Source organism: Mesorhizobium sp. WSM3859, assembly GCF_002295065.1.
Taxonomy (GTDB): domain Bacteria; phylum Pseudomonadota; class Alphaproteobacteria; order Rhizobiales; family Rhizobiaceae; genus Mesorhizobium.
The window spans coordinates 115,344-173,014 of record NZ_NSGG01000016.1; the positions used below are offsets into that span (position 1 = coordinate 115,344).

Below are 57,671 nucleotides of genomic sequence, written 5' to 3' on the forward strand. Positions count from 1 at the left end.
TTGGCCGTCCCAGGCAAGAAGCGCGCCGGATCTGATCGCGTAGAAGTAGACCGTGGCAGCACCGTAAAACTCTAAAACGCGACGTGCCTCAAGCAGCCCTCTATGTTCTCTTTTTGTACTTGGAAAGTCGCATAAAAGGCAATCTGGTATGACGTCCGAAATTATCTGTCGTCGGCGGGAGCTAGAGTCAAGAATTATCTGTTCGTTGGCCGGACGCGCTAAGTCGATGATATCCCGCTGCTTTCGCGCGAAGAGGTTACCAATGCCCTTCGGACAACAGGTTACCAATGTGCCCCAACGACAATTAATTCCCGACTGGCCTTAAGGAGATGTCTTGATTGAGCTTATTCCGGCTCCGATTGGTAACCTTAACGCCACCTAATACGCGCATTGGTAACCCCCCAGCGACAGGTTTGGTAACCCTCATCGACCAAGGTCCCGCTCTGCGCTGCCCCCACAATCGCGTTGTGACAGAAGGCGTCAGCATTTCAGCGTGGGCACGTGCGCAGGCTTCAACGTCCTGACTCAATTCCGGACAGCGACAGTTAATTCCGGACGGCACAGCGGAACTCCAGTCTAAGATCGCTTTCCCGCAGAGGGGGCACCTGCGAACCTTGTGCTCTGGAAAGCTCAGGGCGTGATCGCGCCTGTTCATCGGATAACAACTTCATCATGACGTCACCTCGGAGGACGAGAAGCGATTGTTGACGAAGGGGGTACGAGCTGCCGCGGTCGTTTACCCGGTCGAAAGGACCGAGTGTGGAGAAAGCTCTCCATCATGCAAGGCGAGAAGGTGCTGGCGTACTTCGTTGTCCGCTGCCGTGAGCCAATGAACACCGGCACGGCTAAGAGCGTGGCGCTTTGCGCATGCAGCCGCACATTGATGAGGGTACGAGCCCGGACATGACGCCGAACAGCTTTCTGAAGGCGGGCGAAGAAAGAACATCCTCCCGCCGCGTTCTATTCGATCATTTCACGCGGATCAGTAGATCGGCAAAGTCCAGAAATCTGCAAGCCTTCGCCTTAGCGAAGAACGCAAGGTTCTGAGTAACTCCTGGCGCCAAAAGCACCGGCTTAGTGACGTCTGCAGAAGGGTGTGGCGCTCGCCTGCGGTTCAGTGGACGAGAGCGTGAAACTCCTCGACCGATCGGACCGCGGCACGCCCACCAGGTTGAAATCAAACGACGGCGATGTACATTCGCCGCTGCTGTTTGATGCCTCCCGGCCCAAACACCTGAAGCTATTAGCTGGATCCGGTTTGCGCTCGCCACAAGCGGGCGTAGGCGCCTTCTCTTGTCACCAGATCAGCATGCTTTCCCTCCGCGACGATCCGCCCCTTGTCCAAGACCACTATTTTGTCGGCCCCCCGGATCGTGCTCAGTCGATGAGAGATGACGACGATAGTCTTGCCGTCCCGACACAGATCCTCAACCACCCGCAGGACAAACGCCTCGGCTACGGAGTCGAGCGAGGATGTCGCTTCGTCGAGGATCAGGATCTCTGGATCCCGGTACAGAGCCCGAGCCAACGAAAGGCGCTGCTTCTCGCCCCCGGAGAGGCGTACGCCGTTTTCGCCTAGATAGGCCTGGAAGCCGCCGGGCCAGCGCTCGATCACCTCCCGCAGCCCTGTTTGATCGCAGATTTGGAGGATCTTTTCGATGTTCGGCTCGAACTCGCCAAGGGCGATGTTGTCGATCACCGAGCCCGAGAACACGTCGATCGATTGCGGCACCGCAGCGACAACCTTGCGCAGGGACACGGTCGACAGGTCCTGGAGGGCATAATGGCCGATCCGGATGTGTCCACCCTCAAGCGGGTAGACATTTTGCAGCAGCGCCGCAAGCGTGCTCTTGCCGGAGCCGCTTTCCCCCACCACCGCTGTCATTTCGCCCCGGCGGAAGGTGACGCTAAGATCCTCGAAAAGCTCGAGCTGGCTACCATAGCGGAACGTGACCTTCTCCAGGTGGATGTCGCCAATGTCGGATTTGTCGGCATCGACGCCCCCACCGCTTTCGGGCTCTAGGTCGAAGATCTCGAACAGGCGATCCGCCGCGATAAAAGCATCCTGAACGATCCGGTTGGTCTGGATCAGACTGGCAATCGGCCGGGTGATATAACCCAGCAAGGTATAGCAGGAGAGTAATTCGCCAGGCGTGACGGTTTGATCGAGGGCAAGTGTCGTTCCGAACCACATCAGCACGATGGTGAATACATTTGCGAGGAATGTCGAGGTGCTGTCTCCGAAGATCGAGATCAGGCCGGAGCTGTAGACGGAGTGCAGCATCTTGATGAAGCGCGTCTCCACTTTAAAGTTGGCGAAGCTCGCCACGCCGGAGATCTTGATTGTGGAGACAGCTCCTAGTGATTCCACCAGTTGTGTCTCTAATTCGGCAGCGTTCTCCATTACGGCGCGCTGACGATTCCTATTCAGCCGGTTGATGATCCAATAGACCGAGAGGTACAAGGGGATGGAGGCCGCTACGACTAAGGCGATCTTCCAGGAGTAGATGAACATCAGCCCTAACGAGAACAGTATTGTTAGCACGTCAACGAACATGTTGATCGAGACGTCGTTCAGGAAGCTCCTGATCTTCACTGCGTCATTCATGCGGGAAATGATTTCGCCCATGCGCATGCTGTCGAAGAACTTCTGAGGCAGGCTTAGGATGTGATTGTAGTAGCCGAGGATTAGGTGGACGTCGATCTTCTGCCCCGTTTGCAGGACGAGCCGGTTTCTGAGGAGATTGATTAGGATCTGCACAACCAAGATCAAGAGCATGGCGACGCTCATCAGGTTGAGTAGATTGCGGTTGCCCGCTGTAATCACATGGTCGACGATCTTCTGGACGTAAATGGCAGTCGAGAGGCCAAGGATCGTCGTCACCAGCGCCCCCGCGAGAGCCTGCGCCATCGCCGCCTTGTGTGGCGCAAGCAGACGCGCGAAGCGACCTAGGGGTGAGGTGGTCTCGTCGCGGCGTTTGAAGGTGCCTGCCGGAACAAGGAGCACCAGGGCGCCGGTCCATTGCTTTTTGAATTCCTCGTGCGCCAGCTTGCGGATTTCACCGTAGGCTGGGTCCATGACGACGACCCACCTGGCGTTGATCGCCTGGACTACGACGAAGTGATGCAGGACCTCGCTGACGATTAGGTGCGCGATGGCGGGCTTGGGGATCTTGTATAGGCTGTCGAAACCACCCTTTACCCCCTTGGCAACGAAGCCCAGCTTCCGGGCCGCTTCCATGAGCCCCAGCACAGTAGTGCCGGAGCGGCCGGTCGAGGCATACTGGCGGATTCGCGACAAGGGCAGCTTGTAGCCATAGAAGGCCGCGACGGAAGCAAGGCTGGCGGCCCCGCAATCCGTGATGTCGCGCTGCTTGAACTTGATAATCTTGCTCGACATAGCGGCTCGCTGACTGTTTGGAAATGGAGAATCAGTGGCTCGCCAGGAGCGGATTGAGCCAATCGTCGACCTCGTTGTACAGGAGTTCCAGGACAGTGCGGTCGCCCAGGAGGAAGCGGGCCCGGACGGTCATGCCTTTCTTCAGGTTACTGATGAGCCCGTGCTTGAGGGCGAGATGGCGGCGAGAGAGCGCGCAGCGGACCTTGAAGACCAGGCTCCCGTCGTGCAGGGTGAAGTCGTGCGCCACGTCGAGCACCGTCGCGTCAATGACACCCCATTGATTGTAGTTAAAGGCATCCACTTGGAGACGCACCGACTGGCCGGGGCGCACAAAGCCGATGTCGTTGGGGGAAACGAAGATTTCCGCCACCAGTTCACCATCCGGCGAAACCCAAGCGACGGTCTGACCGGCCTGGACGTAGCTGCTGGAAGTGAGGCCCGAGAATTGCTCGAGAGCGCCTGATACGGGGGCTCGAATGCGGGTCAGGTCCCGTTCGCTTTCAAGCTGATGCAAGGCGGCCGTGAGTTCCTCCAGGCGCAGGTTAACGTCGAACAGCTGCTGGTTCCATTCGGCGAATTTGCGCCGGGCGAGGATCTCGCCCTGGATCTCAAGGTTCTGAAGTGCGAAGGCCTTTTCCTCAACGGCCTTTGCCGGTGCTACAGCAAAGGAAAGCAGTCGCTTAGCACGCTCAAGTTCCGCAGCCGCATTACCGCGGGCATATTGGTTTTCCCGCACAAGGTTGAGGAAATGGGCGCGCTCGGCCTTGGCGAACTCGGTCAAGAGGCGGATCGGGTCCTTGGCTTGCGTGCCGGAGGAGATCAGGGTTTCGAGGTCACTGGCAAAATCGCTCTTTGCGCGAATATTGCCTTTAAGCGCCCTGAGCTTTTCCTCAACCACCCCATCATCGAGGGCGAGGATCTCTTGCCCCTGAGCAACCAGGTCGTTTTCAGCGGCAAGGATGCGGGAGATGCGTCCGGAGACGGGTGCGACTAGGGGCGTCTTCTCGATGGTGGGTCGAATAATACCGGCACTTTGGAAAGATACCGTTACTGTGATGAAAGGCAGCGACGCCAAGGCCGCAGCCACCGAGAGCACAATAATCTCGTAGATGATCAAAGATCTCTCTGATCCTCGAGAAAGGATGCTCTCTGCAGTGCAGTTGGCGAGTTCAGGAACAAGTGAGATATTAATGACGATCTCGCTGGCTACGATGATGTTGATCCATGATGTTGCAAACCATCCATCATGTCTTGGGCGCGTACTACACCAACGAAATCCTACAGCAGAAACTGAGGCTATCAAGACCATCGGAAGTTGATGATCCCCGCTTCTTGGGTCGACTCGGTTAAGCCGTATACTGACAGGTCGCTATTCATTGTTTTTCCCTTTAAAAAAATTCAATGATGAATGTCGGCGGTTATTCTGCGCTCGGCAGCACACCCGCGGCTAAAGACGGCAATACCCGTGCCGACTACGAGATTAGAGGCCAAAAAGGCGTTCTGTAGCTTATTCCCAACCCAAGTGAGAGTGCGTCGGCCGTATATCACGCTTCTTATGCGACAAACCAGACGACACCTGCCTGGAGGTGACCGAGTCAACCCTAGGCAGTTGCTAATATTGTCAATCGTCTTAGTGATGCTTAAGATATCTTTCCAAGGCTGCTATAGCCAGTCCTAACGCAGCAACTGCGCCAAATCCTGCCACCGCTGCCCAGAACCACCACCCTCCGGACGTTGCACATGCTTCTTCGCGCGTTAACTCGGTCACACCGCAGGCCTGCATAGTGGTCTTCATTTTCTCTCCTTTCCTAGAGCTCGAAATCACAGGATGAAGTAATAATGCACCGTAGCAGCGTGTGCCGCCGCACAACGAGATGATCAAAGGTCGTGCCAAGTGTACAGGAAAGCCGCAAAACAGCGCTCATCCATTTTGTTTCAACGGCTTAGTTGTGAGCGCGGCGGCACATCGGGGCGAACAGCACAGTGTCAGGAACTCGACAAAACCGACAACGGCCTACCAAAGGTCGTTCTGGGGAGGTAAGATATTGTTCCCTAAGCCCAGCTAATGACCAGTAGTAGGCTTTTTCTTTGTTAGTTCTAGAATGCCACCGATTATCACTGCGATGCTAAAAGCTCCAAACAATGCCCAGAGAAGCCACCCACCAGAAGTTGACGATGCCTCTGCCCGAGTTAGCTCAGTCACGCCATATACAGACATGTCCGTATTCATCGTTTTCTCCTTATAACACATGAAGATCAGTCAAGCGTCGACTGCCGGAAGGCAGAATCGCCGCCTTCAATCAGAACATCAAGAATCGTGCCAACGGCGTAGGAAGCTTCGCGGAGGTTCTAATGCTTCCGAATGGGCGCCGCTTTTGAGGCGATCTCCATTGTGGGCACCATGAACATGTGCGCAAACACCCTCAGGATACTGCCCGTCAACGCATGAGCCGGGTCGGCAATTGAATGGGGTCCGAAGCGGGCCGCTCACAACCATTCGAATTGAGCTGCCTTTGCTGATGGTTTCATTCATCGTCGTCGCGGCAGCTATTCCGGAATGGCCACCGCCTGGAGTTGCTCCGCGCCCGACGCAGGGCTGGGGCGAACCGTTTTGCCAGCAATTTGCCTGTTTTCCTGTCCCAGGACGGCGTCGATCCGGTCGAGATCACGAACGGCCGCCTGCGTAGCTTTCGCGCTACGGGACGCCCTGGTTACCGAACGGCCGAACGGGTGAGGGGAGCCGCGACGTCGTTCCTACTCGCCGATGGCCCGACTTAGCAGAGGCGGGAATTAGCTATGGCGCGAACTGACGTAGAGCGATTCATCAACGAGCTGGGAAAAAAGGGAGTCCGCTTGAAAACCTCAAACGGCGTGCTGGAGGGCTTGCGTCGATTGTGGAATTTGCAAAGGTCGACTACAACCTCACACTCGAGGAGGTTAAAGGTTTTATATCGAACAGCCAAGAAAAATCAAATAGAAACAAGTCTTGCGCGACTGCGAGCCGCAAGGGTGATTCGAGTGTTTCGACCTTGATCAGCCTTGTACACACCAATGCGTTGGCTAATTGCGCTCCGTGTACATCCATGAGCCCTGTTAAACTCGGTGGAAAAACTGCAGTTGTCAACCGTCGGTTGCTGGTTCTGTGGCCTCTCGGCGAGTACCTTCAAAGGTTACTATGCATACACTGAGGAGCACGCAGAGGTTTGGCGCGGCGTGCTCCGTGTAGCGAGCGAAATGTTTGGTTCGGCAGTCCGTACTGGCTTCTGTTACTGGGCCACAGACCCGATCGACAACCCGGAGTACGACCGTTTTCTGTTCGACTACTATCAAATCACGGGCGAATTGCCACAAACGACGACGGCGGCCCCGCTCAAGGATCAGGCACTCACCAACCGCGTGCTCGAACTGTTCGAACGCTACGGTCGCGTGACCAATCGTTTCTCGGTGCTAAGCACGGACCATCTCAATCAGATACACGCGGCGTTTTCGCCCGAGGACCTGATGGGGGTCGAACTCATCCTGCAGGGCAAGGACGCGCCGACCGCAAAGGCTTTCACCGGGCGCGCACGCGCGCGGAAGGAGAAACTTAGGGCGTCCGGCCAAGATCCCGCAATCGCCGTGCCGGAAGGCTGGTCCACAACTATCGCCTGTGTTTCTGGCTTTCTCGTGAATATGCGGCAGGGACGTCTACAACTGGTGACGCCGGTACCGGGTAGCGAACGCTGGCCTCTCGGGTACCGAATCGTGGCTCAACGTTTCTTCAGCACGCCCGACGAGTTCCGGGAGGGTCTCGATAGCATCATCGACGAGAATATGCTCGAAAGCCCGCCTCCCAACCGGCCAATTCGCTTCCGCGGAGACCTGCAATACGAGGCAGGGGACGACTGCTTCCATCTCCGCTCACGCAAGGTTGAGCATCGAGTGCTCGACGGGATGGTCCCGATTCCCGTTGGCCATCTAATCGCGAGCGGGAACTGTACAGCCTCGGAGCTAATTATGGGGGTCACGGATGGAGCGAGCGTCCTTGCCGTCGCCGACCTGCTCGATCAGCTATACGCGGCTGGGGTGATCGAAGAGGACCTCGACGACATTTCGCTTGGCAGAACGGGATGACGGGCGCGGACCGAAGGCTCTTTTGTCCGCAACGCCACTGCCCTGCGTCCCACTCGGGTGAAGTCGGGCTATCCAGGCCCGCCTCGACGAAATCGAGGTGCTCGCCGAGAGCTTCGCCACGCGCCAAGCTTACCGGACCACTCTATGCCGACGGTTGGCGTTGAGGTCATTGGCAACCCAAGCTGGGGTGGCGTTCCCCTATGGCGACAGGATCGGCATGGGCAATCGCATTTCACCATCTACATGTGGTTGGTGGATGCTGCCGCTGACAACGCCAACTACGAGGAAATGGCCGACCTCATCCTCGGCATCGACCCGGAGAGGGAACCGGAACGCGCCCACAACGCGGCGCGCAGCCATCTCGACCGGGCGAACTGGATGGTCGACCGGCTACAAGGAACTTTTCGCTAACCGCCCAGCTCATGGCTCCATACTGACCCATAGCGCTCAGCGATTCCCCAGAACCAGTCCTAATCGAGGTTGACGTCACGTGACGCCTCGGCGATTGCATCGGCCGATCGCTCCTGGATCGGTGATGGTGCTGAGCAAGTAGCACGAATATTTTTGTCGGTCCTGCATTGACGGCAGCGCTGCAAACGGTAAAGGGCGGAGCGATGCGAAAACCCTTCACTACAAGCAGGGCGATCTTTTCCGCAGCCCAACAGCACGATAATTCATCAGAGCTAGGGAAATGCAATCATAGGCTCAAGTCCCAGTGCTCTGATTTTAGAGCGGATGCCGTCCATCCGACGGATCAATGCCGCCTTCGATCGCCGATGACACAAAAGCGGCAATGCCGGGCTCCGGTCACCTATCGCTGTCAAAGAGCTCCGGGTGAACAAAGGACAAGCCCTTGGAGGCGTTATCCCGCTCCACCGGCCCGTACATATGTGCGCCGCATTCCCTGCAAGCATGGCGCTGGGGACAACGAGCTCTCATAGCGTCTACCTCATAATCTGTTGCCAACAGGGTGTGGCTGGCTCTCTGTCATCCACCAGGAAATGCAAGCATCAGAAAGTATATCAATCGGATCGACAATGTTATGACCGTCTGCGATGTCCCCGCAGATTGCTGACAATTCACTGCAAGCCAGGATAATTATGTGAGGCTCGAAAGACCTCGCGAGTCTAACAACCCTTGTTAGGTTGTCCTTTGCGTCTTTCGTGTTTCCGGACTTGACATCTGCTATAATTCTTGCGGTCTCATTTTGAAGTTTCTTGAGGCTGCGACAACACTCCTTGCCGAAGTGGTCTTCGTTTCGTTCAACATAAAGCCCGTGTTGCATAGTTGCGCTCGTTCCCAAGGTGATTGAGCGAAGATTGTGCGCCGCACTTCCATGTGAGACCTCTATGGCTTGTTTTGTGATCTCAACCATATCGATCAGTTTCACTGAAAGCGCTTGTTTTATCTCTGTGGCCCAGAGATGCGCCGTATTGCAGGGGATAGCGATTGCTCCGCATCCCGCTTTCTCTAGCCAAGACGCGCGCTCCACAATTTGCCGCAAGGGGGCATCGCTGCCGATTGAAATTGCTTGCGAACGATCGGGGATATTTGGCGCCGATAGACATATAAATGCGATGTGATCCTGGTCTGTTTCAAATCGGCTTTTGCGAGCCAGAGCTTCCAAGAATTTGGCCGTCGCCAAGGTTCCCATCCCGCCGACCACTCCTAGTAGTTTTCGTTGGTTAGGTAGCTCGCAGGAAGGGAAATTACGCTGCAGCATGACGTCGATCATCGAAATTCCTGTTCTTAAGATTTACGCCACCGATTGTCCGGGAGGCGGCAGCCGACCGCGGTTGTTCCACCTGCGTATTTTCAACAGCCACATGTTCTCCAGCTGCACTGGCGCCGTGGTCGGCGAGCCCGGTATCGCTGAAGCTATGGGGTGGACTCACATAGGTTGGCAGAGCTTCGCGAATTGGAAGCATCAAATACCATGCCAAGTGCGCAATAAGAGCCTTGGCTGAAACTTTGACGTTGTCATGAAATACTTTAGGGATCTTGCGGTGCGAAATCAGGCCATACGCCATTGCCGTAGACGCGACAAACCCGACAGTGTGTCGCTTTTCGATGACCGAGTGAAGAGAGCGCCAGTCGCCCGAATTTTCAGGTAAGCCTCGTCAATCCGAACCGGCTCGCAACGTGACTTGCGGAAAAACCCGCATGGTCGGAGACGGGGACCCTGATCGACTTTCTCCACGAAGGGCAGCAGTGCGTTCGGATGGAGGCCGAACTTGCTGTCCTCGCCAGACGTGTTGACCTGCACATAAACGTTGAGGAAGCGATCTTCGCGCTCCAGCCGCGTGTTCAGAATGTCGGGGAGCCGCAGGCTGTGGAGCGCATGAAACTCACGCGCGAAGCGGGTCAGATATTTGGCCTTGTTGGTCTGCAGATGTCCGACGATGCTCCAGTCGATGGCGAGATCGTCAAGCGCCTCGCGCTTTGATATTGCTCCTGGATCTTGTTCTCGCCGAAGGTGCTGATGCCGACGTCGAAGGCATATCGCAGGATTTGGGCCGGCACCGTCTTGATGATCGGCAGCGCACGGAGGCTCGGTCGCGCCCGGCCGGTGCGCAAGCAAGCGTGATGCGCTCTTCAACCGACGCCAGATTGGTGCGGAAGCTGGTAAGGGATCAGGCCCGAAGCATTTGATGTCCTTGGTCGAAAGCGGCGGATTTTTCGTGCCCATTGTGATCTGCCGCTCCCTCCACCGCCCCGTGACCCTAGCGTGGCCGTCGCTAGAAATTGCAGCTCATCGTGAAGATCGCCGCCAAAATCCGGACGCACGTTTGTCGGCAAAGGCCTGAGTTTACGCCTACACCCGCCTCCCGCCCTGTGACCGCAGCAAGCTAAAAAATCTGTTGCCGGACGTCGACGTCAGTGGTTTAGAGCAGGCTGCTCGGCAGCGCCTCTGCTCCGCATCGATGCATCCGTCGTGCTCGGAAGACGTCCTGAGCTGCTCGCCGTAATGCTCGGATACTATTTCAACCGTATCGGGCGCGGAGGCGCATCTCTGGTCCACTCGCGGCGACGGCGCTTTTGGCAGCAGCTGGACCTGCCCGACAGTTCAAAAGGCCCGCGATATGGCAGCTTGGCTGGGTCTTGTGCCCAGAGTATACTCTACGGAGGCAAAACGAAGGTTGGGGATAGGCTAGCGCGGCAACCGATATCTGCGCCGGATGATCATCCTTGGCGCCCGCTCCTGAGCGACAAATCTTGATCGCGCGCGACATCGCTTGGCGCCTGGCTTGATGGACTTCAGGCAAGATGGCAGACTAACAAGGTCACCGTCGCCTTGGCGCCAAGATTGCGCGGATCGCATGGGATGACTAAGCCCGGCGTAGGCTACGAGCGGGGGATCCGGCCTTTTGCTGATCCTGTTTGTTCCAGACTGCGAGGCTCATGAAAGTGATGACGAGACAGTCGAACGGCGCACCGTAAACCCTGTGCAAAAAAGCGGGTTTGAGCCCGGACTATTTATCTGGGAACGGCACGCGCGGATCTCATCATGGTTTGGCCGCAACAGCGGCCCGCAAGAGGCCGGATGCATTTGTGCAGACATTGCATCGTCTGATCGAAACGACCCTCGCACGGGCGGGGGCGGGGTCATACATTTTTTGAAAGCGGCTCGCGAACGGCGGCCGCGTCGAGCATCTGCTCGGCCAGAAGCTTCTTCAGCTTCGCGTTCTGCCAAAGCCCTCAGCCGCTTCGCCTCGGAAAAGTCCATGCGGCCGAATTTGGCCTTCCAATTGTAGATCGTCGCTTCGGAGATCGATGCTTGCGAGCCGGTCCAGCATGTCCGATCTATCCAGATTACGAGTGTAACCCGTTTCGACGTTGACGCTTCAGAATTTTGAATCTTCATTAAAGGACACGCTCCAATCGGCGCATTCGATATTGAACGAAGGACCATTTGCCGCTCGGAAACTTACATCATCTCACTCGGGCTCAGTCAAAGTGAAAATAGCGTTCGGCTAAGCCGGAAACCGTCATATTTGGTTCAACATCTTCTTCGGTCAAAGGAGCAGCCATGGCTAGCGTGATAGTCGATATTAATAACTTCCAGTCGGAAGTTCTGGAATCCGCAGCACCCGTCGTCGTCGATTTCTGGGCCGAATGGTGCGATCCCTGCAAGATGATTGCTCCGAGCCTCGAGGAAATCTCCGTCGAGATGGAAGGCAAGATCAAGGTCGCCAAGCTCAACATCGATGAAAACCCGGAACTCGCCGCCCAATTGGGCGTGCGCTCCATTCCGACGCTGGCGATTTTCAAGGGCGGCGAAGTGGCCGATTTCTTGGTCGGCGCCAAACCGAAGACAGTTCTTTTGAACTGGATTTCGAACGCTGCATGATCGATATCGCTCGATCTGTACCACAATGAAAAAAGCGTAGATTCGGTCCGTAAAGCGGTAGGGTTCATGATGATTTATTGGCGTCTTATACAGGGCTCAGCCCTTTGAGCTTCGGCCTGATGTCGGTGCGATCCAGCGGCGAAGAAGCTTTTCATTGCGGCGTTGTCGAGGCCGTTGCCGTTGCCTGAATGCTGCGGCTGTCAAGCACGCCGTTGCAGGCTCGCGTGACCGCACTCAAACCAATGATGCCCTGTTGTTGACAGGCTTAGGCGATGCGTTTTGCTGGATCGGAGAGGGAATATGGGCAGCACCGGAGAGTTGGTCGGACCAGCAGGGCGTCCTGATAACGAAGGAGGCCCGCACCGCATCTCCGACGCAATGTCGGACCAGCAGAAGACGCGCGAAGCGACGCTTGCCATCGCCGGCGACGTGGTTGCCCGCGACGGCAATCTCGACGGATTTTCGGATTCAGACTTGGCGGATTTGGTGAACGGCTTCAGCAGATGGCCGGACCAGCAGAAGACGCGTGAAGCGACGGTTGCCATCGCCCTCGCGGTGGTTGCCCGCGACGGCCATCTCGACGGATTCTCGGATCAAGAATTGGCCAATCTGGTGCACGGTTTCGGCAAGTGGCCGGAAGAAGAAAATGCACGCAAGGCGATCGTTGCCATCGCCGGCGAGCTCGGTTCCAAGGGCCGTCGCTTCAGCGCTTTCAGCACGCCTGCGCTAGTCAGGATCGCCAACGGTCTGTCGCGGGGTATCGAGGAGGGAGAGACCGCCGGCGAGGTCGCCGAACCCGCCTTGCTGAAGGACCGGCTGCATCAACTGGCGCACTACCTCCAATATGCCGAGGATCGGCTGCAGCAGGCCGATGTCCATGCCATCGCGAGTATATTTAAGGCGTTGGGCAAGGCGCAGTTGTCGGACGATTTCGGTGCACTGGCACAGCCGGGGCTGGACAGGCTCGAGGTGTTACGTGCCAATCCCGGGTTTGAGCACAACAACAACCTCGAGACGATGGGCAATCTTTGCGCCTCCCTGCTGCCCCTGGCTCGCAGCCCGAAGCCGGTGTTGCGCTGGCACCGCAGACCGGCGCTGAACCTGCTCAACGCCATCCAGCCGGTGGTGGAACACAAGATCGATGCCCATCTCAAGGCAGGCCAGGCCGAGCGCACCAGCGGCCCCAATGCAAGCCGCTGCCCGGCGCTTTCGATCTATCAGGTGCTCAAGACCCGGGCGGTGCTGGAGACGCTCTACCGGCGGCCCTATGTCGACGGCGACGAACTCGCCCTACAGGCCAGGCAGGAAGAGCTGCACGGCAAGACCAGGCAGATCCTGGACAGTGCCCGCGCCCTCATCTACGCCGACCTTTCCTACATGAGCTGGAACGTGATCGCCGAGATCGAGGCGAAGGAGCCGCTCGAAGCGCTCGACACCTTCATGGCGCAGAACTCATCGATGGTCCAGGCCCAGCATTCAGCCGCCAGCTTCGATGTCCATCGGGTCCTTCAGGCCATGGACCACGAGCCGAGACCGCCGCAAGGCGATGCCGGACTGATGCGGCTACCGGTGGTCGACATGCAAGGCCGGCCGCTGGCCAGCGAAGCCGAGTTGCGGTATTCCACTTTCCACCGCTTGACCTCGGGCGCGGTGCCGGTGGTGGCGGTGCAACTAAAGGGAACTCCGACTGGCGCCATGCTGACACGCACGTTCCCCGTGGAGGGCGTGCCCTACCGCATGGACCTGTTCGGCGGCAGCAAACTGAAGCCGCCGCAAAAGAGCCTGAACCAGCTTGCCTCTCACCTGCCCTTCGCGCCCGAAGAGGCCCCAAGCGGCAAGCTTTTGGCGATCCCCTATGCCGAGACGGCTCCGGGTACGGCCTTTGAGCAGCTGTCGCGGGCCTGGGCGCCGTTCAAGGAAGCCTATTACTATACCCAGCGCCGCGGATTTGCCGCGCCGCCGGGCATCCCCGACATTGGCCCGCATGATTATGCGCTGGAAGGGTGCTTCAAGCTGTCCCTTCTGCCCGACCGCCCCGCAGGCGCAGGGCATCCCTTCCGGTTTGAGGGGCGAGACGGCGAGATCGCCTTGCGGCCGCATGACGGCTGCGGCTTCATCAGGGCCTCACTGGCCGAGCGCATGCCGGCCATTGCCCGCGCTCGCCACGACGCTCCCGAGCGGATGCCTGCCTATGCCGATAATAGCCAATCGGCGGTACCGCCCTCGGCGCTGCAACATTATCCGCGCAGCGTCGAGGTGGCAGAGGAGACCCGCGAGAAGGCTCTGGCTTGGCTCGAAACCCATCCAAGCCTCACCCTCGAGGAGGTGTTCCGGACGGTCACGGGCGGGCACATCGAGGGTTCGGGCGCTATCGCCGTGCCGTCCAGCGACGAATGCCTGCATGTGCCGACTGGCAAGAGCAAGACCTTGACCCGTGACGCTGGCGTGCTTGTCGGACGCTCCCCCTATGACAAGCCCAACCTGCGCCCGTTCGCCGCCGACCGGGTCAGGTCGGCGCGCGATGGCGATCGGACCGCGGCGTTCCTGGATCAGTGCGTGGCCTTCCAATACAGCTTCAACGTCGCGCACAGATCGGGGGCTGGGCTAGCCGCCGACGATCCGACCTTCTTTGCCAAAGGCATCTTGATCGTTGTGCCCGACGAAATGTGGCCGGCGGACTTCGCCGAGCGCGGGGTGGTAATGTCTGCCGAGGACGTAAAGTGCCATTCGCGCTGGCTGGAGGAAAAGGACCGGGTCAAGGCCGACACCGCGCTCGAGTGCGTCGGCATCCTGCAAGCGACGGAGGTGTTCGCGCCCGGCTCTTTGGTTGCGGTTCCGAGCGTCGAACAAAAAATGCTCGACGGCGATTTTGACGGCGACGCCGTCGTCATCATCGGCAACCGGCCTCGCCTTTACGAGCATGTGCGCCAGTTCGACGCGCAGCTGCAGGCGCGCGGAATCGCCTCGATGAAGCCGCCGAAGTCGCACACTCCGGCCATTGAGAAAGGCGACTACCAGTTCAGCCGGTCCAAGCAGATCCTGTCGGCCACCGGGCTGGTGCTGGAGACCTACAGCTGCCTGCAGCGCAACGTGCTGGCGCAGCCGCAGGAGGCGCAACGCTGGTTTGCCGAGCGTGCCATCTTCGGCACCTACGAGGGCATTCATCCTGAGCTTAAGGCCGACATCCGCGCACTGTTGCAGGAAGATCGGCCGGATGGCCAGACCCTCCATGATCTCATCACCAGGGCGGGGGAAGACAGCAAGGCCGCCAAGCATCCGGTGGCCTGCGAACTGGCCGCCTTGCTAGTGGCCGAGCTCCAGGACTGGAACCGGCAGCTCAGCGAGCTGGCTCATGAGCAGTCGGACGTAAAGCAGCAGTTAGCGCGATCCGTGGCCTCAGCCGGCGCGAAGCCTGCCGTCAGCGCCGACGCGGCCGCGCTCTTCCCGAAACTCAGCGAATCCTATCCGGCAACCGCTGACGCCAGGAAGCGCGTCGACTTCCTGCTCAACCACTACCAGCCGCGCATCGATCCGCGGCCCGACGGCTACAACCCGGCTGATCTGCATGAAAGTGCCATCAACCTGTTGAGCGTCGGCATCAAGGTCGGCACGGACGCCTACAAGTCCGATACTGGTGCGCGGGTGTTCATGCAAAAAACCACCGAATTGCAGCGGCTCTTGGAGCGGAGGCCGGGCTTCAAGTCGGCGCCCTATGTCAAGGCCCAGGCGGCAAAGCTCCACCAGGGCCGGTTCGACGTCGATGGCAGCCTGGCGGATCTGAAGGACAACCCCACGCTGGCGGCCTCGGTCATGGAGGCCTCGATCAGACTCGCCGTCGAAGAGCGAATACTGCCCAGCGCCTTAGCAATCTCCACCGACGACCCCGCCGGCAGGATAACGCTGAGCAGCGAAGCCCTGGAGCGCGCCAGGCTCGAAGCCGCCCCTGCCGAAGCGCAAGAAAGCGCGATTACCGAAACTGTGCACGCGGTTGCCGAGCTTTTGCGCCAGGACGGCATCGAGGTGAAGGTGCCGCATCTTGACCAACGGTCGCGCGGGCATGTCTGGATAGCCGACGAGTTGACCGGCCAGAACGTGAGCGCGGCGCCGGAGGCCCAACTGGTCACCAATGCCGTGCGCCATGTCTTCGAGATCCCGGACGAGGCTTTTACGCGCGCCTTCAGGAAAGCGGCACTGGCCTTCGAGGAGCGGGACTGCAGCGAGGTCGCGACCACCAACTGGTTCACCAGGATGGACACGCCGCGGTTACGCGGCGTTCACACGGCGTTTAGAACCGCGCAGAACTATCGCTTCGAGGTCGAGTTCCATACGCCGGCCAGTTACCGGGCCGAGCTCGCGCAGCGCGCGCAGAGCGAATGCGAGCTGGTCCCCGTTCCCCATGGTGCCTGGGAGATATTACACTGGGGCTCGTCAGGAGAAAGCAGCTCGAGGGCGGCAAGGACTTCCAGGTCGCTCACCGTCGCAAGACAACAGATTGCGGTCGCTCGCTCGCCGCAAGCCGGTGAGATCCTCGCGGCCCTGGGTACGCGGCCGGTCGTGCTCGTCGGCATGCCGGCGAGCGGCAAGTCGACCATCGGGGCCCAGCTTGCGAAGGAGTTGGGGGTGGAGTTTGTCGACATCGATAAGCGTATCGTCGCCGAGCACGGCAATCTAATGGAGATGTTCGCCGACCCTGGCCGCGGCGAGGCGCACTTCAGGGACCTGGAGACAAAGGAGCTCGCCAAGCAGCTGGAGAGAGGGCCCATCGTCATCGCAACCGGCGGCGGCTGCTTTAGCAACGAGTCCAATCAAGCCGTGATCCTTAATAAGGCGAGGTCGATCTGGCTCGACACCGAGCTGAAAGAGCTCCGCAGGCGCCTCAATAGGGACACCAGCCGGCCGCTGCTGCAAGGCGCCGACATCGAGCAGAAGGTTGACCAGTTGTACGAAGAGCGCAGTCCGTTCTACCAAAAGGCCGATATCAGGTTGCCCCTCGTCCCCCCCTTTCAAAAAGACAAGAAGGACGCCCGCATTTGCGTGAAGGAACTCTACGCTTTCCTGTGCAGCGACAGAGAAGCCGCTCTGCCTGCTGCCGAGATATCACACGTCTCCGGTGCTTTCGGCACCGCCATCAGCATGCCCCCAACAGCGCAGCGCATGCACGATGATCATCACAACTATTGCGGGGGCGGCGTCGTGGAAGCCATCAAGGCGCCGGCGGCACCAATGAGTGAACGTGAACGGCCACCGCCCCTCGACACCCTGCAGCCTTTGCTGGCCGGCAATAACGCACGAACAGATTTAGCGTCTTCCACGAGAAGCAGAGAACGCTCAGGTCGAGGACAATGAGTTTAGGCGGCGCAATCAAGGGTTCTTTCGCAGGTTTGGTGCAGGGTGCGGGTACGCGCCGAGCTAATAAAGTGGGAATCGCATGTATAAAGCCGTCAGAAGCCTGATGGCCGAGTTGATCCGGCCTGGATGACACAGGAGGATTCCGCCGCACAAAGACAAACCGCCGGTGCCGGGTCGCACCGACGGATCCGGACTGACTTTTGGCATCGTGGAGTTGCGCAATCCTCGTTGGATGCCGTGTCGGGATTGTTACGCAGGAGGTCGATGCCTTTGCACGGCTGCGGGAGATCCGCCCGGATCGAGCGACATCCGAGCTGATGGAACTGACGCCGCGGCTGGGGAGCATGATGCCGTACCGGCAGGCTGCGAGAGTGCTTGCCGAATTCCTGCCCGTTGAGCCGACCGAGACGCATGCCACAGTGCGCAAGCGAACCATCAGGATTGGCGAACGGCTCGACGATCAGGTTGCTGAGGAAGAATTGCACGCAAGGGCGCAAACGGATGACGCCGACTTGAAATGCAGCTCCCGGCGATCGACGCAAAGAGTTCGTCATCAGCATCGATACTGCGCATGTTCGAAGCGCCGATTCCAATTCCGCGCGCAACTTCGAGCTCGTTGTGGCCCGATGCGGCCGCGGCGGGCGGGGCGAAGGCGGCGAGCTCAGCGGTGAGACGCAAAGTCGGTGACGGCCCGTTGATATAGACCGTGTTCCAATGCACGATCGCGCTAACAACGAGGTTTTGAGGCCGGAGGCGCGGAAGGCCTGGCTTTCGAATGATCGGGCGCGGATTTCGCCGCGCTCGTGGAAGAAGACGGGCGCGCTTCAGTTTATGTGCAGCTTCGCCCTTGTTGAGCCCAGCTTGGCAGCGCCGACCGTTGCGGGACATCGTTCGAGCAGTGGTCGTGGTTACCGCGGTCAGCGACTTTGTCCCGGCCTTTAAATTCGTGCGCCGCGAGGGTGTCAAGGTCGCTGCCTCGCGCCTAACTTGCCGTTCGCCCTTGCGGAGCCTTCGCCTAGTGCCGGCGACCGACGCTTTCGTGCACCCCCCCGACAGCATGCGTCGGCCGCCGGTCGGATTGGTAACCCCCTTGAATAGGTTTGGTGACCCTTGTCGAGTGACTGCCGGTCGCACTTCTCGGCGGATTCGTTTTCATTTCCTAAGCACGGGTTTAATTCCGGACAACGACAGATAATTCTGGGCACATCGAATTCGGCGTGAAAGCCGTCCGAAACGGCACTTTCTGTGAAGCGGCTCCGGCACGTTCAGAGAACCTCCTCGCCTAGGCTGCTATCTGCACCTCAAACGACTGACTTGCGCGTAAAATCGCCATCGGATCGGCTTTGCCGTTCCCAGCAGACACCGTCAACGTCATTCGCCCAGCAAGCGATTAACCTGTAATAGAGCCAGCCTGCATGGGACCTGCGGCGGGAAACGATGGCGCTTGTAGCTGACGGTCACGGTGTTCATGCCATGGTGTCTATGCCGCAAATGCCTGAACGCGAGTTAAGTTGGTAACGCCCCTGCCTGTCAGCGCAGCTCGGCCGCGGCATCAAGATTTGTGGCGGGCAGGCTGACTCTCTACGCAGACTCGCCAAATGCTAGGTCGCAAACGGTTCGTAGTGTATCGGCATGCTGTTTGTGATTTCGGCGGCCTCAGGCGGCAGGAGTGCGATGCCGTCGGCCAACGCAACGGCCATCAAATTGGCCGCGGTTCCACGTTCAAGGCATCTCCAGCACAGGTTCGCCCCTTTCGGTGCGGCCGGATATGCGGACGGGTACAAACTCAGTTCGGCCTTGTCGCTTTTTGCAGCTGAAGCCAGCCACCGCCGAGAACCATTGCGGCTGGGTCTCCGCCAGGCCTGCCAGCCTTCGGCCGCGCAAACCCTCCCCAATGCACCGACGAGCGAGACCGTTTCGCTATGTAGAATAGGTTTGGCGAGCGCGATGGCTTTGGCTACCGCCGTCCCGAACGGGATAGCTTCGCCGCTCTGCCCGGCAGAACAGTCGGCTTTCAAAACAGGTTTCATGGCGTGAAGCACGATCGCTCCCTCCTTTGCGATGTTCTCGAAGGCAACGGCTAAAGGTTTCTAACCTGACATACTCTTGAGATAGGCGATGACGTTTTTGACGTCCTCGGGATTCTCGAGGCCAGGGAACCCCATTTTGTTCGCCGGCACTTTCGCTTTGGGATTTGTCAGATATTCCATCAGGTTCGGCTCATCCCATACGAGGCCCGCGGCGCCCACATCCCTCATGGCCCTCGAATAAGAATAGCCAGGGACGGTCCCCGCTGTCCGGCCCACGACGCCTTTCAAGGATGGCCCCACTTTGTTCGCTTCGGTATCAGCGCTGTGACAGGCGGCGCACCTTTTGAAGACCGCGCCTCCCTCGATATCCTGGGCCCGCGCGACCGGAGGCAGTAACGTCAAAACGACTGTGGCACCGACGAACAGATATTTCACGCAGGAATTCCCCGATTGGGGATACGGCAGGCGGTCGATATGTTTATAAGCCATGATCCAATCCTCGCTTAAAGTACGTTGCCCAGGCGGCCGTAACGAAGCTCGTCGACCCCCCTCGGCGTAGATTTTCGCCCTTGGCGTCGATGCGCAGCTCGTATGAGGAATATTGCCCGACGACTGGTCCCATCTGCTACTTTTCTCAGATGTGAGGGATGGCCGGGATAAATAAGGGAGTGTTCATCGGCGTTGTAGTTCCATGGGAAGCCCTTGTGCGGGCACGTGGTCGAGAATCCGACAATGTCGCGGTCCGGCCCGCGCGGTTTGATAACTGACGTCGAGGGTTCGTTCGGCTTCAGCCTGATCGATGGGATTCGATGAGTGTCAGCCCCACTGCAGACCTTGTCTGAGTCTGCGCAGGCAGTGCGACAGCTACGGCCATTCCTGCATAGGCAAACGTTCGCCCCCCCTTTAGAAATTGACGGCGGCCGATGTCAGGCAGCTTGTTGCAGCAATTCATGCGGTCCCACACATTAGGCGAAATGTTCTCGCAAATAGCTCTGCAAAGCTCGTACCAACCGGAAAAGCCGGCGATTGGGCCGCGAGGGCATGGTCCAGGCACTGGCGCAGGCCCACATCATCGAAAGCGGCCTGCCGGCGGAGCGGCTGCTCGCCTATATCGCCGTTTTGAAATACGCCGATGGCCTCCCAATGTACCCACAGGAGGCATCTATCTGTGGGACGGCGTCGAGGTGAGCCGGTCGTTGATGGCGCAGCGGACGGGGCACCGGCGAAGCCAGAGCGGAGCAGTCTCAACAAGGCGATCCGACATCTTTTGTCGGGTTTGTCGAGTTCGCGATATGGCCATTGTCAATCGATCTCTTGCTTTGCTTCGGGTTAATCGACTGAAAAGCAACCATAAAGTTCCTTCTTCAGCTCAATCAAGCAAGCTGGCATGACTCTTGAGAGCCTTCTTTGGCGGGCGGGCAACAGCTGCCGGGCATAACTCGCGTCACGGGTAGCCGCGATGAACAGGCGCAGGACCGCAATGCTTCACGCTCTCGATCGAACGCAACGTATTCCTTCGACCATGACAATGGTCGCACCAAAACGACCAGTAATAGTATTTGGATACATGATCTATTTTCTTCATAACTGACGCTAATTACAACTTTACGGCACAAGAAAATGAACGCCCACAGCATCTCAATAACTAATACGCGCCTTCTGTTGTACAGGCGCATGTTCATTGCTGAACGATTTCTGATTTCCTTCGCGATGGGCATTTTTGCGCTGTTTCCAGTCTACCTGTTGTCGGTTGGGCGCGACGAGATCTTTTTTGGTTCGATCTCAGCAGCAGGCATGGCGGCAGCTATATTAATAGTTTTGATCAGTCCTACCCTGACACGCCAGTTTAGCGTGCGGAGGCTCGCACCCATCGGCGGGCTTCTCTATGCAGCAGCCTGCGTGACCATACTCTTGAACGAATTGTCGGGGGCGCGCGCGACGTTCCCCTACTTCCTCAGCTACATGCTGCAATCAGGCGGATGGGCGCTGCACTTCACTATGGGCTCGATATGCATTTCCGCCCTTTCAAGCGATGCAGACCGGCCATCGAGCTTCATGGCCTACTCTGCTTTCTCCACCCTAGGGTTAACCTGCGGACCGCTGCTGAGCAGCCTCCTTACCCGGTTCGCCGGCTTGGGCACGCTGGATATGTTCGTTCTGGCAATGCTCGCGGCGACGGCAGGGTCAGCATTGTCATCGTGGGCAGCGCAACGTGCAGCGAACATCCGCGAAGCAGATGTTCCGAATAACACCTCGATTGGGCGCGACCTTCTCAATCTCCTCTTCAGCAAACCTGCTCTGTTTTTTGTTCTTGTACTGTTGTCCGCAAGCATTTACACTTGCTTGATAAACTTCCAGGCCCTATTTGCGAATAATGCAGGTCTTCCGTACGAAATATTCTTTGGCTTTTGGGCCATAGGAGTAGTCGGCTCCAGATTTGCAATTGGTCCGCGCGTAACCCGCAGTGCGGCCGACCGCACCTTGCCGCTACTCCTGGGCGGGACGGTCGTTTCGCTTCTCGGCTTTCACTACTCCCCAGGCCACCCCGTCATTTATGCAATGGCATCGCTGGCGACCGGCATAACTTATGGGCTATCCTATCCTATGATGCAGGCAGAAGCCGTCCGCGTGACTGCGCCGCAGTCCCGGACTTTGGTGCAGATCGTTTTCAGCCTTTGCTATTTTCTTGGCCTGTATTTCTTCCCTTTCGCCGCCGGGCTCGTCTCAGTCCAGCTGGGATACGACACGCTGACGCTGTTGATTGCCGGCTTGGCTCTGCTGCAAACGGCTATCGCTCTCCTTGGCTATCGCATCATCCGGCGCAAGCGGACCCCGACCGTGCTTGAGACTAAAGGCTGAAGTTGGGCACAATGCACGGGAGATCACACGTCATCATCGGAGCCGGGCCGGTCGGTCGGGCAGTGGCGCTGCAACTTGCGGACCAGCCGGACTCTTTCGTTGTCGTGATTGACAGGAGCCATTCTGCGCTTGCTATGGCGCAACGACTTCTGGGCAATCTCGAAAACGTTCGCTTCGACGTGTCGTTGGGTCCATCCGCTCTCTTGGTTCAAGCCCGATCGCTGATCATGGCGACGTCTTGGAGAGATTCCCGAGTTTTGGTAGGCAAGCTTTTGCATCAAACGCACGAGGCAGGTCTACACACCCCTATTATTTGCGTCGGCAGGCCTAGCCTCGGGGATCCTGACATTCTCCCGGTACCGCCTAACGGTCCGCCCGTAGTCTTGGGAGCGGGTCTCGAACCAGGAATGGTTGAATCTTTAGTCTCGCTGGTTGCGGCTGAAATAAAGGACATAGAGAGCGTAGTAACTCATTGCGGAGGGATTCCCAGAATTCCGGAGCCTCCGCTGAACTATGCTCTCGCCTTTGGGCGTCGGCTGCCCATAGAGCAGAGGCTCGCGTTGGCTCGAATCGATGGCCAGGCCGTAACGCGAAATCGATTTGAAAGCGTATCTCAGCTGTTCGTGGATGGTATCGGGCTTCTCGAAGCATACGATGACGCAATGGTTTCGTCGACGGCTGCAGAGGCTCATCCTAGCATTCCAACGCTTCGACAATTGACTGTGCGGTGGCCTGGCTTTGCCGATGGCGTTCGGATGTTGCATCGACTCGGGCTGCTGTCCGACGAGGAGATCGAAATCGGGAGCGCGCGCCTACAGGTCAAGGAGGTCACGGAGGCGCTTTTATGTCGCCAGAGCCCAAATGACGATGGCGACCAGGTCGTCCTTGTCATCGCCATTGAGGATCGTCAAGGGCGGGTTGGCCGCTGGACGTGCATCCTGCGCTCCGAGCTTCAGGAGCGAGGCATCTCAAGCATGGCTATCGCCACCGCAGTTCCGGTGGCCGCAGCCGTGGAATGCGTCACGCGTCAACAGTTGCGGGGTCCCATACACCCCGGCAAAGCCGCGCTCGCCGACGTCGCCGCGATGGCCCTCGAGCAACTGAGGAGAAGCCGGATCGCTGTCCTAGCCGAGCGCGCGAACGGGCTGTTGGAAACAAGCACGATTTTGGGAGCCGGTCATGCGAAGACGAAAGACACTACTCGTGGGGAGCGGATCAGCAAACCTGGCACCGCTGATCTGCCTTAAGGAGCGGGGGCCCTCAGTTCTGGATTCGCTGGAACTTTTTGAGCGCCGCGACAGCGCAGAATGGCACCCGGGCATCGCTTTTGAGGGGTTTGATGCTCCAAGTGGCGTTGTTACTCGCTGAACTTCGCTGAGTTGCCCCACTCGGGGGTCTCGCCGAACGGGCTGCGGTGGTGGCGAAGGCGCTGCAAGACCGGCACGTGTTTCAATCTGCTCAAGGTTGCCCGGAGACCTTGCTAGCGGCATGGCCAACGCGAAATTTGAGAGTGGAAACGAAATGATCTGTCCCCAAGTAATAGATCTAAAAAATGACACACGCCGGGTCCCCATCTCGATCGAAGGGGGCATCGTCATGCATGATCCCTTCCCGGAAGGGGGCGACGTTTCCGTCCGACTGTTGAAGTTCAGTCCAGGCGCGACCACTTGCCGTCACAACCATACGGAAGTCGAATTTTGGACGGTGATCTCTGGCGGCGTTCGAATACATCTAGACGAAAAGACGTTCCTGCTGCTTGGCGGAGAGAGCATTAGGCTAGACCCGCTGAGCAGGCACAGGATTGAGGCTTTGGACAGCGGTGCAGTCATGCAGACGGTGTGGTGGCACAGCCGTGCAGCCTTCGAAGAGGCGACTTCCACGAATGAAGCGATAGGAAAGAGCAGACCGCTGCTGCTGGTGCCCGCAATGCTTACCCCGAATGGGAACATGCATATAGGTCATGCCTCAGGGCCGTTCCTCCACGCGGATGTGTTGCGCCGAATTGCTGAGACCGGCGGCCGAGAGGTTTTCGTGCTGCAGGGCACGCATGGTCACCTTGAGCATATTGCAATTGCGGCCGACGCTGCTGGACTGGAATACTATCAGTTGGCCGAGAAAAACACGGCTGCTTTCCAGGAGGCTCTGCATCGGCTCAATGCAGATTCGGATATTTTCCTTGGGACAAAGCCTGACCGCCGCGGCAAGGCGGTCGTACTCGAGGTCTTCAAGCGGCTTTGCAGCAAGGGCCTGATCGCTGAAAGAGAGCATTTGGTCCCGTATGACGTCCAAAGTGGGCGCTTCAAGGTGGACGCCTTCGTCCACGGCAAATGTCCCTATTGCGGCGGCTATTCCTCCGGTCACGAATGCGAGGATTGCGGCGCGCTGGTCCTCGATGCCGAACTCCAGGATCCGGTCGATCTCGACGGGCGCTCGCTGGAACATCGTCCCCTGAAGCGCCTTTTCCTGAAGCTCGCTCCATTGCATGACGCACTGGAATCCTTCGCCTCGCGGAACTTCCTGCCCATTTACGCCAAGCTCTATGTCGAGTCCTGGCTGTCCCGGGGGCTTCCGGCAGTCTGCATTTCAAACCCAAACCGGGAGGGAATTCGGATTCCAATCCCTGGATTTGAATGCCAGCGGTTTACCATCACCATGGAACACGTGCCTCGGCACTTGCTCGCCTTAGAAACGGTAAGGGAAAAGAGCGGATGCCCCGCCTTCTGGTATCAAATCCCACGGGACGAGATGCCGGAGCTGGACATTCTCTTCGGGGCGGACAACGCCTTCGGACGTCTGCTGGTTATTCCCGGGGTACTTTCGGCGCTTGATCTCCATGAGATGCTCCCCCGACGGATTTTCGTCAACCAGATGCTCACGCTTGAGGGGAAGAAGTTCTCAACATCACGAAATCACGCAATCTGGGTGAACGACATCGCTGCGGAAGAAACTGCCGAGCCGCTTCGCTTCTACTTGTGTCGCTGTCGTCCGGACGGTTCTGTCGAGGACTTCTCCATGGGTGCCTACGAGAGCTGGAAACGGGACTTCTGGGACGGACGGCTGGCGAGATCGGTCGCGAAGGCTAACGAGGTCATCGGGCGGGTCGCGACAGACGAGCTCCCGTGTCCTGGCCAGTGGTCAGCCACCGACATTGCGTTCCTCGCGGACTGCAGACGCTTCAACGCGGAAGTGCGGGCGCGGTTCGAAGCGGATTACCCGGACGTACGTCAGCTGACACGCGCAATCGAGGCGTTCGTCGACGCAATTGACCGCTATTCATGTTCAGTGCTGCAAGTTCCGGCTGCGCCGAAGGTGAAGGAGGCGCTTGCCCGGTCTGCGGCCCGCGCTGTGACCTTCGCGCTCGTCGGACTCTCTGTCGCGGCATACCCGGTCGTACCTGATTTCGCCATTTCCATCGCAAGGAGTCTGGGGCTAGGCCTTCCCAAGCTCAGCTGGTTCGACCGCGACTGGATGGCCGAGCCAGTCCGTCTCTCTGCAAGCTACGACGCCGGCGGCCGTTGAATAGCCGATCAAAGACTTCGGGCGTTCACCGCAGCCACTTTTCGAGAATCAGCCCCAGGGATGCGAGCAAGACAAGTGCATCGTGGGCTTCGTCTTTGATCAGCCTTGTCACCGAAACGACGCCGATGTCGTCCGGCTCGGGCGAAGTCTGAAGTGTTGATGGCCTTTCAAAAGCGCGGCTAAACGACGACAAGAGTTGGTTGTGTGTAGCAAAGTTTTTTCTGTGTCATGAAGCTCGCTCGGCACCGGCCGCTGTCATGCCGCTCAGTACGGCCAGGAACGGAGGCTGGCGCGACTCAGAAAGAGGCCTACGGAGTGTGCGTACGCGGGGTGCTGTTTGCGCTACAGCCGCGCCTCCAGGCGCCCGAAGGCAGCGGACGGTAGATCCGCATCCGAGCGATTGGTAGTGGATCAAAAGCTCCGGAAATCTGTGCCGCTGACCATCGAATCCCGGTGGTTCTTCCGCGCCGCCCCACATGATTTGAGCGCCAACATCAGCAGTCGCTGGTGCCCTGATGTGCCGGCCAGGCTTCAATGACGGGGAAGTGGGAGGATGGCGCGTTTGCGGGTGTGTCGCCGGTCTGGCGTCTGACGATCGTATACTATCCGACACTGGTTCTGTCGCTTTTGTTGGGTCCACGACACCGGTCTTTTTCGCCGAGCTCTTGTCTGGCCACACGCCAATCCGCTGAAAAGCAATCACAACGTTTTTATTTTGCTGGGTCGGCCAAATTGGCACGAGTTTTGAAGCTCCTTCGTTGTGAGCCGGGAGCCGCCGACCGACCTTCATTTCGTGGATGACACCGCGATCGATGGAACGAAGAAAGAAAAGCAAATGTCAAATCCGCTTCAGATAGCTTTCTATGGCAAGGCCGCCCCGGCGAGACCGCCCCGTACCCAAACAGGCGCCGCCCTTGTCGACCCTTGCGCAGGAAATCTTGATGGCCGGCTGCGACTCAAAGGCCGGCCCACCACACTCGCTTAATCCTGACTTCAAAGGCGCAGGATAAAGTTCTGCATCTCGCCCCGCGCGGTATGCCTGGAAAGTTATACGTTGGCCAATCTTGATAATCGAGCCGGCTACGCCGCGGAGGACGTCTACATGCCGTCTTACGTCATTCGCTCCCCGCAGCGCCTTCCGCGCTTCCATCGCTTAGAGAGTGAAGTGCCACCATGTCCGAACACCCCTTGCCGACACTGCCGATGTGGCGCGTCGATCACATCGAGCCCTCGCCCGAGATGCTGGCGCTACGCGCCAACGGTCCGATCCACCGCGTGCGCTTCCCGTCCGGGCACGAAGGCTGGTGGGTGACAGGCTACGACGAGGCCAAGACGGCGCTGTCAGACGCGGCGTTCCGGCCCGCGGGAATGCCGCCGGCGGCATTCACCCCGGATTCGGTGATTCTCGGTTCGCCGGGGTGGCTGGTCTCGCACGAGGGGGGCGAGCACGACCGGTTACGCACGATCGTGGCGCCGGCCTTCAGCAACCGCAGGGTGAAGCTGCTCGCCCAGCAGGTCGAGGCGATCGCCGCACAGTTGTTCGAGACGTTAGCTGTCCAGCCCCAGCCCGCCGACCTGAGGCGCCACTTCTCCTTTCCGCTTCCGGCCATGGTCATCAGCGCGCTGATTGGGGTGCTCTATGAGGATCACGCCTTTTTCGCCGGGCTGTCCGACGAGGTGATGACGCACCAGCATGAAAGCGGTCCGCGCAGCGCGTCTCGCCTGGCCTGGGAAGAACTGCGCGCCTACATTCGCGGCAGGATGTGGGACAAGCGCCAGGATCCGGGCGACAACCTGCTGACGGATCTGCTCGCGGCGGTCGACCAGGGCAAGGCGACCGAGGAAGAGGCGATCGGCCTGGCGGCGGGCATGCTGGTGGCTGGGCACGAGAGCACCGTCGCGCAGATCGAATTCGGCCTGCTGGCCATGTTCCGCCATCCGAAACAGCGCGAACGCCTGGTCGGCGATCCATCCCTGGTGGACAAGGCGGTGGAGGAAATCCTGCGCATGTACCCGCCGGGCGCGGGCTGGGACGGCATCATGCGCTATCCGAGGACCGACGTGATTATCGCGGGCGTGCATATCCCCGCGGAGAGCAAGGTGCTCGTCGGCCTGCCGGCGACATCGTTCGATCCGCGCCATTTCGACGACCCGGAAATCTTCGATATCGGACGCGACGAAAATCCGCACCTGTCGTTCTCGCACGGGCCGCACTACTGCATCGGCATGGCGCTGGCCAGGCTGGAACTCAAGGTGGTGTTCGGTTCGATCTTCCAGCGCTTTCCCGCGCTGCGCCTGGCCGTGGCGCCCGAAGCGCTGAAGTTGCGCAAGGAGATCATCACTGGCGGGTTCGAGGAGTTCCCGGTGCTCTGGTGATTCACGGACGCCGCCGGGAACCGCGATCTTCTACCGCAACTTGCCGGCGCCCCTGGCGCGCGCAAGTCAGATCTCCAGCCAACAGGTAACCAAGATGGACGTGCAAGAAACCATGGCAGCATGCCCGGACGCCTTTGCCGAACTGGCGTCGCCAGCGTGCATCAACGACCCGTATCCATTCATGCGGTGGTTGCGCGAGCACGATCCGGTGCATCGCGCGGCGTCGGGCCTCTTTCTGTTGAGCCGCCACGCCGACATCTACTGGGTGCTCAAGGCCACGGGCGATGCGTTTCGGGGACCGGCTCCGGGCGAACTGGCGCGCTATTTCCCGCGCGCGGCGACCAGCCTTTCGCTCAGTCTGCTGGCGTCCACGCTAGCGATGAAGGAACCACCGACGCATACGCGTCTGCGCCGGCTGATCTCGCGCGATTTCACCATGCGCGAGATCGACAACCTGCGGCCGAGCATCGCGCGCATCGTCGCAGCGCGCCTGGACGCCATGGCGCCCGCGCTGGAGCGCGGGGAGGCGGTGGACCTGCATCGGGAATTCGCGCTGGCCTTGCCCATGCTGGTCTTCGCCGAACTGTTCGGCATGCCCCAGGACGACATGTTCGGGCTCGCCGCCGGCATCGGCGCCATTCTGGAAGGCTTGAGCCCGCACGCCAACGATCCCCAACTCGCCGCGGCGGACGCGGCCAGCGCCAAGGTGCAAGCTTACTTCGGCGACCTCATACAGCGCAAACGCACCGATCCCCGCCACGACATTGTGTCGATGCTGGTCGGCGCACACGACGGCGATGCCGACACGCTGTCGGATGCGGAGTTGATCAGCATGCTGTGGGGCATGCTGCTGGGCGGCTTCGCCACCACTGCTTCGAGTATCGACCATGCCGTCTTGGCGATGATGGCGTTTCCCGAACAGCGGCACTGGCTGCAGGGGGACGCCGCGGACGTGAAGGCATTCGTCGAAGAAGTCCTGCGCTGCGACGCGCCCGCCATGTTCAGCTCCATTCCGCGTATCGCTCAGCGCGACATCGAACTGGGCGGCGTGGAAATCCCAAAGAACGCGGACGTGCGCGTGCTGATCGCGGCCGGCAATCGCGACCCGGAAGCCTTCGCCGATCCCGACCGCTTCGATCCCGCGCGATTCTACGGCACCAGTCCTGGCATGTCGAGCGATGGGAAGATCATGCTGAGCTTCGGCCACGGCATCCACTTCTGCCTCGGTGCGCAACTCGCCCGGGCGCAGTTGGCCGAGAGCCTGCCGCGGATCCAGGCGCGCTTCCCCACGCTGGCATTGGCCGAGCAGCCGACCCGGGAGCCCTCCGCGTTCCTTAGGACGTTCCGCGCGCTGCCGGTGCGGCTGCAAGCGCAGGGGGGCTGAGATGCGCGTCGTGGTCGACCAGGACCTGTGCGGAACCACCGGGCAGTGCGCGCTGACGCTGCCGGGCACCTTTCGCCAGCGCGAACCGGACGGAGTGGCCGAACTGTGCATGGCAACGATTCCGCAGGCGCTGCACGCCGCCGTGCGACTCGCAGCCAGCCAGTGCCCAGTCGCCGCCATTCTGGTCATCGAAGGCGACGCTGGCGATGAGGAGCTCGCCAGCGCCGACCCTGCGCCTTCTCCGGTGGAGGTCGAGCGGCATGCCGCGAAAGACCAACGCAATCCAGGAGGACACGATGGGGCGGTTTGAAGGCAAGGTGGCGGTGGTGACCGGCGCCGGCGCCGGCATCGGCAAGGCATGCGCCCTCGCCATCGCGCGCGAGGGCGGCAGAGTGGTGGTGGCCGACATTGATGCCTCGGCGGCCATCGCCTGCACCACGCAGATCGGGGCGGAAGCAGACCACACGCTGGCCCTAGCCATGGACATCGCCGATGCGCAGGCGGTGGCAGCGCTGTTCGAGACGGCGCAGCGGCACTTCGGTGGGGTCGACCTGCTGGTGAACAACGCGAGCGCCATGCATCTGACCCCGCGCGACTGCGCGATCCTCGACCTGGACCTGGCGGTCTGGGATCAGACCATGGCGACCAATCTGCGCGGCACGCTGCTCTGCTGCCGACAGGCCATCCCACTGATGATCGCCCGCGGCGGTGGCGCGATCGTCAACATGTCGTCGTGCCAGGGGCTCAGCGGTGACACTGCGCAGACGTCCTACGCCGCGTCGAAGGCGGCGCTGAACATGTTGTCGGCCTCGCTCGCCACGCAGTACGGTCATGCGCAGATCCGCTGCAACGCCGTTGCGCCGGGTCTCATCATGACCGAGCGTCTCCTCGCCAAGCTTGACGAATGCATGCAACGGCATCTGCGCCGGCACCAGCTCCTGCCGCGTGTCGGCCGCCCCGAGGACGTGGCCGCGCTGGTGGCGTTCCTGCTCTCCGACGATGCTGCATTCATTACCGGGCAGGTCGTGTGCATCGACGGCGGCATGCTGGCGCATGTGCCGACATACGCCGACGGAGGGAACAGCCCCGCCGCGCGGCCTGCCGGCGGCATCGCCGAAGCGGCCGCGGAACAGCACTGCTGATGGACATGCTCCTCAACCCCCTGGACCGTCGGCGCCGGCTGCGGCATGACATCCCGGTCATGCCCGGCGCTTTCCCGCTGATCGGGCATCTTCCCGCCATCGTCTGCGACCTGCCGCGCCTGCTGGGGCGCGCGGAACGGACGCTGGGCAGCCACTTCTGGCTGGATTTCGGCCCCGCCGGCCACCTGATGACCTGCATGGATCCGGATGCGTTCGCACTGCTCCGACACAAGGACGTGTCCTCGGCGCTGATCGAAGAGATCGCGCCCGAATTGCTTGGCGGAACGTTGGTCGCCCAGGACGGCGGCGCGCACCGGCAGGCGCGCGATGCGATCAAGGCGGCGTTCCTGCCGAAGGGGCTGACCCAGGCCGGGATCGGCGACCTGTTCGCGCCCGTCATCCGGGCGCGGGTGCAGGCGTGGCGCGACCGCGGCGACGTAACCATCCTGCGCGAAACCGGCGACTTGATGCTCAAGCTAATCTTCAGCCTCATGGGAATCCCCGCGCAGGACCTGCCGAGATGGCATCGCAAGTACCGGCAACTGCTGCAGTTGATCGTCGCGCCCCCCCTCGATCTCCCCGGACTGCCCTTGCGGCGCGGCCGCGCCGCCCGCGACTGGATCGACGCGCAGTTGCACCAGTTCGTCCGCGACGCGCGCGCGAATGCCGCGCGCACCGGGTTGATCAACGACATGGTGAGCGCCTTCGATCGCAGCGACGATGCGCTCTCCGATGACGTACTGGTCGCCAACATCCGCTTGCTGCTGCTCGCCGGTCACGACACCACCGCCTCGACAATGGCCTGGATGGTGATCGAGCTGGCGCGGCAGCCTATGCTGTGGGACGCCCTGGTCGAGGAAGCGCAACGCGTAGGCGCGGTGCCGACCCGGCACGCGGACCTGGCGCAGTGTCCGGTCGCCGAGGCGCTGTTCCGCGAGACGCTGCGAGTGCATCCGGCGACCACGCTCCTGCCGCGTCGCGCGCTGCAGGAATTGCAGCTCGGCCAACGGCGGATTCCCGCGGGCACCCATCTGTGCATCCCACTGCTGCATTTCTCGACATCGGCGCTGCTGCACGAGGCGCCTGATCAGTTCCGCCTGGCACGGTGGCTGCAACGCACGGATCCGATCCGTCCGGTGGACATGCTGCAGTTCGGTACCGGCCCACACGTCTGCATCGGCTACCACTTGGTATGGCTGGAAATGGTGCAGTTCTGCATCGCCTTGGCGCTGACCATGCACGAGGCCGGAGTGCGGCCGCGTTTGCTGAGCGGCGTCGAAAAAGGCCGGCGCTATTACCCGACCGCACATCCGTCCATGACAGTCCGCATCGGTTTCTCATGAGCTGGCATGGCATGCCCCGTGTGGGGAGGCAGCGGCGCCGGCGACGGGCAGCATTGCAGCACTCGGCGCAACCGCTCGGCGCCGGCAACACTGCGGCTCGGCGCTCGCAGTGGCCGTGTCAGGTACAAGGACTATGAACAGCATGCAGACCGGTTCCACGCTACACGACGACCGAACTGGCGTTTCCGCGCTCGGCGGATTGGGCGCGCAGTCGCGCGGCGCATCCGGCGCGCTACCGCCGGAGATCTGGATGCAGGACGGCGCAAAGCGCGTCGAACAGGCGCTTGCCCGTCTTCTCTGCGCCGAAGATGACGGTGAGACCGAGCTGATGGCGGCCATGCGCTACGCCACCTTGCACGGCGGCAAGCGCACCCGCGCCTTGCTCTGTCTGGCTGCCGGCGCACTGGCCGATACGCCGGCGCACATGCTCGACGACGTCGGAGCCGCCATCGAGATGATGCACGCCTGTACCCTGGTCCACGACGACCTGCCCGCGATGGACAACGACGTGCTTCGCCGCGGCCTACCGACCGTGCACGTCAAGTTCGGCGAAGCCACTGCGATCCTGGTCGGTGATGCGCTGCAGGCGCACGCCTTCCTGACCTTGGCGAGGCTGGATGCGCCAGGTAACAACCGTATAGCGATCGTGCGCGAACTGGCGCAGGCGGTGTCCGCCCAAGGTGCCGCAGGGGGGCAAGCCTTGGATCTGTCGCTAGTCGGAAAGCACGTCGAGCTGGACAGGATCGTGGCGATGCACCGGATGAAGAGCGGAGCGCTAGTACGCGCGTCCGTTCGCATGGGCGCGCTCTGTGCCATTGCGGAGGATACCCTGCACGCTGCGCTGTACTGTGCGCTCGATCGCTATAGCGCCTGTTTCGGCCTCGCCTTGCAGGTGGTCGACGACATTCTCGACGCGACAGCGGATGCCGCGGCGCTGGGCAAGACCCCTGGCAAGGACGCGGCGGCGCAGAAGCCGACTTGCGCGTCGATCATGGGGCTGCAGGCAGCGCGCCAGTTCGCGCTGGATCTGTTGCGCGACGCCGGGGAGGCCATCGCCCCGCTGGGGCCGCGTGCGGAACCGTTGGCGCAGATGCTGCAGCGGGCCAAAGCATATCTCTCCAAGCACGCGTCATGCGCATGAGCGCGCCCGTCCGCATGAAGTCGCCCCTGTGCCGCTCCGATCGGCCGGCGCCACCGGTGCATGCTGCGCTGCGTCCGAGTCCGCGGCGATGGTCAGCGCTTGCCCAGCACGGTCGCGGCACACCGGCGCTCTGCGCGCAAGCCTATGCAGCGCACCGGCGCCAGCATCGGGGCGCGTCGCCGCGCCGCAGCAGGGCGGCCGCACGGCGTTGCACATGCGCCGGGCCGCGACGGGCCTGCGGCGAGGCGCGCGGCGTCTGCCCGATCCTGATTCTCGGTAACCGTCTGCCGAAGGAACATCCCGCGTGAACGCGCTGTCCGAACAGGTCCTTTCCGAACTGCGCCAGCTGCTGAGCGAGATGAGCGACGGCGGCGCCGTCGGTCCGTCCGTATACGACACGGCGCGAGCTCTGCATTTCCACGGCAACGTCACCGGTCGGCAGGAGGCCTACGCGTGGCTCATCGCGCAGCAGCAGGCCGATGGCGGATGGGGAAACGCGGACTTCCCGCTGTTCCGCCATGCGCCTACGTGGGCGGCGTTGCTGGCACTGCAACGTGCCGATTCTATTCCCGACGCTGCCGACGCAGTCCAGGCTGCAACCCGATTCCTCGAGCGCCAGCCCGATCCCTACGCGGATGGGGTGCCGGAAGACGCGCCGATCGGGGCGGAGCTGATTCTGCCGCAGTTATGCGGCGAGGCTTCATCCCTGCTGGGCGGCGTGGCGTTTCCGCGCCACCCGGCGCTGTTGCCGTTGCGGCAAGCGTGCCTGGTCAAGCTGGGGGCGGTGGCGACGTTGCCGAGCGGCCATCCGTTGCTGCACTCCTGGGAAGCCTGGGGGACGTCGCCGACCACCGCATGCCCGGATGCCGACGGCAGCATCGGCATCAGTCCGGCGGCCACCGCCGCGTGGCGTGCGCAGGCCGTGAGACAAGGGAGCACGCCGCAAGTCGGGCGCGCCGACGCGTATCTGCAAACGGCATCGCGGGCGACACGCAGCGGCATCGAAGGTGTCGTTCCCAACGTCTGGCCGATCAATGTGTTCGAGCCATGCTGGTCGCTGTACACCCTGCATCTGGCCGGGCTGTTCGCGCATCCCGCGCTCGCCGAGATGGTGCGCGTGATCGTCGCGCAGCTCGAGGCCCGCCTGGGCGAGCGCGGTCTGGGCCCGGCCCTGCAGTTCGCGGCCGATGCGGACGACACCGCCGTTGCGTTGTGCGTCCTGCGCCTTGCAGGCCGCGACCCGGCGGTCGATACGTTGCGCCATTTCGAAATCGGCGAGCTATTCGTGACCTTCCCCGGCGAGCGCAATGCTTCGGTCTCGACCAACATCCATGCCCTGCATGCGTTGCGACTGTCGGGCAAGCCCGCCGCCGGCGCCAGCGCCTACGTCGAGGCCAATCGCAACCCGCACGGTATATGGGACAACGAAAAATGGCATGTTTCTTGGCTGTATCCCACCGCGCATGCGGTCGCTGCGCTGGCGCAAGGCAAGCCCCACTGGCGCGACGAGCGCGCGCTGGCGGCGCTGCTGCAGGCGCAGCGCGACGACGGCGGCTGGGGCGCCGGTCGCGCGACCACATTCGAGGAAACCGCCTATGCGCTGTTCGCGTTGCACGTGATGGATGGAAGCGAAGAGCCGATAGGGCGCCGACGCATCGCGCAGGCCGTGGCGCGTGCGCTGGAGTGGATGCTCGCCCGCTATGGGGCGCATGCATTGCGGCAGATGCCGCTGTGGATCGGCAAAGAACTGTATTGCCCCACCCGGGTGGTGCGCGTGGCCGAACTCGCCGGGTTGTGGCTGGCGCTTGGTTGGGGGCAGCGCGTGCTGGCCGAGGGAGCAGGAGCGGCGCCATGACCCAGACCGAACGCGCGCTGCAGCAGGTGCTGGAGTGGGGGCGTTCCCTGACCGGGTTCGCCGAGGAGCATGCCGTGGAAGCGGTCAGGGGCGGCCGGTACATCCTGCAGCGCATCGACCAGAGCCTGCGCGACACCAGCGCCCGCACTGGCCGCGATCCGCAGGATGAAACGCTGATCGTGACGTTCTATCGCGAACTGGCGCTGCTGTTTTGGCTCGACGATTGCAATGACCTTGGGCTGATCGCGCCGGAGCAGCTCGCCGCGGTGGAGCAGGCGCTGGGGCAGGGCGTACCGTGCGCACTCCCAGGATTCGAGGGCTGCGCTGTGCTAAGCGCTTCTCTGGCCGCGCTCGCCTACGATCGTCGCGACTATGCTCAGCTTCTCGACGATACCCGGTGCTACTGCGCGGCGCTGCGCGCCGGAGAGGCGCAGGCAGCGGGGGCGGAGCGCTGGTCCTACGCCGAGTACCTGCACAACGGCGTCGATTCGATCGCCTACAGGAACGTGTTGTGTTGCCTGTCGTTGTTGTGGGGGCTGGACATGGCTACTTTGCGCGCGCGTCCGGCGTTTCGCCAGGTCCTGCGGCTCATCTCCGCGATAGGGCGCCTGCAGAACGATCTGCATGGACGCGACAAGGACAGGTCGGCCGGCGAGGCCGACAACGCGGCGATTCTGCTGCTGCAGCGCTATCCGGCTATGCCTGTGGTGAAGTTCCTCAACGACGAGCTGGCCGGCCATACGCGCATGCTGCACCGAGTGATGGCGGAAGCAGGCTTTCCCGCGCCGTGGGGACCGTTGATCGAGGCCATGGCAGCCATCCGCACGCAGTACTACCAGACCTCGGCAAGCCGCTACCGCACGGACACTGCGGAGGAGGCCAGGGACACTGCGGGGGAGGCCAGCGTGGGCCGGCCTGAAGGCGCGGGAGGCGGTGACGTGCGCGCGCTGCCGTCAGTCCGATCCGACGCAACGCCGTCGCCCGATGCGACCGATGGAGCGAGCATGAACGACACCGCCCTGAGCCGCCGCAAGGACGACCATCTTGGCATCGTGCTGGATCGGCGAACGGCGCCGGCCACGGTCGCCGCCGGCTGGGAGTATATCCGTTTCGAACACTGCGCATTGCCCGAGTTGGACCTGACGCAGATCGACCTGCGCGCCTCGCTGCTAGGCAAGACCATGCGCGCGCCGCTGCTGATCAGCTCCATGACCGGCGGCACGCCGCGCGCCGAGGCCATCAACCGGCATCTGAGCGAGGCAGCTCAAGCCTTGGGGATCGCGATGTGCGTCGGTTCCCAGCGCGTGAGCCTGCAATCCCGCAACTCCCAGGGGCTGACGCGCGCGCTGCGACACCTGGCCCCAGACATCCCCCTGTTGGCCAATATCGGCGCCGGGCAACTGCGCGAGGCCGACGGCCTGGACTTGGCGCGCCGGGCGGTTGATGCGCTGGAGGCCGATGGACTGATTGTCCATCTCAATCCGCTGCAGGAAGCGGTACAGCCGGAGGGCGACCGCGACTGGCGCGGCGTCCTGGCGCAGATCGCTCGTGCCGCGCGCAGCGTGGGCGTGCCGATCGTGGCCAAGGAAGTGGGGTCGGGCCTGTCCGCCTCGGTGGCCTCTGCGCTCGTCGACGCGGGCGTGGCGGTGATCGATGTCGCCGGCGCCGGCGGTACCAGTTGGGCCGCGGTGGAGGGCGAGCGGGCCCGCGATGCCGCGGACCGTGCAGTGGCGATGGCGTTCGCCGACTGGGGGATTCCGACCGCGGCCGGCGTGCAGGCGGTACGTCGGGCGCTGCCAACGGTGAAGTTGATCGCGTCGGGCGGTATCCGAGACGGCGGCGACGTGGCCAAGGCCATCCGCCTGGGGGCGGACTTCGCCGGCCAGGCGGCCGGCGTGCTGCCCGCGGCGATGGTGTCCACCGAGGCGGTTGTCGCGCATTTCGAGATCGTCATCCGCCAGCTGGCAGTCGCCTGCTTCTGCACCGGCTCGGCTGATCTGGCGGCGTTGCGTCAGGCGCGCTTGTTGCCCTCGGCGCATCTGCCCGCCGGTTAATGCCGGCGTAGTCCGCACGTGGTCAAAGGCGGTGTTGAGCAGCGATCCAATTCTGCGCCGCTTGGCTTCCATCTCGAACGGTGCGTGGAACGCCAGTGCGCCGGCTGCCTAATCTAGCAGTTGCACTGGCATGCTGTGTGCTCGGCTAATTCAAGTTTCTCCAGTGCCTGCCTAATGTCATCTCCGGCGTTGTCCGGCAACGGCAAAATAGGGCGCGGTGGCTCGACGTGCGCCAGACCGAGGTATTCGGCGATGACGAACATAACGCGGAAGCTGCCGTAGTGCTTGAACAAGGTCCAGAGCGGCTCGAAAGCGCGGTTCAACCGAGTGGACTCCGCCGCGTCGCCGGACTGCGCCGCACGCGTCAGCGCAAGCGCCGGGACCGCCAGCAGACCTGCCGCAACGCTGTACCAGGTGTCACATCCGGCGAGCAGGGCATCCGCCGCGCCCCAATCGCCGCTGTATCCGATTGTGAACGTGTCAGGCGTCATCGACCGCAAGCGTGCCAGTTCTCCCGTGTAATCCTCATTCGCTGCCAGAGGCATTTTCACGGCGACGATGTTGGACACCTCTGAGAGCCGGGCGATCAATGCGTCGCTGAATGTGAAGCGCGTGGTGCTTGGATTGTTGTATATGCACAAAGGCAGTTCCCCCGCCTCGGCAACCGCGACGAAGTGCTGGAAGACTTCATCCTCATTCAGGGGAACGTAGGACATGGGTGCCAGGAGCAGGCCGTCAGCGCCAGCGGATTTTGCATCGCGCGCCAGAGCCTGAGCTTCGTCGGTACGCAATGCACCCACCCCCACGACAAGAGGCGTTTTGCCGCCAATGCATTCCACGGCAGCCTGAACGGCACGCTTGCGCTCTTCCCTCGTGAGGTAAGCATAACCGCCCGTGCTCCCCAAAAGGCCGATGGAGTCTGCTCCCGCTCGTTGAATACGCTCGAGAAAACGAGCCAATGCCTCGGTGTCGACATGCCCTTTCGCATCGGTTGGCGTGAGGGGGAACGCCGACAAGCCGCGAAACAAAGTCATCATCCATTCCTTTCGAAACTATATAGGGGAAAGCAGCATGCGCAGCCCGGCGAACACGAAGAACATTGCCAGCAGACTTTCGATCCAACGGCGACAGCGGCGATACAGAGCCACCATCGGCGGTGTGGAGAAGACAATGGCGTAGCCGCAGAATATCGTGACACTTAGGACGGCGCAGCCACCCAATATGGCCGCCATGGTCTGCCACGACGAATTCGGGCCGATCCCCAGTGTGACGAGCGCGATCCATGCGAGCACGGATTTTGGGTTCGCCAAATGCATCAAGAGGCCCCTTCCATAGAGCTCACCCCGTGAAAAAGCGACTTCGTCGGTCGACGCGCGCACCGCCAGCTTCTCGTTCGACGTAAGCGCCGACCGTCCCGCCCTGAAGGCGAGGAATAGCAAGTAAAGGCCCCCGAAAACCTGCAGGACGAGCAGTGCCTGGGCGTACCTGGCCAAGAGGGCGGAGATGCCGGTCGAGGCCATAAAACCCCAGAAGATCGAGCCGCTGACGACGCCAGAGGCGAGTATGAGCGCGGCACCCCTGCCGCGCGACATGGCAACCCCCATGATGCGCATGTTGCTCGGGCCGGGGCTCCCTGCGGCAATGACATATGCAGCAAAGACGATGAGCAACTGATGGAGATCGACATTCATTCTCTCAGCCCTTGATAATCTCGATCGGATCGATCGCACTGGATTGCCACGGCCATTGATCCGTCGACCGTAAACGTCATCTGGGGGCGATGGCAATTTCTTGGCTCGCAATTCTGCTTCAAGGCATTCAATCGACCAGGGCATTCGTCGCCTCCGCCAATGCGTCGTCCGGCACGGTCTCCAACGCAGGTGACGCAAATGTCGTCGCGCCATCGTTGACTGCCTCTCCGTTCATCATTGTGTCGAGCGTTCCACTCCCGTCAGAAGTAGCATCGACGTGGACGCTCACGGCTCTAAATTCTGATGCAATATTTTCATTTCGACGTCGATGATGGGACCCTCAAACATCCAGGCGACTCCATCACCAAGAACGGCGCGACCGGGCCCGATCGCTTCCCTGACTGCAGCCAATATTGTAGTTCACTGGTTCAAGATAAACTGCCACTTTCCGAGATTTTCGGCGGTCCAGTGTAGGCGGATTCTCGCAGTACGGGAGCGACGCGTCGAATTTAGCAATCCCTGCTCAAGAAGGCACAGCCGCAAGAGCGGTCGCAGGTTGAACAGCGCCATCACCCGCAGCGGCCGGGGTTTATTCATCCATAGCGTGGATGATAGCTATCCTAACAATCAATTTTACTGATCTTACTGGATTTCATTAGAAGATTCTAACTGAGCGCGCGCCGGGCGCGTGTTCGCCCTCGTCTGCATCGGCTGCCGGGAAGAATTCGGAGAAGAAAATGTGCGGGATTGTTGGCATCGTTGGGCAACAGCCGGTGTCGGAGCGCCTGGTCGACGCGTTGAAGCGTCTTGAATACCGCGGCTATGATTCGGCCGGCATTGCGACGATCACCGAGGGCACCCTGCACCGCCGGCGCGCCGAGGGCAAGCTCGTCAATCTCGAGACGAGACTGAAGGAAGAGCCGCTGAGTGGCACCATCGGCATCGCCCACACCCGCTGGGCAACCCATGGGCCACCGACGGAACGCAATGCACACCCGCACTTCACGGACGGTGTGGCCGTCGTCCATAACGGCATCATCGAGAATTTCGCCGAACTGAAGGACGAATTGGCGGCGACGGGAACCGAGTTCCAGACCGACACCGACACTGAGGTCCTTGCGCATCTCTTGGCAGGACACCGCCGGGCGGGCATGGGGCGCGGTGAGGCGGTGCATGCCATGCTGAAAAGCGTCAGGGGTGCCTACGCGCTTGCCATCCTCTTTGAAGATGATCCGTCGACCATCATTGCGACGCGCAATGGACCCCCGCTGGCGATCGGTCATGGCGACGGCGAGATGTTCCTGGGCTCCGACGCGATCGCGCTTGCTCCATTCACGAATCAAATCACCTATCTCGTCGACGGCGACTGGGCCGTTGTCAGCAGGACGGGCGCCGACATCTTTGATAACGACGGCCTCCCCGTCGCGCGTCCGCGCCAGACCTCCATGGCTGCGGCCACTCTGGCCAACAAGGGCAACCATCGCCACTTCATGGAGAAGGAAATTCTCGAGCAGCCCGAGGTCATCGCCGATGCGCTCGGTCAGTATACCAATCTCATAGAAAATGGCGCCGATGCGGTATTTGGCATCGACTTCGCCAGGATCCCGAGCTTGGCGATCTCTGCCTGCGGCACCGCGTATCTCGCGGGACTGATCGGAAAATACTGGTTCGAGCGCTATGCGCGCCTGCCCGTCGAAATAGATGTTGCATCCGAATTCCGCTATCGCGAGATCCCGCTGTCGCCGCAGTCTGCGGCTCTTTTCATTTCACAGTCGGGCGAAACCGCCGATACGCTGGCATCGCTGAGGTACTGCAAGCAGCTTGGGCTGAAAATTGGCGCCGTCGTGAATGCGCGCGAATCAACCATCGCTCGGGAGGCCGATGTGGTCTTCCCGATCCTTGCGGGCCCGGAGATCGGTGTCGCCTCCACCAAGGCCTTCACCTGCCAGCTTGCCGTACTTGCAGCACTCGCCATCCACGCAGCCAAGGTCCGCGGGACCGTGACCGAAGATGAGGCGCAGGCGTTCGTCGGGAGCCTCACGGAAATGCCGCGCCTCATGAGGCAGGTGCTGAACCGCATCCAGCCGGAGATTGAGCTTCTGTCGCGCGAACTGTCAAAGTGTCATCATGTCCTGTACCTCGGCCGTGGCACAAATTTCCCACTGGCGATGGAAGGTGCGCTGAAGCTCAAGGAGATTTCCTACATCCACGCCGAGGGCTATGCGGCAGGTGAATTGAAGCACGGTCCTATTGCATTGATAGACTCGAACATGCCAGTGATCGTCATCGCGCCACATGATCGCTTTTTCGACAAGACCCTCTCCAACATGCAGGAAGTGGCAGCCCGCGGAGGGCGCATTATCCTCATCACCGATGGCAAAGGGGCAGCCGCATCGAAACTCGATACGATGCACACGATCGTGCTGCCGGCCACCGACGAGATTGTCGCGCCGATGATCTTCTCGCTGCCGATACAGCTTCTTGCCTATCACACGGCAGTCTGCGTGGGCACAGATCTCGACCAGCCACGCAACCTGGCGAAATCAGTCACCGTCGAATGATTGGGAAGCTTTCATACGTCGCAACGCTCGCACCATTGGGAAAACTCCAAGCCCTTCAACCGGAGCAAGCGCGCACCGCTTTGGTGGAGCATGCCGGTTAGCAACGACTGGTTATCCCTTTGGCCGCCCCTCACGCTGCTTGACTGTGCCTACGGGCAAACCCGGTCGAGAAGAGCATCGGATACGCAGCAATGGCGCTAATCACCGATGCTCCTGCCGCACGCGGATAAAACCCTCCGATGTCCAATATCCCGTCCTCGGGCCAGGATCGCCGAGCGTTTAGCTGAACTAAGAAAACGGATCGGATCAAACCCGTGGGCGGCACAGATTGCCGGCACGTCAGCGGCTCGATGATTGCGGCTCGCGCGTGGTCTTCGTCGGTGAGACGGTAGCCCTTTGACTTTGCCAGGCGGCCAGCTGCGATGTGCCGGCTGTAGGCATCCCGTGTAACCTCGTTCTGGGCGTAACGCTCGCCGGTACCCCCGGCCAGTCGCAAGAGGATCGGGCGATGATCGGACGCTTCCAGGAACCGCTCGAAGATTCGGTCGAGCGGACGACCATTAACCGCCGCACAGCACGAGATTGGGCGAGATAGAGAGATGGTCGAACGACTTGAAGGGCGCCTTGACCGACGTGGTCTGCTTGTCCGAAGCATCCCGCGCGGCGAGCGCGGTCAGGCCGGCGGCGGTCAGGCGTCGAGGTCTCCGGACGTCAAGGTTGCATTGGAGTCGCCGCCGATCCGGTCGATATCGAAGCTGGGATTACTGGCCGAGCCCGCATCCGACTAGTCGGATGCGGCATGCCGCCTTCCAGCAGCATCTCCTCGCCCAGGCGGACGCTGAAAGGGAAGGGAATAAGATAGTAGCCCCAAACGGTGTGCACGATACTCTCGACGGGAAACCCATGGCGCTTGTCGCTGATTAGCGCGTCCTCCATCGCTGTCGAGCCAAGCGCTTATCGCTGCGAAACAGACCGAAAGCGGAACGGCCTGATATAGCGCAAAGACTCAGGAGAGCGCAGCGGTAAGGATGAAAGGCATCAACATGGGACGGTAACTATTGCAGACCACAAAACATCGCGAGGCCCGCCTGCCTTGGTACACCATCTATCCGACTGTCTCGGAGTTCTCTGGGGCGGTCGGCGCCGAGGCTTATGAGGAATGGCTCAGGAACCTACCGGCTGACGATCCGGCGTCACTCTACTTGCACGTTCCGTTCTGCCGATCAAAGTGCTGGTTTTGCGGCTTTCCCACCGCCATCACTCGCCATGATGCGCCGATCTTCGATTATCTGGCGGCGCTGCGTGACGAGATACGTTTGGTCTCGGAGCACGCGCCGCAGGCGCTGCCCGTCAGCGATGTGCATTTTGGCGGCGGAACGCCAACTCTCATGGGGCCAGTAGAGTTCCTCGCCCTGATGGAGTTCCTGCGCCGCCATTTTGCGCTCGCGAAAACGGCTACGATCGCCGTCGAGATCGACCCACGCACGTTCACGGCCGAGATGGCCGAAGCCTTGGAAGCAGCAGGCGTGAACCGCGCGAGCCTCGGCGTGCAGAGCTTCGATCCCATTGTTCAAAAAGCGATTAACCGGGTCCAAAGTGAGGCGCAAACGGCGGCTGCCGTCGAAATGCTGCGTCGGCATGGAGTGGGAAGCATCAACTTCGACCTCATCTTTGGTCTCCCGCATCAAACGGTGCAATCTTGCGTCGAGACCATGAGAGCGGCGGTCGCCATGCGCCCCAACCGGCTTGCGGCGTTCGGCTACTCGCACATCCCGTCCTTTATTAAGAATCAGCGCCTCATCGAGGAGGCATCTCTTCCAGGCAGCGCTGCCCGCGCCGAACAGGATGCGGCCATTGCTGTTACGCTGATTGCCGCCGGCTACCGAGAGATCGGGCTCGACCATTTCGCCTTGCCGGACGACGATCTCGCCCTGGCACAGAAAACCGGTCGCCTGCGGCGCAACTCGCTGGGTTACTCGGCCGACACCTGCAAAAGCGTGATCGGTTTCGGGGCGTCGGCTATCGGGCGTGTCGGCGAGGGTTACGTCCAGAACGAGGTAACACGGGATTCCTACAGCCGGCACATCGCAGCTGGCCGTCTGGCGACGTCAAAGGGTTACCGTCTTACCGACGAAGACCGCGCGCGAGCCGCAATCATCGAGCGACTAATGTGCGATCTCGAGGCCGATGTGGCGGCAATCTGTGCCGCCCACGGGTCTGATCCGATCCATTTTCTCGAATCAGCTGAACGCTTGGCGATGCTTACCAAGGACGGAATTGTGGACAGCGAAAAGGGTTTTGTCCGCGTATCGCGGCAACATCGCTTTGCGATTCGCTCTGTTGCTGCCGCATTCGATGCTTTTCTCGACCGGGTTGCCCCGTGAGTCAACCAACGAGTGTGAAGGAGGCCAAGGCGCCGAAGCGAAAGGCGACGCACATGCGGTTTGCCTTCTTGTAGGTCAGGGTTTCTTAGCCGTCGCCGGCGTAGCGGGCCTCAGCGGCTTCCCGCCCTCGAAGAAGGCCACGGTGAGGGCCCAAGGAGCCTCGAGATCTGCGTCCGATTAGCGGACGGCCGCACAGGCGACGCGCAGATTGGCGAAGCGGCGGGGAAGCAAAAGTTTCTCAAGAGTGGTGCAGAAGCCCGGCCTCGTTAACGCCCGCGAGCACCCCCTCAGGAGCGGCAGCGAAGGAGCAGCCGTCGGTCGGCGGTCGACTAAAACGATCGGTCGTGTGGAGTTGGCCGACACCTGTGAACAAGCCGTGTGCGACATTGCAATAATCCATCTAGTGGCTCAACTGCCCACATGGCCGTGAATGAACTGGATTTGTTTGTTTTCCAGATGGCAGTGGAAAGCGTCCGCTCACTCTGCTTGAGCTTCAATGACAAAGTGGCGGAAATAGCAGCGAGGAGCCGCGGAACCCTGCTTTTCGACGTGCGGGTCGACGATGACGCCGACATCCAGCGGATCGCAGCCATCCGATATCGAGACGACAAAATGGGTGTGGTGGCGTTGGACAGACAAGGCCTTGTTAGCCGCTACTGCGTCGTAAATGGTACCTTTTCCCGCTTCATTGTGCCGTTGGAAATTTGGACCAGCATGCCGGTGTCAATGCAGGCCAAAATCGATGTCACTCACCTTGCAAGCCTGTTCCTAGGGGCGTTGCGAAATGCGGGTCATATGCTTGGCAACTAGCGCTTGGCGGAACGCATCTGTGGATTTTTTACATCCGCCTGGGCGTTTGAACCGGTGGCCCATCGAGATTCTGCAGCGCGCGGATTTGCCGTGGCCGGGGATTAATAGCTGCCTCTGCCCGATAGCATCGCCGGCGAAGCTTGCCAGACAATGAATGTCGCCAATTCGGCGTCCGAGAAGACCGCCCAAGATATCCTCAGCGCCCAATATGTCCCAGCTCGCCTGAGAAACTCCCATGGCGGCCAGGCCCACCTCGCGATCAGATCCCGATAGTGGTGTTGTACCTCAGATCGGACTCGATGTTCAGGATTTCCTCAGCGGCTTGCCCGCACGCTACCGCCAGCTCCCCGACCAAATATCCGACGTGCTCACGAAAAGCACGAACGATACGGGCCCCCCTCCGACACAGCAGTCAAGACTTGCTCCGGAATGCGCGAATATGGATACACACCTTGAAGGAGAGCAACGGCGCGCCAAACAGCCTCTCATCGCACCAAGTCGTACATAGGGTGCATTCCTGTTCCGGCCGCCCGGGGCGATGCTCGATCCACCTCTCCAGAACAGCGGAGCAATCCAGTGACGCCCACAAAGCTTCTGATTGGGCAGATCGCCATTGTGTTCGCCATCGTTCTCCTCGGCGTGTGGGCTGCCACGCAATGGTGCGCTCATATGCTGGCCTTTCAGGAACAACTCGGCGCGCCATGGTTTGTCGCGGCTGGCTGGCCGATCTACGAGCCGTGGAAACTGTTGGAATGGTGGTTCCAATTCGATGCCTATGCGCCCGAGGTATTCGACAAGGCCGGCATGCTTGCGGGCACCAGTGGATTGATGGGCTTTGCCGCTGCGATCGCTGGTTCCCTCTGGCGCGCGCGCCAGCATGGGTTGGTCACTACCTATGGCTCCTCTCGATGGGCGGCGACGCGGGAGATCGAGAAAGCAGGGCTGTTTCAGCCGGCAGGCGTCTTCCTTGGCAAACTGAAGGATCGGTATCTGCGTCATGACGGGCCGGAGCACGTCATGGCGTTTGCGCCGACACGTTCGGGCAAGGGCGTCGGACTGGTTGTCCCAACTCTTCTCTCCTGGTCCGGCTCGGCCGTCATTCACGACATCAAAGGCGAGAACTGGCAGCTGACCTCCGGCTGGCGGTCGAAGTTCTCCTATTGCCTATTGTTCAATCCGACTGATCCGCGATCGGCCCGCTACAACCCGCTCTTGGAAGTGCGCAAAGGTCCGAATGAGGTCCGCGACGTTCAGAACATCGCCGACATCTTGGTCGATCCTGAGGGCGCGCTGGAGCGGCGTAATCATTGGGAGAAGACCAGCCATTCACTCTTGGTCGGCGCCATCCTGCACGTCCTCTATGCCGAGGAGGAAAAGACACTCGCTCGGGTCGCCACATTCTTGTCGGACCCGCAGCGCTCATTTGTTGCAACGCTACAGCGGATGATGACGACCAACCATCTGGGCGCGGCGGAGAGGCCTCAAGTACACCCCGTTGTGGCTTCTGCGGCGCGCGAGGTGCTGAACAAGTCGGAGAACGAGCGTTCGGGCGTCCTCTCGACCGCCATGTCTTTTCTCGGGCTCTACCATGATCCCACCGTGGCTGCGGCCACTTCGTCTTGTGACTGGCGGATTGCCGACCTGATGGATGCCGCGCGACCGACATCGCTCTATCTCGTCGTGCCGCCATCTGACATTTCGCGCACCAAGCCTTTGGTGCGACTGATCCTGAACCAGATCGGCAGGCGGCTCACGGAGCGCCTCGAGGGTGACCCAAAGAAGAGTCGCAAGCATCAACTGCTCATGATGCTGGATGAGTTTCCGGCGCTCGGTCGCCTCGACTTCTTTGAGACCGCGCTCGCCTTTATGGCCGGTTACGGAATTCGTGCCTACTTGATCGCGCAATCGTTGAACCAGATCTCCAAAGCGTATGGCGAGAACAACGCCATTCTGGACAATTGCCATGTGCGAATTGCCTTTTCCTCCAACGATGAGCGCACGGCCAAGCGAATCTCGGACGCGCTTGGCACTGCCACGGAATTGAGATCGATGCGCAACTATGCGGGCCACCGGCTGGCGCCCTGGCTCTCGCATGTCATGGTGAGCCGCCAGGAAACCGCCCGCCCGCTGCTGACACCTGGCGAGGTGATGCAATTGCCGCCCTCGGACGAACTGGTGCTGGTTTCGGGGCTGCCCCCCATCCGCGCCAACAAGTTGCGCTACTACGAGGATCAGAATTTCACCGAACGTGTGCTGCCTGCGCCGGTGCTGCATGACTGTCTTTACGCAGACTGCCCTGCGCCGCGCCAAGACGACTGGACTGGCCAAGTACGCGGCGTCGACCGTCGTCTTGCCTCCGGCGACGAAAGCGCTGGCGCCGCGCTTGCGGACGAGGGAGGTGTTCAGCAGCAGCGCCATCCGGGCCTGCCCGAAGAACATACCGCCGTCACCCAGGAACCGGACCAGGACGATCCGACCCAACCCACGGACGATGATAGCGAGGCGATGGCCGACAAGCGCGTCATGGACCGGATCTCCACCGTCGCGCGTGCCTATGGCATCAACGAGGGAAGGGGCGATGACAAGGATATCGTCCCCGGCTTCTGAACGCCGGCGCGTGGCCGGCGTACTTCAGCGTAGATAACGGCCATAAGCGATTTCGGGGCTTTGCCCGATGCTTGTTCCCGTCGCCGGCGCAATGCCGGCCCGTCGGAACGAGCCGCATGAAGACCCACCGCATTCGTCACCAGTTTCTGCTCGAACCCGAATTGAGCGAGAGGCTGGAGAACCTCAGTCGCGATCCCTCGACGACCAAATCAGCCATTGTGGCGAAGGCGGTTGAGGCTTTCATCGAGCGGCGTGGCGAGAACGAACTCGACCGGCGCTACGGTGTGCGGCTCGATCGTCTTTCACGCGACCTCGTTCAAGTCCGGCGCGATGCCGAGATGATCCTGGAAAGCCTGGCGCTCTTCATTCGCTTTTCGATCACGCTTCACGCCCACACGCCGGTCCCAGACAAGGCGACGCAGGCCATTGCCCAGGACCGTTTCGACAAATTCGTCGAGCAGGTCGGTCGCCAGATCGCTTCCGGGAAACGGTCGCTCGGCAAGGAGAATGGCAGGGGAGGGGAAGGATGAGCTCTCATCCGGAGGCCGACCATCGTCGCCGCGCGATGCTGCGCACCGCCATGGGCCCTGCGATCACCGAAGCGCTCTCCGATTCATTGGTTATCGAGGTAATGGTCAATCCCGACGGCGCGCTGCGGCTCGACCGTCTAGGAGAAGGTCGGATCGATACCGGCGTCCTCATGCACCCGTCCGAGGCGGAACGCATCATCCGACTGGTTGCTTCCCATGTGCGCGCAGAGGCACATGCCGACAATCCGATCGTCAGCGCCGAGTTGCCGTCGGGCGAACGCTTCGAGGGTCTTTTGCCGCCCGTGGTGCTGGCGCCGTGCTTTGCGATCCGCAAGCCGGCAGCAAAGCTCTACACGCTGGCCAACTATGTCGCCGACCGCATCATGCTGCCGCCGCAGGCGGATGCTCTGAAGAAGGCGGTGCGCGAGCGGCGCAACATTTTAGTCGCCGGCGGCACGTCGTCGGGCAAGACCACGCTGGCCAATGCGCTTTTGGCCGAAGTCGCCGAATGCGACGAGCGAGTCATCCTGATCGAGGATACGCGCGAACTGCAATGCGCAGCAAAGGACTGCGTTGCCTTGAGAACGAGGCGTGGTTCGGTAACGATCGCCGATCTCGTGCGCTCGACGCTCCGGCTCAGACCCGACCGCATCATTGTCGGCGAAGTGAGGGGCGCGGAAGCGCTCGACATGCTCAAGGCATGGAACACGGGCCACCCCGGCGGCATCGCCACGGTTCACGCCAATTCGGCGCGCTCCGCTCTCTACCGTATCGAGCAACTCGCTCAGGAGGCCGTCGTCACCGTTCCCCGACGCCTCATCGCCGATGCGATCGATCTGATCGTCTTCATCGCCGGGCGCGGATCCTCGCGCCGCATCGACGCGATCGCCGAGGTCACTGGTCTCGACGGCAGCGGCGACTACGCCGTCACCCAACTCACGCTTCCGCAACTCCAGCAGTTTTGAGAGGTCACTTCATGCGCAAGAAGCTTCGCTTTCTTTCGTCCACCGCGCTCGCGCTTCTTATCACGGCCCCCGCTTACGCGGCAGGCTCCGGCATGCCTTGGGAACAGCCGCTGCAGCAGATCCTGGAGTCAGTCCAGGGACCGGTCGCCAAGATCGTCGCGGTGATCATCATCATCACCACGGGTCTGACACTTGCCTTTGGCGACACGGCAGGCGGTTTCCGCAGGTTGATCCAGATCGTCTTTGGCCTGTCGATCGCCTTCGCGGCATCGAGCTTCTTCCTTTCCTTCTTCTCCTTCGGTGGTGGGGCGCTCGTCTGATGGCCACTGGAGAGCAGCATATCGAAGGCTTCGAGGTGCCGCTTCACCGGGCATTGACCGAGCCGATCCTCCTGGGCGGTGCGCCGCGAGCGGTGGCAATCCTCAATGGCACAGTTGCCGCAGCCATCGGGCTCGGCCTTCAGCAATGGATAGCGGGGCTGGTGCTCTGGATTGCCGGCCACACGCTGGCGGTCTTTGCCGCCCGCCGCGATCCGGACTTTGCCAGCGTGCTTGTCTGCCACCTTCGGCTGAGGGGGTGGTTGGCATGCTGAACCTTTCGGAATATCGCGGGAAGGCCGACCGGCTTGCCGACCATCTGCCCTGGGTCGCACTCGTCGCGCCGGGCATCGTGCTCAACAAGGACGGCAGCTTTCAGCGGACGCTGCGGTTCCGCGGCCCCGATCTCGAAAGCGCGACGGAAGCCGAACTCGTTGGCATTTGCGCGCGGGCAAACAATGCGTTGAGGCGACTTGGTTCCGGCTGGGCATTGTTCTTCGAGGCCGAACGCGTCGAAGCGTTGGGCTATCCGCAATCGCGTTTTCCCGACGCGGCGTCGTGGCTAGTCGACGAAGAACGCCGCGCGGCCTTTGAGGGCAAGGTGGCGCATTTCGAAAGCCGCTATCACCTGACCTTGCTGTTCATGCCATCGCCAGACAGCCAGGCGCGGGCGGAAAGCGCGCTCGTCGACTCGCATCATTCCGAAGGCGAACGAGACTGGCGCCAGGAGATGGCGCGGTTCCGTGATGAAACCGCGCGTGTGCTGGACCTTCTGTCCGGCTTCATGCCCGAAGTGCGCGCGCTCGAGGATGCCGAGACGCTAACCTACCTGCACGGCACAATCGCGACCCGCCGCCATCCGGTCGCAGTGCCGGAAACGCCGATGTATCTAGACGGCTTCCTGGTCGATGTGCCGCTTACCGGCGGCCTGGAACCGATGCTGGGCGATCAGCATCTGCGTACCCTCACCATCCTCGGCTTCCCGAACCTCACCCGGCCCGGGATCCTCGACGCCCTCAATAATCAGGATTTTGCCTATCGCTGGGTGACGCGGTTCATTCCGCTCGACAAGACTGCCGCCACGAAGACGCTGACACGGTTGCGGCGGCAGTGGTTTGCCAAGCGCAAGTCAATCTCGGCCATCCTGCGCGAGGTTGTGACCAACGAGCCGGTCCCGCTGGTCGACAGCGATGCCGACAACAAGGCGCTCGACGCCGACGAAGCCCTTCAGGCGTTGGGTGGGGACCACGTCGGCTTCGGCTATCTGACCACTACCGTGACGGTGTGGGACGAGGACCGCCAAGCCGCCGCGGAGAAACTCCGCGCGGTCGAGCGCGTCGTCAACGGACTCGGCTTCACCACCATCCGCGAAAGCGTCAATGCGGTCGAGGCCTGGCTCGGCTCGTTGCCCGGTCATGTCTACGCCAATATTCGCCAGCCGCTCGTTCACACCCTGAACCTTGCCCACCTCATGCCGCTGTCGTCGGTGTGGGCCGGCCCGGCGACGAACGAGCATGTCGCGAAAGTCACCCAGACCGACGCCCCGCCGCTTCTCTTCGCCGAGACGAGCGGGTCAACTCCATTCCGGCTTTCCACCCATGTCGACGATGTCGGTCACATGCTGATCGTTGGTCCGACCGGCGCCGGCAAGTCGGTGCTGCTTGCGCTGGTAGCTCTGCAGTTCCGACGCTATGCCGGCGCGCAGGTCTATGTCTTCGACAAAGGCAATTCCGCTCGTGCCGCAACGCTCGCCATGGGTGGAGAACACCACGCATTGGGGGCGGACGGTTCTCTTGCCTTCCAGCCGCTTCGCAATATCGGCGACCAGGCCATGCGCAGCTGGGCCGCCGAATGGATCGCCGGCCTCATTGCTCATGAGAACGTAACTCTCACGCCCGAAGTGAAGGAGGCGGTCTGGTCGGCTCTCAGCAGCCTTGCCACTGCGCCAGCGCAAGAACGCACACTGACGGGGTTATCGGTCCTGCTTCAGTCCAATGCGCTGAAGTCTGCCTTGATGCCCTACACACTCGATGGTCCCTACGGCCGGCTGCTCGATGCCGATGATGATCGGCTGGCCTTGTCCGATGTGCAGTGTTTCGAGACCGAGCAACTGATGCACAGCCAAGGCACTGTCACGACGCCGGTGCTCACCTATCTCTTCCATCGTCTTGAGGAGCGGTTCGACGGACGGCCGACACTGCTCATACTCGACGAGGCGTGGGTCTATCTCGACAATCCGCTCTTTGCCGCCCGCATCCGCGAATGGCTGAAGGTGCTGCGCAAGAAGAACGTCTCGGTCATCTTCGCCACGCAGTCGCTTGCCGACATCGCCGGCTCGGCAATAGCACCGGCAATCATCGAGAGCTGCCCTCAGCGCATCTTTCTTCCCAATGATCGTGCCGTGGAACCGCAGGCTAGGGCAGCCTACGAACGCTTCGGTCTCAACGAGCGGCAGATCGAGCTTGTCGCTCGCGCCACGCCGAAGCGCCAGTACTATCTGCAGTCGCGCCGCGGCAACCGGCTCTTTGAGCTCGGCCTCGGCCCGATTGCTCTCGCCCTTTGCGGTGCCTCCGATCCTGCCAGCCAGACGCTAATCGGTAGCGTGCTGTCCGAGCACGGGCAGGACGGCTTTGCCGCTCGGTTCCTGAATGCGCGCGGACTCGATTGGGCCGCCGAGCTTCTCAAGCAATTCCCTCAACCCAAGGAGCAATCGTCATGATGCGGCGCCGTTTTCTCTCCACCCTGATCACTATTTCTCTGATCGCCAAGCCGATGGCCGACTATGTCCAGCCGGCCTATGCACTCATCGTGTTCGATCCCTCGAACTACGCGCAGAACGTTCTGACGGCGGCGCGCTCGTTGGAGCAGATCAACAACCAGATCCAGTCGCTGCAGAACCAGGCAACCATGCTACAGAACATGGCACGCAATCTTCAGAGTTTGGATTTCTCCTCCGTGGGTCAGCTGACCGGCGCGCTGCATCGCATCGATGGACTGATGGACCAGGCGAGCGGCCTGAGCTTTGATCTGGACAAGCTCCAGAACCAGTGGCGCAACCAATATCCGGAAAGCTACGACGCCACCATCAAGGTCAGCAATGTGGCGAACGCCGCGCGCGAACGCTGGCAAAGCGCCATGCAGGCGTTCCGACAGACCATGGGTGTGCAGTCGCTGATCGTCGAGAATGTCCGAGGCGACGGTGACCTGCTTGCCCATCTCGTCAACCGCAGCCAAGGGGCGGCCGGCGCGCTTGAGGCAAGCCAGGCCACCAATCAGCTGATCGCGCTTTCGACCAAGCAGCAGATGCAGATCCAGACGCTGCTTGCGACGCAGTTTCGGGCTGAGGCTGAGGATGCCGCCCGCAAGGCGCAATCCGAGGAAGCCGCCCGCGAGACGACAAAGCGCTTCCTGGGCACCGGCACGGCCTATCCCGGCAACTGATCACCAGTTCTTCAATACGAGAGAGGTGGCGGCGTGAACGACCTCGGGGTCATTGATCGCTTCATGGAGACTTTTATCCGCTATATCGATAGCGGGTTCGGTCTGCTTTCGGGCGACGTCGCCTTCCTCACTACGACTTTAATTGGCATCGACATCACGCTTGCCGGCCTGGCCTGGGCATTCGGCGGCGAGCCCAACATTCTAGCCCGCCTCATCCGCAAGGTTCTCTATGTCGGCGTCTTCGCCTTCATTCTGAACAATTTCAAAAACCTTGCCGACATCATCTATCGGTCCTTTGCCGGTCTCGGCATCAATGCGTCTTCCGGCAATCTGTCCGCCGACAATCTGCTGCATCCAGGCCGCATTGCCGCGACGGGCTTCGAGGGTGCGTGGCCGCTTCTCGATCAGGCGAGCCAGTTGCTTGGTTTCCCCGAAATTTTTGGCAACGCGCTCACCATCTTCGTGCTGCTCTTGGCCTGGTTCCTGGTCATCATCGCCTTTTTCATTCTCTCCATCCAGCTCTTCATCACCATCCTGGAATTCAAACTCACCACGTTGGCAGGCTTCGTTCTCGTGCCCTTCGCGCTGTGGAACCGCTCGTCGTTTCTGGCCGAGCGCGTGCTTGGTAATGTGATCTCGTCGGGCATCAAGGTGATGGTGCTCGCCGCCATCGTCGGTATCGGGTCCACGCTCTTCGGCGAGTTCGCTTCAGCGCTGCAGGGCAAGGAGCCGGACTTGGCCGCTGCCATGTCGCAAGTGCTCGGGGCGCTGGCGCTGCTTGGGCTCGGCATTTTCGGCCCTGGGATCGCCTCGGGTCTTGTCTCCGGCGCGCCACAACTTGGCGCGGGCGCAGCACTTGGGACTACCGCGGCAGCGGCCGGTGCATCGCTCGTTGCCGGAGGTGCGGCATTCGCCGGCGCGCGCATGGCAACTGGCGGCGGGCTTGCCGCCATCCGAGCCGGCACGACCATTGGCTCGGCAGCTTCCTCGGCATGGCAGTTGGGACGAGCAACCTCGCCCGAGACCGGCCTGTCCGGTGTGGCTGCTGGAATGCAGGGCGTGGCGGGTGCCGCCAGCGGCGCCGCGATGCGAGCAGCACGATCTGCCGGGGGAGGGTTCGCGCGCAGCGCCGATTCCGGGCGCGAAGCCGCATGGACCGCGACCGGCGGTGCGCCGACCGCGTTAATGGCCGGAAGTCCAGCCGGTACCGCCGCTAACGCCGCGCCCATCTGGGCGAGGCGCTTGCGTTCCGAGCAGACCGCTCGTGCTCATCGCCACGCCGCCGTACAGGCCGTCCGCGACGGTGACAGACCGGGCGGCAGCGCCAATCCCTCTCTCAATGACAAGGACGACTAGATGCTCTTCAAGCGACCCGTTCAACGTTACGGCAAGACGCCCGAGCCGGTCACGCCGTATCAGAAGGCCGCCCAGCTGTGGGATGAGCGCATCGGCTCATCGCGGGTGCAGGCCCGGAACTGGCGGCTGATGGCTCTTGGCTGCCTGGCTTTGACGACTGGGCTCTCCGGCGGACTCGTGTGGCAGTCGATGCAGAGCCGTATCGTGCCATACGTCGTCGAGGTCGACCGCTTCGGTGAGGCGCGCGCCGTTGCACCGGCAATCCGGGACTACGAGCCGTCCGATGCACAGATCGCCTGGCATCTCGGCCGCTTCATCCAGAATGTCCGTTCCGTCTCCACAGATCCGGTGCTGGTGCGGCAAAACTGGTTGGCGGCCTACGACTTTGCCACCGACCGGGCGGCGCTCTTCCTCAACGAGTACGCCAAGACGAACGACCCCTTCGGTCAGATCGGCACGCGAAGCGTGTCGGTGCAGGTGACCAGCGTGATCAGGGCTTCCGACAGCTCGTTCCAGGTCAAATGGGCTGAGCAGGTTTTTGAGCGCGGCAGCCTTGCCAGCACGACGCGCTGGACGGCGATCCTCACCATCGTGACTCGCCCGCCGAGCAATACTGACCAGCTGCGCAACAACCCGCTCGGCGTCTTCGTCAATGCCATCGACTGGTCGCGTGAGCTCGACAGCGCCGCGCCGACATCCGTTTCCCCGAAGGAGCCTGCAAATGAAAAATAGAGTCCCATCATTCCGTGCCGCGCTACTCCTTTCCGCGTCAGCAGCCGTCCTTCCCGCTTGCGCCTCGAAGCCGGTGCCACCGCCTGAGATTTCCTACGATGCTGCCGACTTCAAACCAGCCGCGATCGAAAAGCCACCGGAGAAACCGGTGAAGATTGTCCAAGTCCCAAAGCCGCTACCGCTCCCGGGCCAGTTGCAGCCCGATCCGGATAAGGTCGCTGAGGAAAAGCGCTCCCCTGAAGAAAGGGTCACCGATGCCAACAAGGCGGCCACGCAGCAGCCCACCAGATACGGCTATGTCAATGCGGTCCAGGTCTATCCCTTCACCGACGGCGCACTTTATCAGCTCTATGCCGCGCCGGAGCGCGTCACCGATATCGCTCTACAGCCGGGCGAGAAGTTAACAGCCGTGTCGGCTGGCGACACCGTGCGCTGGGTCATCGGCGACACCGTCAGCGGCACCGGCGACAATCAGCGCACCCATGTGCTGGTCAAACCGTTCGCGCCGGGGCTTAGCACCAATCTGGTGATCACCACGGAACGCCGGACATACCACCTGCAGCTTCAAAGCACCGAGAAAACTGCAATGGCGGCGATCTCCTGGACCTATAGCGAAGACCAGATCATTGCGTTGCGCCAGCGCAATGCGCAGGCCGACGCCGCCATGCCGGCAGCTTCAAATGTGGCGCTCGAAAACATTCGCTTCCGCTACTCGATCAGCGGTGACACGCCGCCTTGGCGGCCGACGCGTGCCTTCGACGACGGCAACAAGGTTTATATCGAATTCCCGCGGCGCATCGATCAGGGTGAGGCACCGCCACTCTTCATCGTCGGTGCTGACGGGAGCAACCAGCTCGTCAATTACCGCATGCGCGGGAACTATTACGTCGTCGATCGTCTCTTTGCCGCCGCCGAATTGCGCCTCGGCGTCAAGGAGCAGCAAGTAGTCCGCATCACCAGGATCGACGGCCGGCAACCGCCGCGGCGAATACCGCTCTTTGCGCGGTCCAGCAGATGAGGGAGCGCTCATGACCGATACTTCCCGACCAGATGCACCGCCGAAACTCGACCCCGAGCAGCTGCAGTTGCGGGCTTCTCCCCGGCGCGCCGTGCGGTTCAGGCGCGGCGTGATCGTCGCTATCGTTGCAGTTGGATCCGGCGCAATTCTAGGCGTCACGATGATAGCGCTTCAGGGGCCGGCGTTGCGTATCAAAGAGCGGGCGGAAGACCTCTACAACACCGAACGTAAGCCAACCGCGGAGGGACTTGAAACGCTTCCCAAGGACTATTCCGTATTGAAGCCGAAGCCTCCCGTGCTTGGGCCACCTCTGCCCGGCGATCTCGGCCGCCCCATCCTTGAACGCCAGCGACAGCTTGGCATCGCCCCGGGGCAGGAGGCTTCCGCCGAGGAGCAGCGGCTTGCCCAGCAGGCGATCGAGGCACGTGAGTCGCAAGTCATGTTCCGGATCGAGAACCGGCCCAGGGAAACGAAGGTCGCCGACAATACGCAGGGAGCGCGGCCGCCGTTTGAAGCACCACTTGCACAACCCGATGCGGGAGACGCAAGGGCTTCCGTTGCACCGGCTGAGGGTGATCAGAACAATCAGCAGCGCAAGCTCGACTTTGTCAGCCAGCAGAGCACAAATGGGATCTACAATCCGCACACGCTGCAGACTCCGGCTTCGCCTTATCAGCTGATGGCCGGCAGCGTGATCGCCGCAAGCCTCATCACCGGCATCAATTCCGACCTGCCTGGCCTCGTGGTTGCACAGGTTACCGAGAATGTGCACGACACCGTCACCGGCAGCACCTTGCTCATCCCGCAGGGCTCGCGGCTCATCGGCACCTATGACAGTGTCGTCGCTTTTGGACAGAAGCGCGCGTTGCTAGTCTGGCAGCGCATTGTGATGCCCAACGGGTCATCGATTGAAATCGACAATCTGCCAGCGACAGATACTGCCGGCTATGCAGGGCTGGAGGACCAGGTGGATTTCCACACTTGGCAGCTGATCAAGGGAGTTGCTCTAGCCACGCTGCTGGGCGTCGGCACCGAGTTGAGCTTCGGGGACAACGAAAGCGATCTGCTCAAGGCAATCCGCGAATCCACTCAGCAGAACGTCAGTCAAGCTGGCCAGCGCATCACCGAAAAAAACCTCAATATTCAGCCGACAATCACCGTCCGTCCTGGTTGGCCGCTCCGCGTCATCGTGCACAAGGACATCGTGCTACGACCATACACAAATTGAATAGGAGCCGCTCATGGCGAACCTGAAATTAGGAAAGCTTCCGGACCGGACGCCTTCCAAGATCACCATCACCGTCAGCGCGGGCCTCAGCCAAGCACTGAAGGACTACGCGGCGCTTTACCGTCAGACCTACAATGAGTCTGAGACAGTAGCTGAGCTCATTCCATTCATGCTGGTCGGGTTCTTGGAAGGCGATCGCGCGTTTGCCAAGGCCAGAAAGGAAAGCTTGCCTGCCGCCGGCATGTCAGAGAAATCGCGACGCGTGTCAGGTTCAGGTTCCGAATAATTATAAAGTTTGGTCAATGGGCAAGCCGCAGCGCTGAGTAGCAGAGCCGTAATGGGGTGCGTCGCTGGTCAGTGAAAGAATGGGCCGAACAATCCAACCTCCTTAGGCGGATACAAAGTGGAGCCCTGCCTGCAGGTTCCGGCCGGCCCTCTGCCATGCGACCCCCTTTGGGAAATACGCGTCGTCACAGGATCATAAAGTGGCGCCATATGTCTCGCCAAGCCTGGCAGCTAATTCCGGTCTCATTTGGTGGTCCGTCGTTTTTGCCTCGCCGGAAGTCTGGACTCGTCGAAGAGTCAAAGCCCTGATTTCGGTCAGCCTCCAGCATGGACAAACTGCCGCAAGGATTTCTCTGCCATCGCTTGCTATCCTGCCGAAACTTGGGATCGATGGCGCGAGCGTAATGACAGTACAGCAGGACATTCACAGTTCCGGCATTCCCGTTCTTTGCCTGTCTTGCGCCGCACGGCATCGCGGGATCTGTGGTGCGCTCGATCGAAACCATTTGGTTGGGCTCGCCAAGACTTCGTCGCGGCACAAAATCGAGCCGGGGGTCGAACTGATCGCCGACGCCGCGGCTGTCGACAGCTATTCAAACATGCTTTCAGGCGTTGTGAAGCTGACGAAGTGCCTTTCGGACGGCCGCCAGCAGATTGTCGGTCTTCGGTTCGCACCGGATTTTCTGGGCCGGCCCTTCAAGGTGAAAAGCACGATCAATGTGGAAGCGGCAACCTCCGTCTCGCTGTGCTCGTTTCCGAAGGCGGCCGTTGAACGGATAATGAAGGAATCACCGGAACTCCAGCTTCGCTTGCTCAAGCAGACGCTGAAC

39 protein-coding genes and 6 pseudogenes (1 of these 45 only partly in view) are annotated in these 57,671 nt (G+C 61.1%); 33 read left to right on the top strand and 12 right to left on the bottom strand.

The annotated features are described in order from the left end of the window. Positions 1-1,243: 1,243 nt before the first annotated feature. A complete protein-coding gene (locus CK230_RS27115) occupies positions 1,244-3,400 on the bottom strand; it encodes a peptidase domain-containing ABC transporter (protein WP_095795923.1) in 2,157 nt (718 codons plus the stop codon). Positions 3,401-3,431: 31 nt separating this feature from the next. Then, the gene (locus tag CK230_RS27120; protein ID WP_095795922.1) at positions 3,432-4,517 is read right to left on the bottom strand and encodes an HlyD family efflux transporter periplasmic adaptor subunit; all 1,086 of its coding nucleotides are present in this window, start codon (positions 4,515-4,517) and stop codon (positions 3,432-3,434) included. A gap of 1,985 nt (positions 4,518-6,502) precedes the next feature. On the opposite strand from CK230_RS27120, the gene CK230_RS27125 reads away from it, so the two are divergent. Both CK230_RS27125 and CK230_RS27130 read left to right on the top strand, forming a co-directional pair. Next, positions 6,503-7,513 (top strand): radical SAM family RiPP maturation amino acid epimerase, encoded by a 1,011-nt coding sequence (locus CK230_RS27125; RefSeq protein WP_245330161.1) that lies wholly within the window; start codon positions 6,503-6,505, stop codon positions 7,511-7,513. Between the two features lie 168 nt (positions 7,514-7,681). Next, positions 7,682-7,922 (top strand): annotated as a pseudogene (locus CK230_RS27130) (hypothetical protein); the annotation flags it as partial. A 540-nt stretch (positions 7,923-8,462) separates the two neighbouring features. Here the strand turns inward: CK230_RS27130 and CK230_RS27140 are convergent. The 4 genes and pseudogenes from CK230_RS27140 to CK230_RS27150 form a co-directional block, all read right to left on the bottom strand. Further along, positions 8,463-9,248 carry an amino acid racemase gene (locus tag CK230_RS27140; protein ID WP_095795920.1) on the bottom strand — a complete coding sequence of 262 codons (786 nt, stop codon included), beginning with the start codon at positions 9,246-9,248 and terminating at the stop codon, positions 8,463-8,465. Beyond that, positions 9,223-9,543 carry a hypothetical protein gene (locus CK230_RS32770; RefSeq protein WP_141246113.1) on the bottom strand — a complete coding sequence of 107 codons (321 nt, stop codon included), beginning with the start codon at positions 9,541-9,543 and terminating at the stop codon, positions 9,223-9,225. Before CK230_RS32770 ends, CK230_RS27140 begins: the two co-directional genes overlap by 26 nt. Further along, positions 9,528-10,202, bottom strand: coding sequence for a hypothetical protein (locus CK230_RS33280; protein ID WP_245330160.1), 675 nt, complete (start codon positions 10,200-10,202; stop codon positions 9,528-9,530). The genes CK230_RS32770 and CK230_RS33280 overlap by 16 nt, the downstream gene beginning before the upstream one ends. A 920-nt stretch (positions 10,203-11,122) precedes the next feature. Next, a pseudogene (locus tag CK230_RS27150) lies at positions 11,123-11,285 on the bottom strand (transposase); the annotation flags it as partial. 258 nt (positions 11,286-11,543) lie between these two features. Between CK230_RS27150 and trxA the strand changes: the two are divergent. Beyond that, the gene (gene trxA / locus CK230_RS27155) at positions 11,544-11,864 is read left to right on the top strand and encodes a thioredoxin (RefSeq protein WP_095795919.1); all 321 of its coding nucleotides are present in this window, start codon (positions 11,544-11,546) and stop codon (positions 11,862-11,864) included. 300 nt (positions 11,865-12,164) lie between these two features. Then, entirely contained in the window at positions 12,165-17,210 is a 5,046-nt protein-coding gene (locus CK230_RS27160; protein ID WP_095795918.1) for a shikimate kinase, read from the top strand. A 696-nt stretch (positions 17,211-17,906) separates the two neighbouring features. Here CK230_RS27160 and CK230_RS33800 read toward each other — a convergent pair. From CK230_RS33800 to CK230_RS27175, 3 genes and pseudogenes are all read right to left on the bottom strand, one after another. Beyond that, a pseudogene (locus tag CK230_RS33800) lies at positions 17,907-18,086 on the bottom strand (Tn3 family transposase); the annotation flags it as partial. Between the two features lie 728 nt (positions 18,087-18,814). After that, a complete protein-coding gene (locus CK230_RS33805; RefSeq protein WP_245330159.1) occupies positions 18,815-19,255 on the bottom strand; it encodes a hypothetical protein in 441 nt (146 codons plus the stop codon). Between the two features lie 48 nt (positions 19,256-19,303). Beyond that, the gene (locus CK230_RS27175) at positions 19,304-19,732 is read right to left on the bottom strand and encodes a cytochrome c family protein (RefSeq protein ID WP_095795917.1); all 429 of its coding nucleotides are present in this window, start codon (positions 19,730-19,732) and stop codon (positions 19,304-19,306) included. A 546-nt stretch (positions 19,733-20,278) separates the two neighbouring features. Between CK230_RS27175 and CK230_RS33810 the strand changes: the two are divergent. The 13 genes and pseudogenes from CK230_RS33810 to fni all read left to right on the top strand — a co-directional run. Next, positions 20,279-20,451: pseudogene (locus CK230_RS33810) on the top strand (transposase); the annotation flags it as partial. 466 nt (positions 20,452-20,917) lie between these two features. Continuing rightward, complete coding sequence (locus CK230_RS27190) at positions 20,918-22,102, top strand: MFS transporter (RefSeq protein ID WP_176480235.1); 1,185 nt, start codon at positions 20,918-20,920, stop codon at positions 22,100-22,102. 227 nt (positions 22,103-22,329) lie between these two features. Beyond that, entirely contained in the window at positions 22,330-23,349 is a 1,020-nt protein-coding gene (locus tag CK230_RS27195) for a saccharopine dehydrogenase C-terminal domain-containing protein (RefSeq protein ID WP_280952411.1), read from the top strand. 349 nt (positions 23,350-23,698) lie between these two features. Continuing rightward, positions 23,699-25,621 carry a class I tRNA ligase family protein gene (locus CK230_RS27200; RefSeq protein ID WP_176480237.1) on the top strand — a complete coding sequence of 641 codons (1,923 nt, stop codon included), beginning with the start codon at positions 23,699-23,701 and terminating at the stop codon, positions 25,619-25,621. Between the two features lie 1,173 nt (positions 25,622-26,794). Then, a complete protein-coding gene (locus tag CK230_RS27205; RefSeq protein ID WP_095795913.1) occupies positions 26,795-27,997 on the top strand; it encodes a cytochrome P450 in 1,203 nt (400 codons plus the stop codon). Positions 27,998-28,091: 94 nt separating this feature from the next. Further along, positions 28,092-29,381, top strand: coding sequence for a cytochrome P450 (locus tag CK230_RS27210; RefSeq protein ID WP_095795912.1), 1,290 nt, complete (start codon positions 28,092-28,094; stop codon positions 29,379-29,381). A 1-nt stretch (position 29,382) separates the two neighbouring features. Then, positions 29,383-29,691 (top strand): ferredoxin, encoded by a 309-nt coding sequence (locus tag CK230_RS27215; protein ID WP_095795911.1) that lies wholly within the window; start codon positions 29,383-29,385, stop codon positions 29,689-29,691. After that, positions 29,678-30,523 carry an SDR family oxidoreductase gene (locus CK230_RS27220; protein ID WP_095795910.1) on the top strand — a complete coding sequence of 282 codons (846 nt, stop codon included), beginning with the start codon at positions 29,678-29,680 and terminating at the stop codon, positions 30,521-30,523. The genes CK230_RS27215 and CK230_RS27220 overlap by 14 nt, the downstream gene beginning before the upstream one ends. Then, entirely contained in the window at positions 30,523-31,866 is a 1,344-nt protein-coding gene (locus tag CK230_RS27225) for a cytochrome P450 (RefSeq protein ID WP_095795909.1), read from the top strand. The genes CK230_RS27220 and CK230_RS27225 overlap by 1 nt, the downstream gene beginning before the upstream one ends. Before the next feature lie 133 nt (positions 31,867-31,999). Beyond that, positions 32,000-33,007, top strand: coding sequence for a polyprenyl synthetase family protein (locus CK230_RS27230; protein ID WP_176480238.1), 1,008 nt, complete (start codon positions 32,000-32,002; stop codon positions 33,005-33,007). Between the two features lie 304 nt (positions 33,008-33,311). Beyond that, entirely contained in the window at positions 33,312-34,862 is a 1,551-nt protein-coding gene (locus CK230_RS27235) for a hypothetical protein (protein ID WP_095795908.1), read from the top strand. Next, positions 34,859-35,728, top strand: a pseudogene (locus CK230_RS27240) (hypothetical protein); the annotation flags it as partial. The gene CK230_RS27235 and the pseudogene CK230_RS27240, both read left to right, overlap by 4 nt. A gap of 138 nt (positions 35,729-35,866) precedes the next feature. Beyond that, on the top strand, positions 35,867-36,916 hold the full coding sequence (gene fni / locus CK230_RS27245) for a type 2 isopentenyl-diphosphate Delta-isomerase (RefSeq protein WP_095795994.1): 1,050 nt from the start codon (positions 35,867-35,869) through the stop codon (positions 36,914-36,916). A gap of 113 nt (positions 36,917-37,029) precedes the next feature. Here the strand turns inward: fni and CK230_RS27250 are convergent, their stop codons facing one another. Both CK230_RS27250 and CK230_RS27255 read right to left on the bottom strand, forming a co-directional pair. Next, complete coding sequence (locus tag CK230_RS27250; RefSeq protein ID WP_095795993.1) at positions 37,030-37,950, bottom strand: dihydrodipicolinate synthase family protein; 921 nt, start codon at positions 37,948-37,950, stop codon at positions 37,030-37,032. A gap of 18 nt (positions 37,951-37,968) precedes the next feature. Further along, the gene (locus CK230_RS27255; RefSeq protein WP_095795907.1) at positions 37,969-38,607 is read right to left on the bottom strand and encodes a LysE family translocator; all 639 of its coding nucleotides are present in this window, start codon (positions 38,605-38,607) and stop codon (positions 37,969-37,971) included. 737 nt (positions 38,608-39,344) lie between these two features. Between CK230_RS27255 and glmS the strand changes: the two genes are divergently transcribed. Beyond that, on the top strand, positions 39,345-41,168 hold the full coding sequence (glmS, locus tag CK230_RS27260; RefSeq protein WP_095795906.1) for a glutamine--fructose-6-phosphate transaminase (isomerizing): 1,824 nt from the start codon (positions 39,345-39,347) through the stop codon (positions 41,166-41,168). 201 nt (positions 41,169-41,369) lie between these two features. Here the strand turns inward: glmS and CK230_RS33815 are convergent. After that, positions 41,370-41,643: pseudogene (locus tag CK230_RS33815) on the bottom strand (coproporphyrinogen III oxidase); the annotation flags it as partial. A 583-nt stretch (positions 41,644-42,226) separates the two neighbouring features. On the opposite strand from CK230_RS33815, the gene hemN reads away from it, so the two are divergent. The 15 genes from hemN to CK230_RS27355 all read left to right on the top strand — a co-directional run. Continuing rightward, positions 42,227-43,552, top strand: a complete 1,326-nt coding sequence (hemN, locus tag CK230_RS27280; RefSeq protein WP_095795904.1) for an oxygen-independent coproporphyrinogen III oxidase — start codon at positions 42,227-42,229, stop codon at positions 43,550-43,552. Between the two features lie 420 nt (positions 43,553-43,972). Further along, entirely contained in the window at positions 43,973-44,362 is a 390-nt protein-coding gene (locus CK230_RS27285; protein WP_095795903.1) for a hypothetical protein, read from the top strand. A 576-nt stretch (positions 44,363-44,938) separates the two neighbouring features. After that, positions 44,939-46,969: a conjugal transfer protein TraG gene (locus tag CK230_RS27295; RefSeq protein ID WP_095795902.1), complete on the top strand. Its 2,031-nt coding sequence runs from the start codon at positions 44,939-44,941 to the stop codon at positions 46,967-46,969. A gap of 116 nt (positions 46,970-47,085) precedes the next feature. Further along, positions 47,086-47,499, top strand: coding sequence for a CopG family transcriptional regulator (locus tag CK230_RS27300; RefSeq protein ID WP_095795992.1), 414 nt, complete (start codon positions 47,086-47,088; stop codon positions 47,497-47,499). Further along, on the top strand, positions 47,496-48,464 hold the full coding sequence (trbB, locus tag CK230_RS27305; protein ID WP_095795901.1) for a P-type conjugative transfer ATPase TrbB: 969 nt from the start codon (positions 47,496-47,498) through the stop codon (positions 48,462-48,464). Before CK230_RS27300 ends, trbB begins: the two co-directional genes overlap by 4 nt. A gap of 11 nt (positions 48,465-48,475) precedes the next feature. Beyond that, positions 48,476-48,784 (top strand): TrbC/VirB2 family protein, encoded by a 309-nt coding sequence (locus CK230_RS27310; protein WP_095781054.1) that lies wholly within the window; start codon positions 48,476-48,478, stop codon positions 48,782-48,784. Further along, on the top strand, positions 48,784-49,056 hold the full coding sequence (locus CK230_RS27315) for a VirB3 family type IV secretion system protein (protein WP_095781055.1): 273 nt from the start codon (positions 48,784-48,786) through the stop codon (positions 49,054-49,056). Before CK230_RS27310 ends, CK230_RS27315 begins: the two co-directional genes overlap by 1 nt. Beyond that, entirely contained in the window at positions 49,050-51,500 is a 2,451-nt protein-coding gene (gene trbE / locus CK230_RS27320) for a conjugal transfer protein TrbE (protein ID WP_095795900.1), read from the top strand. Before CK230_RS27315 ends, trbE begins: the two co-directional genes overlap by 7 nt. Further along, positions 51,497-52,222: a P-type conjugative transfer protein TrbJ gene (gene trbJ / locus CK230_RS27325; RefSeq protein ID WP_095795899.1), complete on the top strand. Its 726-nt coding sequence runs from the start codon at positions 51,497-51,499 to the stop codon at positions 52,220-52,222. The genes trbE and trbJ overlap by 4 nt, the downstream gene beginning before the upstream one ends. Positions 52,223-52,255: 33 nt before the next feature. Continuing rightward, positions 52,256-53,578: a P-type conjugative transfer protein TrbL gene (gene trbL / locus CK230_RS27330; protein WP_095795898.1), complete on the top strand. Its 1,323-nt coding sequence runs from the start codon at positions 52,256-52,258 to the stop codon at positions 53,576-53,578. Continuing rightward, entirely contained in the window at positions 53,579-54,310 is a 732-nt protein-coding gene (gene trbF / locus CK230_RS27335; RefSeq protein WP_095795897.1) for a conjugal transfer protein TrbF, read from the top strand. After that, positions 54,300-55,328 (top strand): P-type conjugative transfer protein TrbG, encoded by a 1,029-nt coding sequence (gene trbG / locus CK230_RS27340; protein WP_095781060.1) that lies wholly within the window; start codon positions 54,300-54,302, stop codon positions 55,326-55,328. Before trbF ends, trbG begins: the two co-directional genes overlap by 11 nt. 10 nt (positions 55,329-55,338) lie before the next feature. Beyond that, entirely contained in the window at positions 55,339-56,556 is a 1,218-nt protein-coding gene (locus tag CK230_RS27345; protein ID WP_095795896.1) for a TrbI/VirB10 family protein, read from the top strand. A 13-nt stretch (positions 56,557-56,569) separates the two neighbouring features. Next, positions 56,570-56,842 carry a DUF2274 domain-containing protein gene (locus CK230_RS27350; RefSeq protein WP_067325698.1) on the top strand — a complete coding sequence of 91 codons (273 nt, stop codon included), beginning with the start codon at positions 56,570-56,572 and terminating at the stop codon, positions 56,840-56,842. A 403-nt stretch (positions 56,843-57,245) separates the two neighbouring features. After that, positions 57,246-57,671: the 5' portion of a Crp/Fnr family transcriptional regulator gene (locus tag CK230_RS27355; protein ID WP_095781063.1), read on the top strand. The gene runs 333 nt beyond the window's last position; 426 of the gene's 759 nt are visible here — the first part of the coding sequence; it begins with the start codon at positions 57,246-57,248; the stop codon falls past the right edge of the window.

Bases quoted from the DNA above. Each gene is read 5' to 3' on its own strand.
- CK230_RS27115 (WP_095795923.1), bottom strand. From the start codon at position 3,400: ATGTCGAGCAAGATTATCAAGTTCAAGCAGCGCGACATCACGGATTGC.
- CK230_RS27140 (WP_095795920.1), bottom strand. From the start codon at position 9,248: ATGATCGACGTCATGCTGCAGCGTAATTTCCCTTCCTGCGAGCTACCT.
- CK230_RS32770 (WP_141246113.1), bottom strand. From the start codon at position 9,543: ATGGCGTATGGCCTGATTTCGCACCGCAAGATCCCTAAAGTATTTCAT.
- CK230_RS33280 (WP_245330160.1), bottom strand. From the start codon at position 10,202: ATGGGCACGAAAAATCCGCCGCTTTCGACCAAGGACATCAAATGCTTC.
- trxA (WP_095795919.1), top strand. From the start codon at position 11,544: ATGGCTAGCGTGATAGTCGATATTAATAACTTCCAGTCGGAAGTTCTG.
- CK230_RS27160 (WP_095795918.1), top strand. From the start codon at position 12,165: ATGGGCAGCACCGGAGAGTTGGTCGGACCAGCAGGGCGTCCTGATAAC.
- CK230_RS27175 (WP_095795917.1), bottom strand. From the start codon at position 19,732: ATGGCTTATAAACATATCGACCGCCTGCCGTATCCCCAATCGGGGAAT.
- CK230_RS27190 (WP_176480235.1), top strand. From the start codon at position 20,918: ATGTTCATTGCTGAACGATTTCTGATTTCCTTCGCGATGGGCATTTTT.
- CK230_RS27195 (WP_280952411.1), top strand. From the start codon at position 22,330: ATGGCGACGTCTTGGAGAGATTCCCGAGTTTTGGTAGGCAAGCTTTTG.
- CK230_RS27200 (WP_176480237.1), top strand. From the start codon at position 23,699: ATGCATGATCCCTTCCCGGAAGGGGGCGACGTTTCCGTCCGACTGTTG.
- CK230_RS27205 (WP_095795913.1), top strand. From the start codon at position 26,795: ATGTCCGAACACCCCTTGCCGACACTGCCGATGTGGCGCGTCGATCAC.
- CK230_RS27210 (WP_095795912.1), top strand. From the start codon at position 28,092: ATGGACGTGCAAGAAACCATGGCAGCATGCCCGGACGCCTTTGCCGAA.
- CK230_RS27215 (WP_095795911.1), top strand. From the start codon at position 29,383: ATGCGCGTCGTGGTCGACCAGGACCTGTGCGGAACCACCGGGCAGTGC.
- CK230_RS27220 (WP_095795910.1), top strand. From the start codon at position 29,678: ATGGGGCGGTTTGAAGGCAAGGTGGCGGTGGTGACCGGCGCCGGCGCC.
- CK230_RS27225 (WP_095795909.1), top strand. From the start codon at position 30,523: ATGGACATGCTCCTCAACCCCCTGGACCGTCGGCGCCGGCTGCGGCAT.
- CK230_RS27230 (WP_176480238.1), top strand. From the start codon at position 32,000: ATGAACAGCATGCAGACCGGTTCCACGCTACACGACGACCGAACTGGC.
- fni (WP_095795994.1), top strand. From the start codon at position 35,867: ATGAACGACACCGCCCTGAGCCGCCGCAAGGACGACCATCTTGGCATC.
- CK230_RS27250 (WP_095795993.1), bottom strand. From the start codon at position 37,950: ATGACTTTGTTTCGCGGCTTGTCGGCGTTCCCCCTCACGCCAACCGAT.
- CK230_RS27255 (WP_095795907.1), bottom strand. From the start codon at position 38,607: ATGAATGTCGATCTCCATCAGTTGCTCATCGTCTTTGCTGCATATGTC.
- glmS (WP_095795906.1), top strand. From the start codon at position 39,345: ATGTGCGGGATTGTTGGCATCGTTGGGCAACAGCCGGTGTCGGAGCGC.
- CK230_RS27285 (WP_095795903.1), top strand. From the start codon at position 43,973: ATGGCCGTGAATGAACTGGATTTGTTTGTTTTCCAGATGGCAGTGGAA.
- CK230_RS27300 (WP_095795992.1), top strand. From the start codon at position 47,086: ATGAAGACCCACCGCATTCGTCACCAGTTTCTGCTCGAACCCGAATTG.
- trbB (WP_095795901.1), top strand. From the start codon at position 47,496: ATGAGCTCTCATCCGGAGGCCGACCATCGTCGCCGCGCGATGCTGCGC.
- CK230_RS27310 (WP_095781054.1), top strand. From the start codon at position 48,476: ATGCGCAAGAAGCTTCGCTTTCTTTCGTCCACCGCGCTCGCGCTTCTT.
- CK230_RS27315 (WP_095781055.1), top strand. From the start codon at position 48,784: ATGGCCACTGGAGAGCAGCATATCGAAGGCTTCGAGGTGCCGCTTCAC.
- trbE (WP_095795900.1), top strand. From the start codon at position 49,050: ATGCTGAACCTTTCGGAATATCGCGGGAAGGCCGACCGGCTTGCCGAC.
- trbJ (WP_095795899.1), top strand. From the start codon at position 51,497: ATGATGCGGCGCCGTTTTCTCTCCACCCTGATCACTATTTCTCTGATC.
- trbF (WP_095795897.1), top strand. From the start codon at position 53,579: ATGCTCTTCAAGCGACCCGTTCAACGTTACGGCAAGACGCCCGAGCCG.
- trbG (WP_095781060.1), top strand. From the start codon at position 54,300: ATGAAAAATAGAGTCCCATCATTCCGTGCCGCGCTACTCCTTTCCGCG.
- CK230_RS27345 (WP_095795896.1), top strand. From the start codon at position 55,339: ATGACCGATACTTCCCGACCAGATGCACCGCCGAAACTCGACCCCGAG.
- CK230_RS27350 (WP_067325698.1), top strand. From the start codon at position 56,570: ATGGCGAACCTGAAATTAGGAAAGCTTCCGGACCGGACGCCTTCCAAG.